At 66.7% G+C, this 56,459-nt stretch carries 52 protein-coding genes and 2 tRNA genes (1 of these 54 running past the window's edge); 36 read left to right on the top strand and 18 right to left on the bottom strand.

Going from position 1 to position 56,459, the window contains the following annotated elements:
* From EJ903_RS20785 to EJ903_RS20775, 3 genes are all read left to right on the top strand, one after another.
* A protein-coding gene (locus tag EJ903_RS20785) for a sugar kinase (RefSeq protein ID WP_126619038.1) crosses the window boundary here: on the top strand, nt 1–186 show its final stretch. Its footprint begins 753 nt before the window's first position; the window shows 186 of its 939 coding nt (coding positions 754–939); its start codon lies off the left edge, out of view; it ends in the stop codon at nt 184–186.
* Nucleotides 183–944, top strand: coding sequence for a GntR family transcriptional regulator (locus EJ903_RS20780; protein WP_126619036.1), 762 nt, complete (start codon nt 183–185; stop codon nt 942–944). The genes EJ903_RS20785 and EJ903_RS20780 overlap by 4 nt, the downstream gene beginning before the upstream one ends.
* Before the next feature lie 183 nt (nt 945–1,127).
* On the top strand, nt 1,128–1,853 hold the full coding sequence (locus EJ903_RS20775) for a FadR/GntR family transcriptional regulator (RefSeq protein ID WP_126619034.1): 726 nt from the start codon (nt 1,128–1,130) through the stop codon (nt 1,851–1,853).
* Between the two features lie 211 nt (nt 1,854–2,064).
* On the opposite strand, the gene EJ903_RS20770 is transcribed toward EJ903_RS20775, so the two are convergent.
* Nucleotides 2,065–4,284, bottom strand: a complete 2,220-nt coding sequence (locus EJ903_RS20770; RefSeq protein WP_246015804.1) for a methyl-accepting chemotaxis protein — start codon at nt 4,282–4,284, stop codon at nt 2,065–2,067.
* Between the two features lie 552 nt (nt 4,285–4,836).
* On the opposite strand from EJ903_RS20770, the gene EJ903_RS20765 reads away from it, so the two are divergent.
* The 6 genes from EJ903_RS20765 (at nt 4,837) to EJ903_RS20740 (ending at nt 12,114) form a co-directional block, all read left to right on the top strand.
* The gene (locus EJ903_RS20765; RefSeq protein WP_126619032.1) at nt 4,837–5,832 is read left to right on the top strand and encodes a TRAP transporter substrate-binding protein; all 996 of its coding nucleotides are present in this window, start codon (nt 4,837–4,839) and stop codon (nt 5,830–5,832) included.
* Nucleotides 5,833–5,894: 62 nt separating this feature from the next.
* On the top strand, nt 5,895–6,434 hold the full coding sequence (locus EJ903_RS20760) for a TRAP transporter small permease (protein ID WP_126619030.1): 540 nt from the start codon (nt 5,895–5,897) through the stop codon (nt 6,432–6,434).
* Nucleotides 6,425–7,708, top strand: a complete 1,284-nt coding sequence (locus EJ903_RS20755; RefSeq protein ID WP_126619028.1) for a TRAP transporter large permease — start codon at nt 6,425–6,427, stop codon at nt 7,706–7,708. Before EJ903_RS20760 ends, EJ903_RS20755 begins: the two co-directional genes overlap by 10 nt.
* 124 nt (nt 7,709–7,832) lie before the next feature.
* On the top strand, nt 7,833–8,162 hold the full coding sequence (locus tag EJ903_RS20750) for a cupin domain-containing protein (RefSeq protein WP_126619026.1): 330 nt from the start codon (nt 7,833–7,835) through the stop codon (nt 8,160–8,162).
* Nucleotides 8,162–9,247, top strand: a complete 1,086-nt coding sequence (locus EJ903_RS20745) for an aldose epimerase family protein (protein ID WP_126619024.1) — start codon at nt 8,162–8,164, stop codon at nt 9,245–9,247. Before EJ903_RS20750 ends, EJ903_RS20745 begins: the two co-directional genes overlap by 1 nt.
* 248 nt (nt 9,248–9,495) lie before the next feature.
* Complete coding sequence (locus tag EJ903_RS20740) at nt 9,496–12,114, top strand: methyl-accepting chemotaxis protein (RefSeq protein WP_126619022.1); 2,619 nt, start codon at nt 9,496–9,498, stop codon at nt 12,112–12,114.
* 67 nt (nt 12,115–12,181) lie between these two features.
* Here the strand turns inward: EJ903_RS20740 and EJ903_RS20735 are convergent, their stop codons facing one another.
* Both EJ903_RS20735 and EJ903_RS20730 read right to left on the bottom strand, forming a co-directional pair.
* Entirely contained in the window at nt 12,182–13,513 is a 1,332-nt protein-coding gene (locus tag EJ903_RS20735) for a DUF3422 family protein (RefSeq protein ID WP_210211497.1), read from the bottom strand.
* Nucleotides 13,510–13,704 (bottom strand): hypothetical protein, encoded by a 195-nt coding sequence (locus EJ903_RS20730; protein ID WP_126619020.1) that lies wholly within the window; start codon nt 13,702–13,704, stop codon nt 13,510–13,512. The genes EJ903_RS20735 and EJ903_RS20730 overlap by 4 nt, the downstream gene beginning before the upstream one ends.
* A 272-nt stretch (nt 13,705–13,976) precedes the next feature.
* On the opposite strand from EJ903_RS20730, the gene EJ903_RS20725 reads away from it, so the two are divergent.
* Nucleotides 13,977–15,239, top strand: coding sequence for an MgtC/SapB family protein (locus EJ903_RS20725; RefSeq protein WP_158627961.1), 1,263 nt, complete (start codon nt 13,977–13,979; stop codon nt 15,237–15,239).
* A gap of 289 nt (nt 15,240–15,528) precedes the next feature.
* On the opposite strand, the gene ppc is transcribed toward EJ903_RS20725, so the two are convergent.
* Complete coding sequence (gene ppc / locus EJ903_RS20720) at nt 15,529–18,297, bottom strand: phosphoenolpyruvate carboxylase (RefSeq protein WP_126619016.1); 2,769 nt, start codon at nt 18,295–18,297, stop codon at nt 15,529–15,531.
* Between the two features lie 378 nt (nt 18,298–18,675).
* Here ppc and EJ903_RS20715 point away from each other — a divergent pair, with 378 nt between their 5' ends.
* Nucleotides 18,676–19,452, top strand: a complete 777-nt coding sequence (locus EJ903_RS20715; protein WP_126619014.1) for a substrate-binding periplasmic protein — start codon at nt 18,676–18,678, stop codon at nt 19,450–19,452.
* A gap of 93 nt (nt 19,453–19,545) precedes the next feature.
* Here EJ903_RS20715 and EJ903_RS20710 read toward each other — a convergent pair whose 3' ends face one another.
* The 3 genes from EJ903_RS20710 to EJ903_RS20700 form a co-directional block, all read right to left on the bottom strand.
* Nucleotides 19,546–20,289 (bottom strand): alpha/beta fold hydrolase, encoded by a 744-nt coding sequence (locus EJ903_RS20710; RefSeq protein ID WP_126619012.1) that lies wholly within the window; start codon nt 20,287–20,289, stop codon nt 19,546–19,548.
* Nucleotides 20,290–20,328: 39 nt separating this feature from the next.
* Nucleotides 20,329–21,162, bottom strand: a complete 834-nt coding sequence (gene cysE, locus EJ903_RS20705; protein WP_126619010.1) for a serine O-acetyltransferase — start codon at nt 21,160–21,162, stop codon at nt 20,329–20,331.
* A 130-nt stretch (nt 21,163–21,292) separates the two neighbouring features.
* Nucleotides 21,293–22,204, bottom strand: a complete 912-nt coding sequence (locus tag EJ903_RS20700) for a helix-turn-helix domain-containing protein (protein ID WP_126619008.1) — start codon at nt 22,202–22,204, stop codon at nt 21,293–21,295.
* 209 nt (nt 22,205–22,413) lie between these two features.
* On the opposite strand from EJ903_RS20700, the gene EJ903_RS20695 reads away from it, so the two are divergent.
* Entirely contained in the window at nt 22,414–23,628 is a 1,215-nt protein-coding gene (locus EJ903_RS20695) for a 4-hydroxybenzoate 3-monooxygenase (protein ID WP_126619006.1), read from the top strand.
* 53 nt (nt 23,629–23,681) lie between these two features.
* On the opposite strand, the gene EJ903_RS20690 is transcribed toward EJ903_RS20695, so the two are convergent.
* Complete coding sequence (locus tag EJ903_RS20690) at nt 23,682–24,137, bottom strand: RrF2 family transcriptional regulator (protein ID WP_126619004.1); 456 nt, start codon at nt 24,135–24,137, stop codon at nt 23,682–23,684.
* Between the two features lie 213 nt (nt 24,138–24,350).
* On the opposite strand from EJ903_RS20690, the gene mog reads away from it, so the two are divergent.
* Nucleotides 24,351–24,932, top strand: a complete 582-nt coding sequence (mog, locus tag EJ903_RS20685; protein WP_126619002.1) for a molybdopterin adenylyltransferase — start codon at nt 24,351–24,353, stop codon at nt 24,930–24,932.
* On the opposite strand, the gene EJ903_RS20680 is transcribed toward mog, so the two are convergent.
* Nucleotides 24,929–26,074, bottom strand: a complete 1,146-nt coding sequence (locus EJ903_RS20680; RefSeq protein WP_246015803.1) for a LysM peptidoglycan-binding domain-containing protein — start codon at nt 26,072–26,074, stop codon at nt 24,929–24,931. The two genes, mog and EJ903_RS20680, sit on opposite strands and share 4 nt — an antisense overlap.
* 327 nt (nt 26,075–26,401) lie before the next feature.
* Between EJ903_RS20680 and EJ903_RS20675 the strand changes: the two genes are divergently transcribed.
* The 3 genes from EJ903_RS20675 to EJ903_RS20665 all read left to right on the top strand — a co-directional run bounded on the left by EJ903_RS20675 (nt 26,402) and on the right by EJ903_RS20665 (nt 28,535).
* Nucleotides 26,402–27,022 (top strand): glutathione S-transferase family protein, encoded by a 621-nt coding sequence (locus tag EJ903_RS20675; protein ID WP_126618998.1) that lies wholly within the window; start codon nt 26,402–26,404, stop codon nt 27,020–27,022.
* 43 nt (nt 27,023–27,065) lie between these two features.
* Nucleotides 27,066–28,061, top strand: a complete 996-nt coding sequence (locus EJ903_RS20670) for a pyridoxamine 5'-phosphate oxidase family protein (protein WP_126618996.1) — start codon at nt 27,066–27,068, stop codon at nt 28,059–28,061.
* A gap of 159 nt (nt 28,062–28,220) precedes the next feature.
* Nucleotides 28,221–28,535: a hypothetical protein gene (locus tag EJ903_RS20665; RefSeq protein ID WP_126618994.1), complete on the top strand. Its 315-nt coding sequence runs from the start codon at nt 28,221–28,223 to the stop codon at nt 28,533–28,535.
* A 96-nt stretch (nt 28,536–28,631) separates the two neighbouring features.
* Here EJ903_RS20665 and EJ903_RS20660 read toward each other — a convergent pair whose 3' ends face one another.
* The 3 genes from EJ903_RS20660 to EJ903_RS20650 all read right to left on the bottom strand — a co-directional run bounded on the left by EJ903_RS20660 (nt 28,632) and on the right by EJ903_RS20650 (nt 30,627).
* Nucleotides 28,632–29,123 (bottom strand): copper chaperone PCu(A)C, encoded by a 492-nt coding sequence (locus tag EJ903_RS20660; protein WP_126618992.1) that lies wholly within the window; start codon nt 29,121–29,123, stop codon nt 28,632–28,634.
* Between the two features lie 136 nt (nt 29,124–29,259).
* Nucleotides 29,260–30,144, bottom strand: coding sequence for a c-type cytochrome (locus tag EJ903_RS20655; RefSeq protein ID WP_126618990.1), 885 nt, complete (start codon nt 30,142–30,144; stop codon nt 29,260–29,262).
* Between the two features lie 6 nt (nt 30,145–30,150).
* Entirely contained in the window at nt 30,151–30,627 is a 477-nt protein-coding gene (locus EJ903_RS20650) for a c-type cytochrome (RefSeq protein ID WP_126618988.1), read from the bottom strand.
* 163 nt (nt 30,628–30,790) lie between these two features.
* Between EJ903_RS20650 and EJ903_RS20645 the strand changes: the two genes are divergently transcribed.
* The 5 genes from EJ903_RS20645 (at nt 30,791) to EJ903_RS20625 (ending at nt 35,755) form a co-directional block, all read left to right on the top strand.
* Nucleotides 30,791–31,375, top strand: a complete 585-nt coding sequence (locus tag EJ903_RS20645; protein ID WP_126618986.1) for an LOG family protein — start codon at nt 30,791–30,793, stop codon at nt 31,373–31,375.
* A 140-nt stretch (nt 31,376–31,515) separates the two neighbouring features.
* Nucleotides 31,516–33,024, top strand: coding sequence for a replicative DNA helicase (locus tag EJ903_RS20640; RefSeq protein ID WP_126618984.1), 1,509 nt, complete (start codon nt 31,516–31,518; stop codon nt 33,022–33,024).
* A complete protein-coding gene (gene alr / locus EJ903_RS20635; RefSeq protein WP_126618982.1) occupies nt 33,017–34,132 on the top strand; it encodes an alanine racemase in 1,116 nt (371 codons plus the stop codon). The genes EJ903_RS20640 and alr overlap by 8 nt, the downstream gene beginning before the upstream one ends.
* A 52-nt stretch (nt 34,133–34,184) precedes the next feature.
* On the top strand, nt 34,185–34,961 hold the full coding sequence (locus EJ903_RS20630) for an MlaE family ABC transporter permease (protein ID WP_126618980.1): 777 nt from the start codon (nt 34,185–34,187) through the stop codon (nt 34,959–34,961).
* Between the two features lie 11 nt (nt 34,962–34,972).
* The gene (locus EJ903_RS20625; protein ID WP_126618978.1) at nt 34,973–35,755 is read left to right on the top strand and encodes an ABC transporter ATP-binding protein; all 783 of its coding nucleotides are present in this window, start codon (nt 34,973–34,975) and stop codon (nt 35,753–35,755) included.
* Between the two features lie 96 nt (nt 35,756–35,851).
* Here the strand turns inward: EJ903_RS20625 and hppD are convergent, their stop codons facing one another.
* Nucleotides 35,852–36,925 (bottom strand): 4-hydroxyphenylpyruvate dioxygenase, encoded by a 1,074-nt coding sequence (hppD, locus tag EJ903_RS20620; RefSeq protein ID WP_126618976.1) that lies wholly within the window; start codon nt 36,923–36,925, stop codon nt 35,852–35,854.
* 162 nt (nt 36,926–37,087) lie between these two features.
* Between hppD and EJ903_RS20615 the strand changes: the two genes are divergently transcribed.
* Both EJ903_RS20615 and EJ903_RS20610 read left to right on the top strand, forming a co-directional pair.
* Entirely contained in the window at nt 37,088–37,567 is a 480-nt protein-coding gene (locus tag EJ903_RS20615; protein WP_126618974.1) for an Lrp/AsnC family transcriptional regulator, read from the top strand.
* Nucleotides 37,568–37,652: 85 nt separating this feature from the next.
* Complete coding sequence (locus EJ903_RS20610; RefSeq protein ID WP_126618972.1) at nt 37,653–41,312, top strand: tetratricopeptide repeat protein; 3,660 nt, start codon at nt 37,653–37,655, stop codon at nt 41,310–41,312.
* Here the strand turns inward: EJ903_RS20610 and EJ903_RS20605 are convergent.
* The 5 genes from EJ903_RS20605 to EJ903_RS20585 form a co-directional block, all read right to left on the bottom strand.
* Entirely contained in the window at nt 41,284–42,087 is an 804-nt protein-coding gene (locus EJ903_RS20605) for a MetQ/NlpA family ABC transporter substrate-binding protein (protein ID WP_126618970.1), read from the bottom strand. The genes EJ903_RS20610 and EJ903_RS20605 overlap by 29 nt on opposite strands.
* Nucleotides 42,088–42,099: 12 nt before the next feature.
* A complete protein-coding gene (locus tag EJ903_RS20600; RefSeq protein WP_210211496.1) occupies nt 42,100–42,768 on the bottom strand; it encodes a methionine ABC transporter permease in 669 nt (222 codons plus the stop codon).
* Nucleotides 42,746–43,798, bottom strand: a complete 1,053-nt coding sequence (locus EJ903_RS20595) for a methionine ABC transporter ATP-binding protein (RefSeq protein ID WP_126619093.1) — start codon at nt 43,796–43,798, stop codon at nt 42,746–42,748. The genes EJ903_RS20600 and EJ903_RS20595 overlap by 23 nt, the downstream gene beginning before the upstream one ends.
* A gap of 43 nt (nt 43,799–43,841) precedes the next feature.
* Nucleotides 43,842–44,627 carry a MetQ/NlpA family ABC transporter substrate-binding protein gene (locus EJ903_RS20590; protein ID WP_126618968.1) on the bottom strand — a complete coding sequence of 262 codons (786 nt, stop codon included), beginning with the start codon at nt 44,625–44,627 and terminating at the stop codon, nt 43,842–43,844.
* Nucleotides 44,628–44,710: 83 nt separating this feature from the next.
* The gene (locus EJ903_RS20585) at nt 44,711–44,911 is read right to left on the bottom strand and encodes a hypothetical protein (protein ID WP_126618967.1); all 201 of its coding nucleotides are present in this window, start codon (nt 44,909–44,911) and stop codon (nt 44,711–44,713) included.
* Nucleotides 44,912–45,418: 507 nt separating this feature from the next.
* On the opposite strand from EJ903_RS20585, the gene hisG reads away from it, so the two are divergent.
* The 13 genes from hisG (at nt 45,419) to EJ903_RS20520 (ending at nt 56,127) form a co-directional block, all read left to right on the top strand.
* Entirely contained in the window at nt 45,419–46,126 is a 708-nt protein-coding gene (gene hisG, locus EJ903_RS20580; RefSeq protein WP_377007781.1) for an ATP phosphoribosyltransferase, read from the top strand.
* Complete coding sequence (gene hisD / locus EJ903_RS20575) at nt 46,110–47,438, top strand: histidinol dehydrogenase (protein ID WP_126618965.1); 1,329 nt, start codon at nt 46,110–46,112, stop codon at nt 47,436–47,438. Before hisG ends, hisD begins: the two co-directional genes overlap by 17 nt.
* Nucleotides 47,435–47,917, top strand: coding sequence for a UPF0262 family protein (locus EJ903_RS20570; protein WP_126618963.1), 483 nt, complete (start codon nt 47,435–47,437; stop codon nt 47,915–47,917). Before hisD ends, EJ903_RS20570 begins: the two co-directional genes overlap by 4 nt.
* 22 nt (nt 47,918–47,939) lie before the next feature.
* Nucleotides 47,940–48,398: an arsenate-mycothiol transferase ArsC gene (locus EJ903_RS20565; protein ID WP_126618962.1), complete on the top strand. Its 459-nt coding sequence runs from the start codon at nt 47,940–47,942 to the stop codon at nt 48,396–48,398.
* Between the two features lie 171 nt (nt 48,399–48,569).
* Nucleotides 48,570–50,891 carry a hybrid sensor histidine kinase/response regulator gene (locus EJ903_RS20560; RefSeq protein ID WP_126618960.1) on the top strand — a complete coding sequence of 774 codons (2,322 nt, stop codon included), beginning with the start codon at nt 48,570–48,572 and terminating at the stop codon, nt 50,889–50,891.
* Between the two features lie 69 nt (nt 50,892–50,960).
* On the top strand, nt 50,961–51,995 hold the full coding sequence (locus EJ903_RS20555) for a lytic transglycosylase domain-containing protein (protein ID WP_126618958.1): 1,035 nt from the start codon (nt 50,961–50,963) through the stop codon (nt 51,993–51,995).
* Nucleotides 51,996–52,107: 112 nt separating this feature from the next.
* Nucleotides 52,108–52,326, top strand: a complete 219-nt coding sequence (infA, locus tag EJ903_RS20550; protein WP_126618956.1) for a translation initiation factor IF-1 — start codon at nt 52,108–52,110, stop codon at nt 52,324–52,326.
* Nucleotides 52,327–52,350: 24 nt separating this feature from the next.
* The gene (locus EJ903_RS20545; RefSeq protein WP_126618954.1) at nt 52,351–52,953 is read left to right on the top strand and encodes a Maf family protein; all 603 of its coding nucleotides are present in this window, start codon (nt 52,351–52,353) and stop codon (nt 52,951–52,953) included.
* Between the two features lie 13 nt (nt 52,954–52,966).
* Nucleotides 52,967–54,229 (top strand): ribonuclease E/G, encoded by a 1,263-nt coding sequence (locus EJ903_RS20540; protein ID WP_126618952.1) that lies wholly within the window; start codon nt 52,967–52,969, stop codon nt 54,227–54,229.
* Nucleotides 54,226–54,441 carry a DNA gyrase inhibitor YacG gene (locus tag EJ903_RS20535; RefSeq protein WP_126618950.1) on the top strand — a complete coding sequence of 72 codons (216 nt, stop codon included), beginning with the start codon at nt 54,226–54,228 and terminating at the stop codon, nt 54,439–54,441. Before EJ903_RS20540 ends, EJ903_RS20535 begins: the two co-directional genes overlap by 4 nt.
* Before the next feature lie 109 nt (nt 54,442–54,550).
* A tRNA-Phe gene (locus tag EJ903_RS20530) sits at nt 54,551–54,626 on the top strand.
* A 105-nt stretch (nt 54,627–54,731) separates the two neighbouring features.
* Nucleotides 54,732–54,807: transfer RNA gene (locus EJ903_RS20525), tRNA-Phe, on the top strand.
* 474 nt (nt 54,808–55,281) lie between these two features.
* Nucleotides 55,282–56,127 (top strand): MurR/RpiR family transcriptional regulator, encoded by an 846-nt coding sequence (locus EJ903_RS20520; protein WP_126618948.1) that lies wholly within the window; start codon nt 55,282–55,284, stop codon nt 56,125–56,127.
* Nucleotides 56,128–56,459 lie beyond the last annotated feature (332 nt).

Below are 56,459 nucleotides of genomic sequence, written 5' to 3'. Positions count from 1 at the left end.
GACACCACGGCGGCGGGCGACAGCTTTTGCGCCGGGTATCTGGCGGCCCGGCAAACCGGGTGGAGCGTGGCGGCGGCGGCCGGGTTGGGCCATCGCTTGGCCGGAATCGTCATCGGCCACCCCGGTGCCATCGTCCCGGCGCAGGCCACGGCGGCGGTTGCGGCGGAATTGCGGGGGGCATCATGACGGCTGAGGCGGGCGAACACGCATCCCCAGCACCGCGCCGCCGCACGCCGAAACCGGCGGCGGTGGTGCGCGAACGCGGCCTGACCGCCGCGCAGCAGGTCTATCAGCAACTGCGCGCCGACATTCTCAGCCTCCAGCGCAAGCCGGGCGAGCCGATCAGCGAAAAGGATCTGGCCCAGGCCCACGGCGTCAGCCGCACCCCGGTGCGCGAAGCGGTGCTGAAGCTCACCTCCGAACGGCTGGTCGAGGTGTTTCCGCAATCGGGGACCTTCGTCGCCCGCATCCCGCTGTCCGACCTGCCGGAAACCATCATCATCCGGTCCGCCTTGGAAGAAGCCTGCGTGCGTCACGCCGCCGAACGCGCCACACCGGAGCAGGTCGCCCGGTTGAGCGCCATCGTTGCGCATCAGCGCGCCATGGCGGAGGCTTGCGACCGCGACGGCTTCCACATGGCCGACGAGGAGTTTCACGCCGCCCTGTCGGACACCGCCGGGTTGCCGGGGGTGTGGGCGCTCATTCAACAGGTCAAAGTGCAGATCGACCGCTACCGCCGCCTGACCCTGCCCGAACCGGGACGGATGGATCGGGTGATTGGCGAACACGCGGCGGTCGTCACCGCCATCGCCGCCCATGACGGCGACGCGGCGGCCCGCGCGATCAAGCATCATCTGGAAAAACTGCGGGAGGGAATCGACGCCTACCGGGTTGAGGAACCGACCTTTTTCATCGACGACCGCGCACCGCGTCCGCCCGGTTGACCGATGCGCTCTTGGGGTGAGGCGGTCGCCACCGCGTCACTCCGCACAATCAACGCCCACCCACCTGACGACCCCGCGTCGCCGGGCCTGTTTTGTTGCGCCAATACCCTTATTTGCGACATTCCTATAGGTCAACTTGTCTGCTAACATGAGCGGTGAATCATGTTGGCGCGGGTGTTGGGAATGGCGAAGTTGGCCGGATTGACGTTGCAGCCCAAGCGCAAGGAACGGCTGGGCGATCAGCTCTATGGGCAAATCCTGGAACAGATCGTGTCCGGGACCCTAAAGGAGGGCGACAAGCTGCCGTCGGAAAAGGAACTCTGCCTGATGTTCGAGGTCTCGCGCCCGGTGGTGCGGGAAGCGATGATGCTGCTGCAGGCCGATGGTTTGGTCGTCGCCCGCCAAGGGTCCGGCACCTATGTGCAACGCCGCCCGCCGCAGGGGCTGATCGCCATCGCCGGGGCATCGGACATTGCCGGGATTCTGCGCTGCTACGAGCTGCGCGTGCCGTTGGAGGGGGAGGCGGCGGCCCTGGCGGCCAAGCGGCGCTCCTCCCAGCAACTCGGCCAGATCAAGGCGGCGCTGGAGGATCTGGGGCGCGCGGTCGAGTCGCGCGGGTCGGCCAGTTCCGCCGATTTCGCCTTTCACCGTGCGGTCGCGGAGGCGAGCTGCAACGAGATGTTCGTGTCGATCCTGGAAACGCTGCACGCCGCCATCGAAAATTCCATGGCCGTGGCCCTGAACATCACCCGCGAAGGGTCCGACCAGCGCATTCAACGCGTTCTGGACGAGCACAGCCGGATTTACGACGCCATCGCCATGGGCGATTCCGAATCCGCCAATCTGGCGATGCGCTATCACATCAACCGCGCCCGCCAACGCATCACCGATCAGCACCAGGACGTCTGACCCAAACCATTCACCACCCACGAAAAGGGGGGCAGGACACAACAACCGTGGGGCGCTGTGCTGCGGCGCGGCGGATCACGGGGGGCAGGAGGATCATTGCCCGTGTTGTGCCTGCGTCGCGCGCCCACCGTTCGCGCAGGAACGTGGTGTCGCGGTCCTGCCCCGGAGTGTTGGTTGAAACCGGGGGGGGGTGAAAGAGAACCGATGACGCTCAGGCCGACCGAACCTGACGCAGGAACGAATCGATCTGTTGCAGCAGCCGGTTGGTTTCGGTGGACACCTGCCCCGCCACCGACAGCACCGCTTGGGCCGATTGGCCGGTTTGCCCGGCGGCGGTGCGCACCAACCCGATGTCTTGCGACGCCCGCGCCGTTCCGCCCGCCGCCTGCTGCACGTTGCGGGCGATTTCAGCCGTCGCCGCCCCTTGTTCTTCGACCGCCGCCGCGATGCCGGTGGCGATGTCGTTCAAGCGGGCGATGGTCGCCCCGATGTTGCGGATGGCGCTGACGGCGTCGGTGGTGGCGGTTTGCATAGCGTTGACCTGCCCGGCGATCTGGTCGGTGGCCTTGGCGGTCTGACTCGCCAGTTGTTTGACCTCCTGCGCCACCACGGCGAATCCCTTGCCCGCCTCTCCGGCACGCGCCGCTTCGATGGTGGCGTTGAGCGCCAGCAGATTGGTCTGTCCAGCGATGTCGGTGATGAGATCCAGGACCGCGCCGATCCGGGCCGCCGCGTCGTTCAGGCTGTGCATCGTTACGTCGGTCCGCTCGGCGTCACGGGCCGCCTGGCCGGTGATGGTCGCCGATTCCGTGACCTGCCGCGAAATCTCGCTGATGGAGGCGGACAGTTGATGCGCGGCAGACGCCGCGCTGTCCACATTGCTGGACGCCTGTTGCGCCGCGTCCGCCGCGCTGCCCGCCTGACGTTCGGTGTCCTGTGCGGTGTCCACCATGGTGGACGCGGTTTCGTGCATCTGGTTGGCGGCGGCGGACACCGTTTCCACCACGATCTTGACCCCGCTTTCGAACTGGTCGGCGATGGTCAGCATCGCCTGACGGCGTTCCCCCGCAGCACGGCTGCGTTCAACCTCCGCCTGGGCGCGGGTCTGCTCCACCTCACGCGCGGTGTCGCGGAACACGCGCAGCGCCGCCCCCATTTCGGCAATCTCGTCGCGCCCGTCCAGCGCGATGTCGGTGTCGAGATCCCCCGCCGCGATCCGCCCCATGCTGGATTTCAGCAGCAGCAGGCGACGGACCAAGCTGCGCCCGACATAAAGCCATACCACCAGGATCGACACGATGACGCTGGCGACGCTGACACCGATCTGGGTCAAACGGCTGTTGTCCAGCATCCGCCCCGTCGCTCCGCTGGCGGCAGCGATGCCATTTTTCTGCTCCGCCACCAGATCGGTGATGCCTGTGGCCAAACGCGCGGTCAGGCTGTGGTTGCTTTCCAGAAGCTTGGCCGCATGGGACTGAATCATCAACTCATGACGCCGCGAATCGATCAGGGCGTTCGGCCCCAGCGCCAGCGCGCGCAACACCTTGTTTTGGGCATCAATGACCGACCCCAGTTTTTCGGGCAACGCCGCAGCCGCGCCCTCGATGGTGGCAAACACCAACCCCAGCCGCGTTTCGATGATGGTCAGCCTCTGGTCATCGCCGCTGCTGGAAGCCTCCAACAGCATGTTGCGGGCGTTGGTTGACTCCTCGATCACCGTCATCAGAGGCTTGGCGCGCTTGGCGACATCGAGCAGCGCGTCAGCGGCGCGATGCAGATCCTCCGGCGAGGAATCGGAGTCGGCCAGGGTTTCGCGCGCCTGCTCCTCCTCGTTGGCCAGAACCGTGCGCCAAGGGGCGGTGAATTTCTGAATCTGCCCATCGGCCTCCAACACCTTGGGCAACAGCGTCCCGCGCTGTCCGGCGTGGCGCACCCGGTCGGCGGCGGCGGCGTCCAGTTGATCGAGATTGACCAGCAACGCCTTGGCCGCCTCCTCAATCGCCACCAGTTGGCCGCCTCCCATGCCATCGGCGCGCAGACGGTCCAAGCGGGCGGCGAACTCCTGCCGGGCCTGCTGGATGCGGCCGGACACCTCCTCCCGAGCCTTCACGTCCGTGGCGGAGGACAGCGCCGGAGCCAGAGCGACCAGTCGTTCGGCCTGCTGGGCCACCGACATGCCTTCGTTCATCGCGGGCACCGCCTGCCCAACGATCACATCGATGGTGGCGCGGACGTTGGCATAGCCCGCCAGCGCCACCGCCGCCGCAACCAGAGTGCCCGACAGGACCACGCCGATCGCCGACATCAATTTGCCACGCAAGCCGCTGTACCAAGGGCCATTGCCCCCGCCGATGGTCATGGAGCCGGGTGTGCCCTGGACTGCCGCCGCCTGCGCCATCATCACCATCCCCTTGTTTGACAGGTCGCTCACATTGCCCATACGACGACGACGCCCGCGCGATGGATGCCCAACAGATTCGCTTGGTCATCGCACAAAGTCATCTTACCACTTGACCACTTATGCGCCGCAAGGCTAGAGTGGTTTTTAGCGGGACAAACCAATGGCGTGCCCAACAAAGTGTTGGCGGTCAAAGCAGCGCGCCGTCGTTCGGACAGCGTGTTCGCCAGACCGATCCATGCAAGTTGGGACTTGCCAAACAGGTGTTTCCCCGTTGGCGATATGAATGCGCAGATCCACGCAAGAAAGAAATAAGGAGAATCCACAAGCGATCCCGGTGCTGGACAGGAATCGAGCGTGGTTGTCTGAATATTTCAAAACAGTTGTCTGACAGAATCCGCATACGCGTCTGAACGGACTACGGGTTTTCCACAGGTTGTTCGTTTTTCCATGATGATCGCAAGCGCTGCGGTGCCCGTGTCGCCGCCGCCACGCCATTTTTTGCCCAAACACCCTTACCCATCAAAACCAAAGAGCCGGATGCGGTCGAGCCGACCGGTTCCAATCACACTGGAGGAGACGTTGATGCCCGGGTTGCTTCGTTCACTGGCCGTCGCTGCGGCGCTCACCTTTGGCGCGACCGTCGCCCTGACCGCCCCCCAAACGGCCCAGGCGCGCGATTTCCGCTCCGCCGACGTCCACCCCGCCGATTACCCGACGGTTGAGGCGGTCAAGCAGATGGGCCGCACGCTGGCCGAAAAGACCAACGGCAAGCTGAACATCCGCGTGTTCCCCTCGGGCGCGCTGGGCACGGAAAAGGACACGATCGAACAGCTCAAGCTGGGCGGTCTGGACATGATGCGGATCAACGCCGGTGCCCTGAACAGCATCGTGCCGGAAACGCTCGTCACCGTGCTGCCCTTCATCTTCCGCGACACCGCGCACATGCGCAGCGTTCTGGACGGCCCGATTGGCGACGACATCCTGAAGGCGATGGAAGCGCAGGGCTTGATTGGCCTGGCCTTCTACGACAGCGGGTCGCGTTCCTTCTACACCGCCAAGAAGCCGATCAAGTCGCTGGAGGATTTCAAGGGCCTGAAGATCCGCGTCCAGCCGTCGGATCTGTTCGTCGGCATGGTCAACGCGCTGGGGGCGAACCCGACGCCGATGCCCTACGGCGAGGTGTTCACAGCGCTGAAGACCGGCATCGTCGATGGAGCGGAAAACAACTGGCCCAGCTATGAATCCTCCCGCCATTTCGAAGCGGCCCGTTACTACAGCCTGACCGAACATTCGCTGGCCCCGGAAGTGTTGGTCTTCTCCAAGGTCATCTGGGACCGGTTGTCGAAGGACGATCAGGCGTTGATCCGTCAGGCGGCCAAGGACTCGGTCCCCTTCATGCGCAAGCTGTGGGACGAACGCGAAGTCAATTCCCGCAAGATGGTGGAAGCGGGCGGTGCCCAGATCATCACCATCGCCAACAAGCAGGAGTTGGTCGATGCCATGAAGCCGGTTTACGAGAAATTCGCCAGCACCCCGGTTTTGAAGAGCCTCGTCACCCGCATCCAACAGAGCAAGTAACGATTTGAGCCGGTCCGGCGAGCGGGTCCGCTCGCTCGCCATCCCGGTCCCTGGGAGCAACCATGATGCAAGACAGCTTGGTGGATGGCGGCGCGCAGGCGCAGCCCCGGCGGCTTCTGACCCTGGTGAACATCGCGTTGGCGCGGCTTGGCACGGTGATCGCCGTCATCGGTCTGATGAGCATCGTCGGAATCGTGTTTTACGAGGTCGTCGGACGGTACGTCTTCAACCAGACACCGACCTGGGCGGAAAGCCTGGCGCTGGTTCTGGTGCTGTATGTGACGATGCTGGGCGCGGCGGTGGCCGTGCGCGACGCCGGACACATCGGCATGGACTCGGTGGTCATCCTGCTGCCGCTGCACGTTCAACGTTGGTTCGAGATCCTCATCCACATCCTGGTGGCCGGTTTCGGCGCATCGATGGCCTACAACGGCTGGGTGCTCGGCATGTCGGTGTCCACTTACGCGATCCCCAATCTGGGCCTGCCGGAAATCGTGCGCTATGTGCCGCTCAGCCTGTCCGGTTGCCTGATCGTCCTGTTTTCGGTCGAGCACACGCTCGCCCTGCTGCGCCATGAAGAGGTCGAGCCGACATGGAACTGATCGTACTCTCCGCGACCTTTTTCGGTCTGCTGATCCTGGGCGTCCCCGTCGCCTTCGCCATCGGCCTCTCGTCGCTCTTCACCATCATGTATGAAGGGCTGCCCCACGCCGTCATCTTTCAACAGATGACCTCGGGCATGAACATCTTCTCCTTCCTCGCCATCCCCTTCTTTGTCTTCTCCGGCGAACTGATGCTGCACGGCGGCATCGCCGACAAGATCGTGACGCTGGCCCGCAACATGGTCGGCCACATCCGGGGCGGTCTGGGCATGGCCAATGTGGTCGCCTGCACGCTGTTCGGCGGCGTGTCCGGCTCCCCGGTGGCCGACGTGTCGGCGATGGGATCGGTGATGATCCCGATGATGAAGCGCGAGGGCTACCACACCGATTACGCGGTGAACGTCACCACCCACGCCTCGCTGGTGGGCGCCCTGATGCCAACCAGCCACAACATGATCCTCTATTCGCTGGCGGCGGGCGGCAAGGTGTCGATCGGCGCGCTCATCGCGGCGGGGTTGATGCCGGTGGTGGTGATGACGGTCTGCATGCTGGCGGCGGCCTATTTCGTCGCGGTCAAGCGCGGCTATCCGGCGGGGACCTTTCCGGGCTGGTCAACGGTCTTCCAATCCTTTGCTCATGCGCTGCCTGGTCTGTTCGTGGTCGTCATCATCCTGGGCGGCATCCTGCTGGGCATCTTCACGGCGACCGAGGGCGCGTCGGTGGCGGTGGTCTACTCCCTGGCCCTGACGATTTTCGCCTACCGGACCTTAAGCTGGGAAAGCTTTGTTAAGGCGACAATGAAGGCGGTGAAGACCACCGGCGTGGTGCTGCTGCTGATCGGCGTGTCCACCATGTTCCAGTATCTGATGGCGCTCTATGAAGTGGCCGAGCTGACCAGCCAGTTCATGTCGGGCATTTCGTCGAACCCGCTGGTGATCTTCCTGCTGATCAACATCATCCTGTTCGTGCTGGGCACCTTCATGGACATGGCCAGCACCATCCTGATCTGCACACCGATCTTTCTGCCCATCGCCCAGCAATACGGCATGGATCCGGTTCAGTTCGGCATGGTGATGCTCATCAACTGCGCGTTGGGCCTGAACACCCCGCCGGTTGGAACCACCCAGTTCGTCGGTTGCGCCATTGGCGGGATATCGGTGGGCGAGGTGATGAAGACCATCCTTCCCTTCTACGCGGCGCTGATCCTGGCGCTGGGGCTTGTCACCTACATGCCGGGCTTCTCGATGTGGCTGCCGAATCTGCTGCTGCACTGACCCATCCCGATCCTTTCTTCCCTGATTTTTTTGATTGCGGTGTGTTCCTTCCCCCCTTGGCCCGGCGCATTTCGGTGCGGCGGGCCTTCTTTTCCATGACATCAGCTTGATGGAGCGTTGAATCATGAAAATTTTGGCCGATGCCGCACAGGAAACGCCGGTCATCACCCCCGAAGGGGCCGAGCGCCGGGTGCTGAGCTATGGCGCCGGGTTGATGCTGGTGGAATTCACCTTCAAGGCCGGGATCGTCGCCCCGATGCACAGCCACCCGCAGGAACAGGTGGGCTATGTGGTCTCGGGCCTTCTGGATCTGACGATGGACGGCCACGGCACCCAGCGCCTGGGACCGGGAGCGAGCTATTACGTGCCGCCCGGCACGATGCACGGGGTGACGATCCTGGAACCGACCGTGCTGGTCGATGCCTTCACCCCAATCCGCGATGATTTCCTGTGATGGGCGACGCCGCACCCTGGGCCGCGCCGCCGGTCACGCTCGACCCCGCCGCCTTTCGCGGCGAGATCGACGGTCAGCCCGTTGGCCTGTGGACGTTGACCGGCGAGGGCGGCGTCACGGTCAGCCTGTGCAATTACGGGGCGCGGATCGTCCAGATTCTCGCCCCCGACCGGTCGGGCCGCCTGGGCGACGTCGTGCTCGGCTACGACAGCCTGGCCGCGATCCAGGGCGGCCAACCGTCGATGGGGGCCTTCATCGGGCGCTTTGCCAACCGCATCGCCAACGGGCGCTTTACCCTGGACGGACGGACGCACACCCTGCCGCAAAACGCCGGGCCGCACCATCTGCATGGAGGGGTGAAGGGCAGCCGGTTCCGCGTGTTCGACACCGAACGCCTGTCCGCCTCCGCCGTCCGCATGCGGCTGACCTACGCCGATGACGAAGAAGGTTATCCGGGAGAGTTGCGCTCCTCGCTGCTGTACCGCCTCGACGGCGACAGCCTGCGGCTGGAGTATGAAGCGACGACCGACCGGCCCACCGTGGCGACCTTCACCGGCCATGCCTTTTTCAATCTGGCGGGCGGTGGGTCCATCCTCGGCCATCGGGTGACGGCCAACGCCCATTTCTTCCTCCCCATCGGTCCCGGCGGCATCCCCACCGGCGAGATCCGATCGGTCGAGGGAACACCCTTCGATTTCACCCACCCGGAAGCGTTCGGAACGCGGATTGACGGGGACAATCACCAGTTGCATCTGGCCGATGGCTATGACCACACGCTGGTCATCGCCAAGGAGGCCAGTGCCTTCGGTTTGGTCGCGCGGGTCGAGGATCCCGGTTCCGGCCGGGTTCTGGAGGTGATGAGCACCGAACCCGCCGCGCAACTCTATTCCGGCAACGCCCTGACCGGGATCACCCCGCGTGATCTGGGCAAGGGCGGCGTGGCGTTCATGCGTCGGGGTGGCTTCTGCATCGAGCCGCAAGGATTTCCGGACGCCCCGAACCAGCCGCATTTTCCATCCACCACGCGCCACCCCGGCGTTCCCTATACGGGTGTCATCGCCTACCGCTTCACCACATCGGCGTGATCGACCAAGGTAAAAGCAGCGTTAAAACGCGGGGTCAATCGGCGGTTTTGCCACCAAAAATAAGGGCATTCCCCTGATGATCCTCTGGTCACACTGGAGTATGGTTGGTAAGACGATCATTATCGAAGAACGGTCAAAGGCGAGGGGACCCGCCCGATGACCGGGCCGGATCGGTGACACGACCACAAGCACGACAACAGGCACAAAGCCTGGGCAAACAAAGCGGCGCCGGGGAGGATTTGCACACGATGACCATCGACACCCACACTGTTTTGTCGCCATCCGGAAGCGGGCAGGGCCGCCGGTTCGGCGTGCGGGCCAAATTGCTGGCGGCGTTCGCCGGAATGGCTGGCATGACCATCGCGGCCAGCCTGGTCGGCTTGACGTCCTTTTCAGCGGTGGAAGGCCCGCTGAACCGGATCGTCTCGACCAGCCTGCCGGAAATGGAACTGGCCAAGCGCCTGTCCGGCGAAAGCAGCGGCATCGCCGCCGCCGCGCCGACCCTGGACTCCGCAGAAAATCAGATCGCGCGCGAAACCCTGTTCAACGAGATCATGGGGCGCGGCAAAACGCTGGTCGGCCTGGTTGATGAGTTGGCCACCCGCCGCCCGAACGACCCACGACTGGCCGAGGTTCGCACCAAGACCAACGCCCTGATCGGCACCCTGGAATCGCAGAACAAGGCGGTCCAGCAGCGTTTGGCCGTGCGCGCCAAGCGCGAGGAAACCGTCGTCGCGCTGTCCACCGCCTATGATGATTTCCTGGTTGCGCTGGCCCCGCTCACCGACCGGGCCGGGGTCCGCCTGCGCACCAAGGGCGAGGAACTCGACGCCAGCACCGAAAAGGACATGGACAGCCTGACCGATGCGGTGCGCACCCTCATCAGCCTGTATGAGCTGCGCGGGGACATCGGTCTGGCGTCCGAATCGATGATCCGCGCCAGCAATTCGACCTCGGCCGGCATCGTCACCACCCATCAGCAAGCCTATCTGGAGGCCGCCGCCCGTGTGGTCAGCGCCACCGCCCAGGTCGGCAGCCGCCTGAACAAGGCGACCTCCGAGTCGCTCGATTCCTTCTTCGCCTTGGGCGATGGGGATGAGGGCATCTTTGACCTGCGCCGCAAGATCCTGGAAACACCGGAGATGATGCGTGCGCCGCTGCACAGCCGTCTTGGCGAACAGTTGGCCGATGCCCAGTTGCAGCAGAACGTCATCGTCGGCCAGCTCGAAGGCCCGCTGATGCGCCTGAAGGCGGAAATCCGGCTGTCCGCCGTCAACGTCCGCTCGCAGACCCGCGATTCCATGCAGGAATTGCTGGGCGATGGGTTGACCCGCTTCCGCACCTATCTGGAGCTGTCCACCCAGGGCAACGCCCTGACCAGCGCGCTCAACGAGGCCGCGCAGGCCCCCAACAGCGCGCGCCTGCGCGTGCTGCTGTCGCGCTACGCCGCCGCCGTCAAGGCGCTGGACGAGCGCGTCAAGCTGTTGAGCGCGGGCGGTGACGATGGTTTGCCCAAGTTGGCGCAGGCGGCGGCGAAGCTCGCTTCCTTCGGCAAGGGCGACGACAGCCTGTTCGAGTTGCGGCGGGCGGAACTGGCCGCGATCAGCGAAAACGAAGGCGTGCTGAACGAAAACCGCCAACTCGCTCAGCAATTCGCCACCACCGTCGATCAACAGATCGCCGCGATGAAGGCCGAAGCCGACCAGGCCACCGCCGACGCGCTCAGCTCCATCGAGGCTGGGCGGATGATTCTGATCGTCTTCGCCGTCGCCAGCCTGATCGTGGCCATCGCGCTCGCCTGGTTCGTGGTGGGCCGCACCATCGTCGCCCGCATCAGCCAATTGTCGGACGCGATGCGGGCCATCGCCGGGGGCAATCTGGACGCCACCATTCCCCGCGCCGGGTCGGACGAGATCGGCGACATGGCCCAGGCGCTGGTCGTCTTCCGCGACACCGCCAACCGCGCCAACCAGGCCGCCGCCCAGGCCGAAGAGGAGCGCACCCGCGCGGCGCAGGAACGCCGCCGCGCCCGCATCGAAATGGCGGAGAATTTCGAAAGCAGCGTGCGCGCCGTTCTGCAACGCGTCTCCACCGCCGCCAGCGAAATGCAGGACATGGCCCAGCGGATGAGCCGCAACGCCGAAACCACCACGGGGGAGGCCGCAACCGCCGCCGCCACCTCGCAACAGGCCGAGGGCAGCGTCAAGGCCGTGGCCGCCGCGACCGAGGAGCTGTCCGCCTCGATCCAGGAAATCGGCAGTCAGGTCAACACCTCCAGCCGCATCGCCCGCAAGGCGGTGGACGACGCCACCCGCACCGACCGCACCGTGGAAGGGCTGTCGCTGACCGCCAACAAGATCGGCGAGGTGGTGCAGCTCATCAACGACATCGCCAGCCAAACCAACCTGCTGGCGCTGAACGCCACCATTGAAGCCGCACGCGCCGGGGAGGCGGGCAAGGGCTTTGCCGTGGTGGCCAGCGAGGTCAAGAGTCTGGCCAACCAGACCGCCAAGGCGACGGAGGAAATCTCCGGTCAGATCACGGCGATGCAGGCGGTGACGCAGGAAACGGTGGACGCCATCCGCGCCATCGCCGCGACCATCCGCGAAATCAACGACATCGCCACCAATGTCGCCGCCGCCGTCGATCAACAGAGCGCTGCCACCCGCGAAATCGCCCGCAACGTGGTGGAGGCCGCCGACGGAACCCAGCATGTCCGCCGCAACATCGATTCCGTGGCGCGCGCCGCCGCCGAGTCGGGTGAATCGGCCCACCGCGTGCTCGCCGCCTCCTCGACGGTGACGGAGGAGGTGCGCTCCCTGGGATCGCAGGTGGACACGTTGGTGAACCGCATGCGCGCGGGCTGATCGCCAGCGCTGGACCCACGGACCAGCAGGGCAGGGGCGGCATCCATCCGGTGCCGCCCCTGTTCGTTCAGGTCCCGGCCTTGTGCAGCAGCTGGCGCATCCGCCGCGCGCCCAACCACACCGTCGCCAGCACCGGCAGCACCAGCGCGCCGGTGACATGGTGCAGGGACAGGCCGAACAGGCTGCCCGCCGCCCATTCCACCAGATGGCCGAGCAGCGAGGACAGGTAATAGGAAATGGCGATGACCGACAGGCCTTCGACCGTTTCCTGAAGCCGCAATTGCATGTGGGTGCGCTGGTCCATCGACCGCAGCAGGTCGCGGTTTTGCCGTTCCAGCGCCACATCCACCCGTGTGCGCAGCAGTTGCGTGGTGCGCATGATCCGTTGCGACAGGTCGGTTTGCTGGCGCGCCATCGCCCGGCAGAACTGCATCGCCGGGGCCAAACGGCGTTCCATGAACTCGCCAAAGGTCGGCGTGCCTTCGATGCGCTCCTCGCGCAGTTCGGCGATGCGGGCCTCGACCAGCGCGTGATAGGCCAGGGTCGCGTTGAAGCGGTAGCTGCTGCCCGCGATCATGCCCTCGACGTTCGCGGCCAGTTCGGTCAGCTCCTCCAGCAGGCCATGCTCGACCTCACCATGCGGGTTGCCCAACAGGCGGTTGGTCAGTTCGGCCGTGCGCGCCTCCGCCGCCGCCACGTCGGCCACCGACCGCCGCGCCATCGGCAGGGCCAGCAGCGCCATCATGCTGTAGGTTTCGATTTCCAGAATGCGTTGAATCAAGCGCCCGGCCTGCTGTTCGCGCAAGGCCGTGTCCCACAGCAGAAAGCGCGAAAACCCATCGGGACCGATGCGGAAATCGCTCCACAACCGGGCACCGCCGCCCAGCGCGCGCGAGCCGGCCACCGGAATGCCGCTGAAAAAACGGGTGTCGGCATCAGACAGGGTGTCAGGACGGTCGCCCTTGCCGATGGCGACCTGCGCGGCGGTCAGAACCCGGCCTTGCAGGGCCTTCCACCAGCTCATCGGCACCGCTTGCAGCAGCGCGTTGTCGAACGGCTGGTCAAAGGGGCCGGGCAGCAGCAGGGTGAAGCTGGAAAATTCGGTGTGCTGTTCCCACTTCAGCCGCAAATCGCCCAGATCGAGCGTGTGGTGGGCCTGATCGACGACCGGCGGAGTCACGCCCAGGCAGCGGCAGAAGGCCGCCAGCAGATCGGCCCCGCTGGGACCGTCCGGGCTGTCGAGCAGCGCGAGGTGCAGGACACGCGCCGGGGCCTCGACCGTCATGAAGGGGCGGGCGTGCAGTTCCGCGTTCAACGACCAGCGCAGAGGGTGGCTTTGCTCCCCCGCCGCGTTGGCCGCGCTGTCGGCGGCTGGACGGCCCGCCTGCAAGGCGATCACCGCGAACCCGTCTGCCGGTCGTTGCGCACCGTCACCGGCTGCCAGATCATCGCCGCGCCCGCCCCGGCACCGCAGGCCCCACCGACGAAGCCATCCATCGCCCCACCTTGAGACGGCGTGCCATGCTGCGCGCCCCCGACCTGCGTCGATTGCGGTTGATTCATGCTTTGCTGTTCTGATTGAGTGGTCATACCAGTTCCTCCGTTGAGGCCGCCCGTCTAACAGATGGTCGGCGTCCGATCAACCAAAATCCGAGCAATCCAGGCCGGAATCATCCAGCCCCAAACAGTTCGGAGGCGTATGCAACCGACGCGCAACACACCAACCGCAACCGAACGGCGGTTAACGCTGCGGTTGACACCACCATAACCAGGGAACCTGTCACCAATCTGTCGGCAATGCGGATTGTTTTGATTTCCGATGAAACGACCGGTCGGGCACAATGGGTGGTGGAGGTGGTCAGATGGAACAGGGCGACGTTCTGATCCGGTTGGCGGTTGCCTTGGGCATCGGCCTGATCGTCGGGCTGGAGCGCGGTTGGCAGCAGCGGGATGCGGCCGAGGGCAGCCGCGAGTTGGGCCTTCGGTCCTTCGCCCTGATCGGTTTGGGGGGCGGGGCGCTGGGGGTGGTGTCCCAACCGTTGGGTGGAGCGGTGTTTGGCTTGGCCCTGCTGGCCTTGGTCGGCCTGTTGGCGGTTGCCCATGGATTGGCCGCCCGCGACGGCGCCGACCGTGGCCTGACCACCGAGATCACGGCCATGACCGTTTTCGGTCTGGGCGGCATGGCAGCGCTCGATTTGACCATCCCGGCGGTGGCCAGCGCCGTCGTCATGACCATCCTGTTGAGCGGAAAGCCGGTTCTGCATCGGTGGCTTCGCAGCATCGCCCCGGGGGAGATGTCCGCCGTGCTGCAAATGGCGCTCATCACCGCTGTGGTGCTGCCGATCCTGCCCAACCAGGGTTACGGCCCCTACGGCGTCCTGAATCCGTACACGATCTGGTGGATGGTGATCCTGGTCGCCGGGTTGTCGCTGGTCGGTCATCTCGCATCCCGCCTGATCGGGGCGCGGCGGGGGGTGTTGCTGACCGCCGCCTTTGGCGGCCTCGCCAGTTCGACGGCAACGGCGCTGTCCTTGTCGCGCATGGCGGTCAACCAGCCGGGGTTGCACCGCACCTTGGCCGCCGGTGTGGTGATGGCCTCGATCATCATGCTGCCCCGGATGACGCTGATGGTGCTGGCGATCGCCCCGGCGCTGATGCCCTTTCTGCTGGTCCCGGTGGCCGCGATGACGCTGTGCGGCGCGCTGGCCTGCGCCCTGCTGGTGTTGACCGGAACCACCGAACAGGGCAGCAGGTCAACCTCTGCCCCCGCCGCCGCCCCGTTCGAATTGGGGATTGCGGTGAAGTTCGGGGCGCTGTTGGCCGTCGTCCAACTGGTGGCGAGCGCGCTGCGGGACTGGGTGGGGGACGCCGGGCTGTACGCCTTGGCCGTGATCGCCGGGTTGGCCGATGTGGACGCCATGATCCTGTCCACCGGCGGCATGGTGGGCGGGAGTTTGCCGTTGCAGACCGCCGCCAACGTCATCCTGCTGACGGCGATGGTCAACACCGTCGCCAAGGCGGTGATCGTCGCGGCCGTCGCCGGGCGACGCATGGCCGTGGCCGTGACCTTGTCCTTGCTGACCAGCGTGCTGTCCGGGGGGATGGCGCTGTGGCTGACCTCGTGAACTGCGGCCGCTGGGGCGGACTTGCTCCCTCACAGTACAAAAAACGTTTAGATTTTCAGTCGGATTGCTTGTGCGTCATCGGTGGTGCGACCCACGCCGATTGAGCATTCCGCGATGAACGGGACCAGCGTCGGAAACGTCTCCCACTGGTCCTGTTGGTCCAATCGACGCCGGACGATGAATCCTGGACCAACCTGCCCGGTGCGCCGGGGGTCAGCATCGGCGAGGTGTTCGCCGAATAACACATCTCAGGGCGGGGGAGGGGATCGTCCCCTCCCCCAAACCCCAATCAGCCGCTGTTGCGCAGACCGGCGGCGATGCCGTTGATGGTCAGGTGGATGCCACGCGCGATCTGTTCGCCGCTGTCGCTGCTGCGGTGCCGCTTCAGCAACTCGACCTGGACGTGGTTGAGCGGGTCCAGATAGGGGAAGCGGTTGCGGATCGACCGGGCCAACAGCGGGTTGTTGTCCAGCAACGCCTTTTGCCCGGTGATGGCCAGCAGCGCGTCGATGCTGTCCTGCCACTCCGCCCGGATGCGCGAGAAGATGCTGTCGCGCAGGGCCGGATCGACCACCAGTTCGGCGTAGCGCGAGGCGATGGCGATGTTGGATTTCGCCAGCACCATGTCCATGTTCGACAGCAGGGTGCGGAAGAAGCCCCAATCGCGGTGCATCGCCTGCAACCGGGCCAGCCCATCCTTGGGGTTGGCGGCCAGCCACGCCTTGACGGCGGAGCCGAAACCGTACCAGCCCGGCAGCATCAGGCGGCATTGCGCCCAGCTGAACACCCAAGGAATCGCGCGCAGATCCTCGATGCTCGTCGATTTCTTGCGCGAGGCCGGGCGGCTGCCGATGTTGAGGTTGGCGATTTCGCCGATCACCGTCGATTGCCAGAAATAGGTCTCGAACCCCTCGGTTTCATAGACCAGCCCGCGATAGGCGGCAAAGGCGTGGCCGGACAGCTCCTCCATCGTCGCCAGGAACTCGGCGGAGCAGGGGGCGGCGGCCTCCGGGTGGAGCAGGGTGGCTTCGAAGGTGGCGGCGGCCAGCGTTTCCAGATTGCGGCGACCGACTTCGGCGTTGGAGTATTTGCCGGCGATCACCTCGCCCTGCTCGGTGATGCGGATCGACCCCTGCACCGCACCGGCGGGCTGGGCCAAAATCGCCTGATAGCTGGGTCCACCGCCGCGACCGACCGAGCCACCGCGACCGTGGAACAGGCGCAGCCGCACCTTGCGCTTGGCGAACACCTCGACCAGCGCAATTTCCGCCTTGTACAGCTCCCAGCCGGAGGTCAGGAAACCACCGTCCTTGTTGCTGTCGGAATAGCCGAGCATCACCTCATGCAGGCCACCCCGGCTTTCCAGGAAACGGCGGTAGACGGGCAGGGACAGCAGCCGGTCCATCGTCGCCGCGCAGTTGCGCAGATCGCCGATGGTTTCGAACAACGGCGAAATGTTCAGGTCAAGCGCGCCGTCCTTGGGCCGCAGCAGCCCCGCTTCCTTCAGCAGAACCGCAACCTCCAGAATGTCCGACACGCCGTCGGTCTTGGAGATGACGCAGTTGACCACCGCATCGGCCCCGAACCGCGCCCGGCTTTCGGCGGCGGTGCGCAGAATCGCCAATTCCGATTTGGTTTCGTCCGAATAGTCGGCGAAGGGGGAGGCCAACGGGCGGTTGGTCTGCAACTCCGTCAACAGCAGCTCGATCCGCTCATCCTCCGACAGCTCGCTGTAGCGGATTTCGGGGTTGGCGAAGGCCAGCAGTTCGGCAACGGTGCGCTCGTGCACGTCGGAATTCTGGCGCAGATCGACGCTGGCCAGGTGGAAGCCAAACAGATCGACCGCCCGGCGCAGATGGCGCAGACGCCCGCGCGCCAGCGCCGCCGACCCGTTGACGGTCAAGGACCGGTCGAGAATGTCCAGATCGGCCCGCAACTCCGCCGCCGTGGCGTAGGGTTTGCCGGTCCCCACGGCGTTGCGGGCGGAATCCTTGCCGTCCAACTCCCGCAGCGTCGCCGCCAACCGGGCGTAGATGCCGGAAATCGCCAGCCGGTAGGGTTCCATCTTGCGGTGCGCGGAGGAGTCCGGCGACTGATCGGCCAACTGGCGCAGCGGCTCCGACACGCTGACGTTGCGGGTGTGCAGCGACAGCTCCGCACCCAGCGTGTGCAGCTCCTCCAGATAGAAATTCAGGGCGCGGGTGCTCTGCATCCGCATCGCCTCCCGCAGGACCGGCGCGGTGACGAAGGGGTTGCCGTCGCGGTCGCCGCCGATCCAACTGCCCATGCGCAGGAAGGACGGCAGTTCGGCGGTCCAGGTCGGATCCTGGGCGCGCAGCTGGTCCTCCAACGCCGCGTAGAAGCGCGGCATCTGGCGCAGGAAGGTGTAATCGTAGAAGGACAGGCCGTTGGCCACCTCGTCGATCACCGCCAGCTTGGAGCCGCGCAGGATCGCGGTCTGCCACAGGGTCAGGACCGCGCGTTGCAGCCCTTCCAGGTTGGCGTGCTCCTCCTCCGCCGTCATCGGGCCGCGTTCGCGTTCCGACAACAGACGGGCCAAATCCATCTGAACGGTCAGGATGCTCTTACGCTGCACCTCGGTCGGGTGGGCGGTCAGCACCGGGCTGACCAGCGCCGTTGCGAAGAACTCCTGCAATTGCTGCGAGGTCACACCGGCCTTGCGCGCCGCGCCCAACGCGTGGGCCATGGTTCCGGGGCGCGGCCCCGATCCGGCCAGCGCGTGGGCACGAGTGCGGCGGATGTGGTGCTGATCTTCGGCGATGTTCGACAGGTGCGAGAAGAAGCTGTAGGCGCGGACCACGCGCGAGGTCTGCTTGGGCGACAGGCTGTTCAGGATGCTTTCCAGCTCACGCCGCGCGCCCTCATCCTCGTCGCGATGGAAGCGGATGGAGGTCTGGCGGATCAGCTCCACAATGTCAAAGACGGCCTCGCCTTCCTGGCTGCGCACGGTGTCGCCCAGGATACGGCCCAACAGGCGGATGTCGTCGCGGAGCGGGCGATCCTTCTCGGGTTCTTCCGGGAGCACGATGTCAGGCATGGGCACAGGATTCCTTGCGTGTCGAAGGGGGATGTCGAACGGGTGAACGTCAGGAAACGGCGGCAGCACCTGTCCAAAAATGCGGCAGATGGGAACCTGCGCACCAATTGGTCAGACCACGGTGAACAGAATGCCGATTCCTGTTCAAGTTTCAACCATCCGTGAGCACCCGCAATATGTTTTCCGAACAATCCCGCACCGTATGGCGATGATTTCGAGACGCCCTTTCTTAAGGCGGAATTCGGATCAACCCCAACTTGCTCCTCCGGCAGGCGGGTCATATTGTTAGCCAATCAAACAAACATTTGATCGGTGCCCAGCGCACCATTCCCAACGGTGCCGTGGTCCGCCGGTGATGGCGTTGCGAAAGGTGGCATCATGACACACTTCATTGGTCTGAAGGCGCTGCGAACGGTTCTTGTCGCCGGTGTGCTGTCTGCGGCTTCCCTCGCCGCAGCGTTGGCGGAAACCGTGGTCGCCCATGGCCGCCCGCGACCACCCGAGTTGATGGTGGAGAATGGCACCGTCTCCGGCCCTCTGCGCGATGTGCTGGATGAAGCCACAGCGAAAATCGGCATGACTCTGACCTGGGAAAACGTACCCTTTCCGCGCAGCTTGCAGGATTTGCAAAACGGGCGTGATGTGATCGTGCCACGTGTGCGCCGAATCTCCGACCGGGAACCCTACACGCTGTTTCTGGGGCCAATCGCGGTGCAAAAGCGTGAGGTCGCCTTTCTGGGGCTGAAGGGCAAGGCGTCCGTCAACAAGTACGAGGACCTTGCGGCTCTGACCATCGGTGTCAAGCGCGGGACCACCTATTTTGAACGGTTCAACACCGACAAGACGTTGAAAAAAGTTGAAACCACCGACGATCAAACCTTGGTCAGCATGCTTCTGGCCGGGCGTTTCGACGTCATCGCCACGGTGGACAAGCCATCGCTCGACAGTGTCCTGAAGGCGGAGAAGGTGACAAATGTCGCCTATGCACCCTATGAGGAAGCGATTGACGGCGAAAATCACTACGCCATTGGTCGCAACAGCGGGCTGGCCAAGCGGGCACCCGAACTCGACGCTGTTCTCAAGGACATGGCGGCGACCGGACGCGTGCGGGCGATCTACGAAAAGTACAAGCTCAATCCCGAACAGATTGAATGAGGCGCGATGCGGCGGCGGAATTGATTTTCCATAAGCTGTATTATGGATTTTTTATGTGCGGGCGGAGGTGGGCTGACTTCGCCCAGCCGGGTGTCACGCCGCCAAACAACCAGCCAGCGCGTCGGTGAAGGCGGTTGGATCCTCGACCATCATCATGTGGCCGGTGTTGGGAAGAACCGTCAGGCTGGCGGCCTTGGCCTTCGCCCAATCCGGCACATTCCACCCGGCCAGGGAGCGCTCGCCCGCCACCAGATGCACCGGGATGCGGTTGAACACCCCCTCCACAGCGGCGAGGTAGGCGGGATGACCGGTGGCTTCGACCACCGCGCGGCCCATGGCGCGCACCGTCGATCCGGGTTGGCGCGACAGCAGATCGGCCGCGCTGGCCAGATGCGCGGGCGTCGGCGCAACGCCGGAGCGGGCCAGCCACCCGGCTGGGTCGGCGCGGAAACCCGCCATCAGCGCCTCGGCCTCCTCCACGGTCATGCGGGCGACGGATCCCGACCAAAAGGCATCGCCCAAGGTGAAATTGCCCTCGACCGAGATCACACACGCCACCTGTTCCGGGAAACGGTCGGCCAGCAGCATGGCAATGGCCCCGCCCACCGAATGGCCGATCACCGACACCGGCTGTTCGCCGAACGCCGCGCGGATCGCCGTGTGGACATGCTGGGCTTGCGCGGCGAGCGTGATCGCCGCCGGATCGCTGCCCCGTTCCACCCCATACCCCAACAAGTCCGGGGCCAGCGTCGGCGTGGGGGCAAAGGGGTGGTGCAAGGCCGGTGTCTGCAAGGTGCCGATCAGGCCATGCACAAACACCATCGGGCGACGGGTCATAGGAACCATCCGTTGTGAATCGGTGACATCAGCGCCGCGTCAGATGCTGTAATCGCCCTGTTGCAGGCTCTGATCCATGCTCAGCGCCGGGGCCAGCTCGTCCCGACACCAGCCGACCACACGGGCGGGAATCCCGGCGACCGTGGCGCAACCCGGCACGTCCTTCAACACCACACTGCCCGCCCCCACCTTGGCGTGCGCGCCGATGGTGATGTTGCCCAGCACCTTGGCCCCCGCCGCCAACAGCACACCGTCGCGCACCTTGGGGTGGCGGTCGCCATGCTCCTTGCCGGTCCCACCCAGGGTGACGTTTTGCAGGATCGACACGTCGTTGCCGATGACCGCCGTTTCACCGATGACCACGCCGGTCCCATGGTCGATGAACACGCCGCGCCCGACCGGAACCGCCGGGTGGATGTCCACCGCGAAGGTTTCCGACACCCGGCTTTGCAGGAAATGGGCGAGGTTGTGGCGGTCCTGCCTCCACAGCCAATGCGCCACCCGGTGCCATTGCAGGGCGTGATAGCCCTTGAAATAGAGAAAGGGCGTCAGGCAACTGTCGGCGGCCGGATCGCGCGCCAGGATGGCGGCCAGATCGGCGGCGGCGGCCTCGACGATCCCGGCTTCGGAGTCAAAGGCGGCCTGGACGGTCACGGCCAGCCGGTCGGGCGGCATCACCCGATCGGCCAGCTTGCGCACCAGCAGCGCGGCCAGCGCCGAGCCGAAACAATCGTGGGACAAAACGGATTCGTTGAGGAACACGCGCAGCGTCTTTTCTTCCGCCGCCACACGGGTGGCGTCGGCGCACAGGGTCCGCCACAGATCCTGTCCAACCGGTGCCGGATCACGCACCGCAAGGCCGAGGGTGTCCATCCGTCCGTCTTTCCCAGCCAATCGTCAATCTCCAACCGCGTCACTTTGGGGAGGGGCCATGCACGGGTCAAGCGCTATGCGGTCCGGGACATCCCCGATGGGCGCATGGCCCCCATCCGTCCGTCCCTCATCACGCCCCACCCGCTCGTCCGTCCTCACGATGGGCACGGCGGAAGGCTTGCGGCGAACGCCCCTCCCGCTGGGTGAAAAAGCGTGAGAAATAGGCGGGATCCTCAAACCCCAGGGCGTAACCGATCTCCGCCATGCCAAGCCCGGTGTAGATCAGGGAGCGCTGGGCCTCCAGCATCAGGCGGGCGTGGATCAGTTGCAGCGTGGATCGCCCGGTGACGCGGCGGCTAACGGCGTTCAAGCGCCCGGCGGTCACGCCCAGCGCTTGCGCGTACCGGTCCACCGGCCAATGCTCGCGAAAACGCGCGTCGATCATCGCGCGCAGCCGGGCCAACAGGCGGATGTCGGGCGATTGCCCCTGCTCCGCCCGCCCCTGCCCGGCCACCAGCCGCGACAGCGCCACCAACGCCAGCATCACCTGCGCGGCGATGGCGGTGGCGCGGCCCAGATGATGGGCGTGGAATTCGGCGGCGATCGCGGTGAAGGCGGCGGTCAGGTCGGCGGTTTCCGGGGCGTCGGCGTCCAGATCGCGGGCAAAGGGCAAGGCCAGCGCCGCGCGCGGCTCCGCATCCGGCAGCGCGGCCAGCACGTTGGCGAGAAACCCCTCCGACATGGTCAGCACCGACCCGTCGGTGCCGGGATCAAAGCGGAACCCATGGACCACCTGGGCCGGAACCGCGATCAGGGCCGGGGCGCGGAACCGCCAGTCCTCCGCGTCCACCGTCAACCGCCCACCGCCACGCGTAACCAGCAACACATGGCTCAGCCCGTCGTGGCGGTGGGGTTGTACCTCCCAATTGTGCAAGCGCATCCGGTCCGGGATGGTTTCGACATGGACAAAACGCAGCTCGGGAACCGCCGGAGGTTCGCCGTAGAGCCAATAGCGCGGAATGGGTTCGCTCAGGCTGGTCATGATGGTTCCGGCGGTCGATGCCGATGAAAAGTACAAGAGTTTCGCCGCTTCGTCTATGTCCGGACCGGGCCGCCTGCGGGTAGCATCACGTCTCAATGATTGGCGCTCATGATTGTCATTCATCATTGCTGTCAATCCAGCGACCAATCGCCCGAATCCCCGGTCGGCCCCACCGAAACCGGCGATCCCAGACAGAAGGTTTGAGAGACATGACCCGCATCACCCGCAAGCCGGTCGGCATCATCGGTGCCGGTCCCGCCGGATTGTTCCTGGCCCATCTGCTGCACCGCCAGGGCATCGACTCCATCATCCTGGAGAGCCGCAGCCGCGCTGACGTGGAGGGAACCATCCGCGCCGGGGTGCTGGAGCAATGGGTCGTCGATCTGATGAACCGGATGGGCCTGGGCGAGCGCATGATGCGGGAGGGCCATTTCCATTCCGGCATCACCCTGCGTTTTCATGGCGAAAGCCATCACATCGACATGGCCGAGTTGACCGACGGCAAGCGCGTCACCGTCTACGCCCAGCATGAGGTCATCCGCGACCTGATCGCCGCCCGGTTGGAGGATGGCGGGGAGATCCTGTTCGGCGTGTCCGACGTCCATCTCCACGGCATCGAGAGCGACACCCCCCGCATCACCTTCCGCCGCAGCGCCGACGCGCCGGTGGAGGAGATCGCCTGTGACTTCATCGCCGGGTGCGACGGCTTCCACGGCCCCAGCCGTCAGGCGATCCCCGCCGCCGTCCGGCAGGAGCATCAGATCGTCTATCCCTTTGGTTGGCTGGGCATTCTCGCCTCCGCCCCGCCGTCGCACCATGAACTGATCTACGCCAGCCACGAGCGCGGCTTTGCCCTGCTCAGCACCCGCTCGCCGGACGTGCAGCGCCTCTACATTCAGGTCGATCCCAAGGACGACATCGCCAACTGGTCCGACGCCCGCATCTGGTCGGAACTGCACAGCCGGTTGGAGGACAAGAGCGGCTGGTCGCTGATCGAGGGGCCGGTGTTCCAAAAGGGCATCATCGCCATGCGCAGCTTCGTGTGCGAAACCATGCGCCATGGCCGCCTGTTCCTGGCGGGCGACGCCGCCCACATCGTGCCGCCGACGGGGGCCAAGGGCCTGAATCTGGCGGTGGCCGACGTGCTGGTGCTGGCCCAGGCCCTGACCGCCTTTCTGCGCCGGGGCGACGAGGACGGGTTGAACGGCTACAGCGCCCGCTGTCTGCGCCGGATTTGGCGGGCGGAGCGCTTCTCCTGGTACATGACGACGATGATGCACCTGAACCCGAACGAAAGCACGTTCGAACAGCGCGTCCACATGGCCGATCTGGATTACGTCGTCCACTCGCGCGCGGCGATGACCGCGCTGGCCGAAAACTACGTCGGCCTGCCGATGGACATTCCGGCCGATCTGGCGCTGTGACCGGCGGCAGCGGGGCGGTTTTCGGGGCCGCCCCGCTGCGCGTTGCCGTCACCTCAAATGTCGAAATTCATCGCCATCGCGCCGGTGGACAGGCGGTGGCGCAGGGCGTCGGCGAGGCTGTGGTTGTCCAGCACCCCGGCGGTGGCGTCGCGCACCTGGGTCATCAGCCAGCGCACCGAACAGGCCTCCGGATCGCCGCAATCCTCGCACGGCTTGAAGGAAAATTTGCTGGCGCAAGGCAACGGGGCCAGATGGCCGTCGATCAGGCGGATGACCTCGCCAAAGGTGATGTCGGCGGGCGGACGGGCCAGACGGTAGCCGCCGCTCTTGCCGCGCTTGGCGTAAAGCAACCCATGCTTGCGCAACTCCACCAGGATGGCTTCCAGGAATTTGCGCGGGATGTTCTCGCGTTCGGCGATGTCGGCGATCAGGATCAGATCGTCGCCGTTGCCCTGTTCGGCCAGCATGATGAGCGCCCGCAGGGCGTATTTGGCTTTTTGCGACAGCATCCCGGAAAGAACCCACCCATGATCGCGGATCGGACCGCGCGGCCACCCGCCGCCGGTCCCAGTGGCCGGGACTTTAGTGCGGATCGCGCAAAAGCGGAACGGATTTGACACAAGGGAACGCGGCAATTCGTCCGCGCTTGATGCCGGTCAAGCCATGCGGACCCGTCCGTGGTTATGGTGCGCCCAACGATGTCGCTCACTCCGGGTGCTCCCATGTCCTCCACAGCCCATCCCGTTCGCCCAATCGGCACAGGCTCCATCGGCACAGACCCCGTCCGCATCGGTGTCGTCACCGTGTCCGACCGCGCCAGCCAAGGCGTGTATGAGGACAAGGGCGGCCCGGCGATCATCGCCACGCTGACCCGCCTCATCGTCTCCCCCTGGGTGGCCGAATCCCGCGTGATCCCGGACGACCGCGACGGCATCGCCGCGACGCTGGCCGGGTTGGCGGACGAGACCGGTTGCGGCCTGATCGTCACCACCGGCGGCACCGGTCCGGCCCCGCGCGATGTGACGCCGGAGGCGACCGAACAGGTCTGTGACAAGATGATGCCCGGCTTTGGCGAGTTGATGCGCAAGGTCAGCCTGCAGGTGGTGCCGACCGCCATCCTGTCGCGGCAGACGGCGGGGATTCGCGGCTCCTGCCTGATCGTCAATCTGCCCGGCAAGCCATCGGCCATCGACGATTGCCTGATGGCGGTCTTCCCGGCCATTCCCTATTGCCTGGATTTGATCGGGGCCGGACGCATCGACACCGATCCGGCGGTGTGCCGCTCCTTCCGCCCCGGTTCCTAGTTGCTGGGCGGTTGGGCGGGTGGAACCGCGAAGATCTGGCCGGGATAAATCAGATCGGGGTTGCGGATCTGGTCACGGTTGGCGGCGTAGATGGTGGTGTAGAGCATCCCGTCGCCCAGCGTGCGCCGGGCCAACCGCCACAGGCTGTTTCCCGGCTGCACCACCACGCTGCGCCCGTCGGTCATGTCGGCGGGCAGGGTGGACACCTGCACCGGCAGTTCCGCCCGCGCCACCACCTTGCCGGTGTCGTTCACCTCGTCGGCGCGCAGGGTGTAGACGCCGGGATCGATCAACTTCTCCGGAGTCAGCCGCCATTGCCCTTGCGGGTCGGTGTGGGCGCGACCAACCAGGATGTTGTCGAGGTAGAGTTGAACGCTGCTGTTGGGCGCGGCCCGCCCGCCCAACGCCACCCGCCCGACCGGGTCGTAATCCATGGTGTCCACCGTCACCCCACCCGGTGGAGACGGGGCGGCGACGGGTTTGCCGGGCGCGGCGGTGGGTTGCGGCGCTTGCAGCACCGCGCTCCCGCCGCCGCCGCTGAGACCGGCGCGCGGCACCGCAACGGCCAACGGTATGCTCGGTGGTTGGGGCAGCGCGGGCGGCGCGACGATGGTGGGCGCAACCGGAGCCGCTCCGGGCGGCGGTGGGGAGGGCGGCGGTGGCGCGGGTGGAGCGGTCTTGCCCGTCGGCGACTCGGGAACCACCACCACCACCACCGTGTCGGACAGCACCGGATCGCTGGCACCGGGGCGCAGTTCGCTCACCCCCAGTTCGCGGGTGCCGGGGGGCAGGGGCTTGGGCGGCAGCATCACCCATTCACCCCGTTTGTCCGCCGCGACCGATCCGACCGCCGCATCGCCGTCGCGCACCACCACGGTCGATCCGGGGGCCGCGCGACCCGCCAGCACCGCGTCGCCGTCGGGCGACACGCGCACCACGTCGAAACGGGGCGTCGGCAACGGCTCAGGCGATTGTGGCGAGGGGGTGGGCAAGGGTGTTGCTTGCTTCAGCGGCGGGGGTGGGGTCGGATCACGCCCTGGTTGGGACGACGCGGCGAGCCACAGGCCATACAACCCGACGCCGGCCAGCAAAATCACCGACAGCTTGCGGAACAACCCGCCACCGCCCCGAGACCGCCGCACCGCAGCGGGCTTTGCGCGCGCCTGCCCGGTTGGCTCTGGCGTGTTCCGTTTCGCCTCGACTCCCATCCGTTCCTGTCCCCTTCCCCGTCGGCCCACTCGCAAACCGCTGCTCTGATGACGTTGTGACCTACCACGATCCAGTCAATTCCGACAAACGGCGCAACGATCATCCGCCGCCCTTGTCACTCGCCATTTTTCCGATTTTCGGAAGAGTGCCTTTTCATGTTCGGTTATTCTTCCGGGACATAAACCGGCGTAACTCCTGGGGAACGGGATGCGGTACCGACCGGGGCCGCGTCCCACCCGCTCCCATCGAAGGATCACGCCATGACCATCCGCCTGCACCATCATCCGCTCTCCGGCCACGCCCATCGCGTGCGGTTGTTCCTGTCCCTGCTGGGGCTGCCGCACGAGTTGGTGGAGGTCGATCTCGCCGCGCGCGCCCACAAGGCACCGGAGTTTCTGGCCCTCAGCCCCTTCGGGCAAATCCCGGTGCTGGAGGATGGGCCGCTCGCCCTGTTCGACAGCAACGCCATCCTTGTCTATCTGGCGCGGACCTACGACCCGGCCAACCGCTGGCTGCCGCAGGACGCGGTGGGGCAAGCTCGGGTTCAGCAATGGCTGTCGGTGGCCGCCGGTCAGGTCGCCAACGGTCCGGCGGCGGCGCGGCTGGTCAACGTCTTCCGCGCGCCCCTGGACCACGAGCGCGCCAAATCCATCGCCGACGGGCTGTTCACCGTTCTGGACCGCCATCTGACCGGCCGGGATTTCGTCGCCGCCGACGGGCCGACCATCGCCGACGTCGCGCTCTACTCCTACATCGCCCACGCCGAAGAGGGCGACGTGCCGCTGGCCCCCCGCCCGGCCATCACCGCCTGGCTGCGCCGGGTGGAGGCGCTGGACGGCTTCGTGCCGATGACCGTCACCAAGGTCGGCTTGGCCGCCTGATCCCGTCCGCCTCCCAACCGGGCATCCCACCGGAGCACCGATCATGACCAACCCCGATGCCGTTCCATCCCCCGTTGCCCCGACCTTTCACGCCGGAGAAATCCAGCTTCACGAGCGCGTCGGCGTGCGCGAGGCGATGGAGCGCATCGGGCCGAAGGTGATCCGCGACCACATGCCCGACCAGCACCGCGGCTTTTTCGCCAAACTGCCGCTGATGCTGGTCGGCAGCGTGGACGCGGCGGGGCGGCCCTGGGCCTCCCCGCTCTGCGGGCCGCCGGGCTTTCTGCACTCCCCCGACCCGCGCCGCTTGACGGTGAACGCGTCCCCCCTGCCCGGCACCCCGCTCGCCGCCCATCTGCGCCCCGGTGTGCCGCTGGGTCTGCTGGGGATCGAGCTGGAAACCCGCCGCCGCAACCGGTTGAACGCGACGGTGACGGCGGTGGAGCCGGGGGCGGGGTTCGCCCTGTCGGTGGATGAGAGCTTTGGCAACTGTCCGAAATACATCCAAATCCGCCAGCACCGCGCCGTGCCGCCGCCCGCCACGCCAGCGGAGCCGGTGGCCTTCGGCCCGCGCCTGCCCGACCACGCCGCCGCGCTGGTCCGCGCCACCGACACCGCCTTTCTCGCCACCGCCGCGCCGAACGCCGTCGGCCATGATCCACGCCGTGGAGTGGACGTGTCGCACCGGGGCGGGCGGCCCGGCTTCATCCGGGTGACGGAGGAGGATGGGACCACCGTGCTGACCCTGCCCGACTTCGCCGGGAACCTGCATTTCCGCAGCTTCGGCAATCTGGCCCTGCACCCCTGGGCCGGGCTGTTGGTGATCGATGTTGCCACCGGCGATTTGCTGTCGCTGACCGGTTCAGCCGAAGTGCTGTGGGACGGGACGGACCTTGCTGCTTTCGCCGGGGCCGAACGGCTGTTGCGCCTGCGCCTGTCCGAAGGGCTGTGGCTGCCCGGCCTGCTGCCCCTGCGCTGGGAGGCTGGAGTGGTTCCGTCCCCCGCACTGGACCACACCGGGCAATGGCCAACCCTCTGACGGCCATTCTGAACATCACGGGTCTGCACACAGCAGCGTGACCTTTGCGCCGCAGGTCCCGCGCGAAATCTGTTGCGTCGCATCAAAGGCATGGCGTGGATGCGGCGGGTTGGACTATGTCCTTCGGCCCGACCCCAGCCACCACAACCGCCGCCCGTCATGCCCGATCCCGATCACCGCGACCCCATGACGGCCAGCCCGAATGACCCGATGGGGCCGGGGTCGCGCCCGCCGCCCGGCTGGGCCTTGTTCTGCCGCCTACTGCCCGGTTTGGCGGTGGGTGGCTTCGTTGGCGGTTTGGCGGTGGCCCTGCTGCTGGCCCTGGACGTCGGCGGTCTGCGCAGCCTGCTGCACAGCCCGGACCAGCGCCCGCATTGGGCCTTGTTCCTGGCGGTTCCGGCCTTGACCGCGCTGGTCGGCGCGATCCTCGCCCCCCGCTTCAGCGCGCCGCAGCGGCGCGGCGTGGATCGCTGACTCTCCGCCTCAACGCCAAAAGCCCCAAAGCAAAAACGCCGCGCGGAGACAGGACGTCCCCGGCGCGGCGCTTGGTTGGTTCAGCCCCCTTGCGGGTTACTGCTTGTGGTGCTGGTGGCCCGAACCGCCGTGGCTGGGCGCGGTTTCGCCAGCGCCCTGGACATCGACCTGGACCACGACCGACCCAGCCTTTTCAAACACCAAGGTCAGGGGGAAGCTCTTGCCCTTGGCCAAGGGCTGCTTCAACCCCAACAGCATGACGTGCAGGCCGCCGGGGGCCAGCGCGGTCGGCGAACCGGGCGTCACCTCGATGGCGTTGACCGGGCGCATCTTCATGACGCCGTTGTCCATCAGATGGGTGTGCAGTTCGGCCTTTTCCGCGACCGGGGTGGAGGCCGACAGCAGGCGGTCATCCTCCTTACCGACGTTGTTCAGCACGAAATAGGCCGCCCCGTTGGCCGCCGACGGAGCGGTCGCGCGCGACCACGGATGGTCGATCTCCACCGTGCCAACCTTGAACCCATGCGCCGAGGCCACGCCCGCACCCATCATCAGCAGGGCCGCCGCCACCGAGACCAAACGCACCATCGCACTCTCTCCCAATCGATTCGGGGCAGCGCCGACCCCGTTGCGGACCCGGCGCTGCGATCCGCGAAACATAACCCGCCGCCCACACGCCGCACGAGTGGCATTTTTGCGCAGGGCTAAAAGCTGAACCGCCCCGCTACTCCTTCGGCGGCACCCCGCGCAGATAGGTGACGATGGCCGCCCGGTCCTCCGCCGTCAGTTTGGAGGTCGTGTTGCGCACCACCTCGCCCATGCCGCCGCCCGCCACGTCGCCGTCCGGCTTCAGCCCCAGTTCCAGCAGCATGGCCAGATCGCTGTCGGACCATTTGCCCAGCCCCTTGGCCGGGTGGGGGGTGATGTTCGGCACCTTGTCGCCGTCCGGCCCGTCGGGGGTTCCGGCCAGATAGCGGCTCTGGTCCAACCCGCCGAGCAGAGAGCGCGGGGTGTGGCATTCGCCGCAATGGCCCAGCGCGTCCACCAGATAACGGCCCCGATTCCACGCCGCCGGTTTGGACGGATCGTCGGCGACCGGCCCGGCGGTCATGTACAGAAGTTGCCAACCCGGAACCAGAAAGCGCCAGGAAAAGGGCGGCGACAGGTCGTGCGGGCGGTTGGCGACCGGCTGCGGTTTCTGCGCGAAGAGATAGGCCTTCAGGTCCAGCAGATCGCGGTCGGTCATCCGCGTGTAGCTGGCGTAGGGAAAGGCCGGGAACAGCGCCGCGCCGTCGGGCCGCACCCCCTCGCGAAACGCGCGGAGGAAATCGGCGTCGCTCCAGCGACCGATCCCATGGACCGGGTCGGGGGTGATGTTGGGGGTGAAAAAGGTGCCGAACGGCGTCGCCAGCGCCCGACCGCCGGTCAGCGGCGCGCCGCCCGCCTTTTCATTGGTGTGGCAGCCCAGGCAGCCCGCCGCCTGGAAGATGTAACCGCCACGGGCGACCGCGTCGGCGTCGGCCGCGCGCGCCCCGCCGCCCGTCACCAGGACGAACGGCAGGGCCAGCGGCAACACCAGCGCCGTCAGGGGCAAGGCCCGACGCCGCATGACCGGTTACTGCTTCTTGACGCGGAAATCTTCGTGGCAGCCGCCGCAAGTCTTGGAGGTCGCCCCCAAGGCCTGCCCGATCTGCGCGCGGTCGCCGCCCTTGATCGCTTCGGCCAGCTTCATCGCCGCCGGTTGCATCGCCTTCCACTTCTCTTCCGCAGCGGACCAGTTCTGCCACAGCTCCGGCTTGGCCGCGCTGTCGCCAACGCCCACAGCGGTGCCGGTGGGGAACACCGCCTTCGCGTCCATCTTGGCAACGGCCAGCACCGCCTCGGCCCCTTTGGCCGCGTCCTCCTGCGTGCCGCCCTCGTTCTTCACGAACTTGGCCACGGCCCCCATGCCGCCGCCGAGCTTCTTCATGGTCTGCTGGCGTTCCTTCACCATATCGGCCGGATCGGCGGCCCCGGCCATGCCGCCGAAACCGGCGACGAGCAGAGCGGAGAGCGAAGCGGCAGCAAGGGCGTTGACGACGCGGTTGTTCATGTGGTCCCTCCCGGTGATACCATGGCCCGATTGGGGCCGGTCCCAGGTGATGACGCCCGGGGGCGGTCCAATATTCCGTCAGGCCAACAAAGAAAATGAACGGCCCCGTTTTGCGGTCACGCGCAGGCTGCGGAACGGTCCGTGTTGCGAAAGGTGTGTTGCGATGACCTCCCTGTCCTCCGTCTGCGTTTACTGCGGGGCCTCCGCCCAGGTTGCCGATGTCCACAAGGACGCCGCCCACGCGTTGGGCGAGGGGTTGGCGCAGCGCGGCATCCGCCTGATTTACGGCGGCGGGCGCGTCGGCCTGATGGGCATCGTCGCCGACGCCGCGCTGGCGGCGGGGGGCGAGGTCGTCGGCATCATCCCCGACCACATCCAGTCGATGGAGGTGGAGCACACCGGGCTGACCGAACTGCACGTCGTGGACAGCATGCACACGCGCAAGCGGATGATGGTGGAGCGCGCCGACGCCTTCGTCATCCTGCCCGGCGGATTGGGCACGCTGGACGAGGCGTTCGAGGTGCTGACCTGGAAGCAATTGCGCCTGCACGACAAGCCCATCATCGTCGCCGACGTCGATGGCTATTGGCGGCCGCTGCTGGGGCTGATCGACCACATGGTCGCCCAGGGCTTCGCGCGGGTGGACCGCAGCCGCCTCTACCGGGTGGCCGACCAGATCGACGCTGTGTTCACCGCGCTGGAGGATGCCCCCGCCCCCAGCCATCCCGCGCACAGCCGCCACCTGTGAGCGGCCCCGGACGCGTCGGGCGGTCGGATCGGTTATCCCCAATCTTCACAGGCTGTGGATGATATTTATCCACAGGTTTTTCCCAGGCCCGCCACGCCCTGCCCGCGCGTTCCCGTTCCGTTGACTGCTACACTGATGCGATGACCAGCCAGACCTCTTCCCTGTTCGACCCCCGCCCGTCCGTCGGCCCGGCCAAGACCGCGCCCGACTACCGCACCCCTCCCAACAACGAGGAGGCGGAACAGGCGCTGTTGGGCGCGATCCTGGTCAACAACAAGGCCTATGAAAAGGTTGGCGAGTTCCTGCGCGCCGAGCATTTCTACGACCCGGTGCACCAGCGCATCTTCGCCGCGATCACCAAGATGATCGACCGGGGCCAGATCGCCAACCCGGTGACGCTGAAGGCCCTGTTCGACAACGACGCCGATCTGGCGGTGGAAGGCGGCAGCGCCTATTTGGCCGAATTGGCGGCCAACGTCGTCACCGTGGTCAACGCCGGGGATTACGGCAAGACCATCCACGACCTGTTCATCCGCCGCCAGTTGATCGAGGTCGGCACCGACATGGTGAACGAGGCGTACCGCCACGACCTCGACGTCACCGCGCTCGACCAGATTGGCGAGGCGGAAAAGCAACTGTTCGATCTGGCCTCCACCGGCGACGTGCAGGGCGGCTTCGTCGCCTTCGGCGAGTCGGTCAAGCACGCCATCGCCACGGCGGAGGTGGCCTTCCGCCGCTCCAGCCACGTCACCGGCGTCACCACCGGCCTGATCGACATCGACCGCAAGCTGGGCGGCCTGCACCCGTCCGATCTGGTGATTCTGGCCGGTCGCCCGTCGATGGGCAAGACCGCGCTGGCCACCAACATCGCCTTCAACGCCGCCCGCGCGCACATGCGGTCGGGCGGGCAGGAGGGCGGGGTCGTCGGTTTCTTCTCGCTGGAAATGTCCGCCGAACAGCTCGCCACCCGTATCCTGGCCGAGGTGGTGGAGGTTCCCGGCGACAAGATCCGGCGCGGCGAAATCCGCGACAGCGATTTTCCAAAATTCGTCCAGGCCAGCCAGGATTTGGCCCGCTGCCCCTTCTATGTGGACGACACGCCCGCCCTGTCGGTGTCGGCCGTGCGCACCCGCTGCCGCCGGTTGAAACGGACCTCCGGCCTGAACATGGTGGTGGTCGATTACCTTCAGCTTCTGCGGGGATCCTCTTCGCGCGGCAGCGAGAACCGCGTGCAGGAGATTTCCGAAATCACGCGCGGGCTGAAGGCCATCGCCAAGGAGCTGGACGTTCCCGTCATCGCCCTGTCGCAGTTGAGCCGCGCGGTGGAGCTGCGCGAGGACAAGCGCCCCCAACTGGCCGACCTGCGCGAATCCGGCTCCATCGAGCAGGACGCCGACGTTGTGATGTTCGTTTTCCGCGAACAGTATTATCTTGAGCGCGCCGAACCCTCCCGGCGGCCCGACGAGAGCGACGACAAGTTCAACGACCGGTATCAGCGCTGGCAGCAACGGCTTGGCGAGGTGCACAACACCGCCGAGGTCATCATCGCCAAACAGCGCCATGGCCCGATCGGAACCGTCCGTCTCTACTTCGACGGCCAGTTCACCAAGTTCGGCGACCTCGACCAACGCAATCAGGACGATGACTGATCTCCTCCGGCGCGCTGCCGCCATCCTCACCGTGGACCTTGGCGCGCTGGTCGCCAACTGGACCCAGCTTCGCGACCGTGTGGCCCCGGCGGAATGCTCCGCCGTGGTCAAGGCCGACGCCTATGGCCTGGGGGTGGCCCACGCCGTCCCCGCCCTGCGCGCCGCCGGCTGCCGGACCTTCTTCGTCGCCCAGTTCGAGGAGGCGTTGGCCGTCCGCGCCGCCGCTCCCGACGTGCGCGTGCTGTCGCTGGGCGGTCTGCCGCAGGGCAGCGAGTCGGCCTTTCTGGACAGCGGCGTGTGGCCGGTGCTGAACCATCTGGGCGAGATCGCCGCCTGGCGGGCCTTCGCCAAGGCGCAGGGCCGGGCGCTGCCCGCCGCCATCCATCTCGACACCGGCATGAACCGGCTGGGCCTTGGCCCGGACGAGTTGGACGCGCTGGCCGATCACCCGGAATGGCTGGACGGCATCGATTTGAAATACTGGATGACGCATCTGGCCTGCGCCGACGATGTCGAGTCGCCGATGTCGGCCCAGCAGTTGGGCCGGTTCCGCACCGCGCTGGCCCGCCTGCCCGCCGCACCGGCCAGCTTTGCCAACTCGTCGGGCATCTTTCACGGGCCGTCCTTCCATTTCGACCTCGCCCGCCCCGGCTGCGCGCTCTACGGCGTCAACCCGACGCCGCACACCGCCAACCCGATGCAGGGGGTCATCCGGCTGGACGCCCGGATTCTCCAGGTCCGCCGCATCGACGCGCCGATGACCGTCGGCTACTCCGCCGCCCACCGGGTGAACGGGCCGACGACCATCGCCACCATAGGTGTGGGCTACGCCGATGGCTATCTGCGCTCGCTGAGCGGGCGCGGCCATGTCTACGCCGACGGCATCGCCGCCCCCATCGTTGGCAGGGTGTCGATGGATCTCATCACGGTGGACGTCACCGGCCTACCCGACCACGCCGTTCACCCCGGCGCGCTGCTGGAGCTGATCGGCCCCAACCGCCCGGTGGACACCGTGGCGGCAGAGGCCGGGACCATCGGCTATGAGGTGCTGACCTCGCTCGGCCCGCGTTACCACCGGGTGTACCGCAACGCCGGGTCGGCTCCGTGACCCGCATCGCCACCGCCTCCCTGATCCCCACCACTATGACACGGGCCGACTGATGGGTTTCCTCGCCGCGACCGGCCGGGCGTTCCTGGTCTTTCTTGAAGCGACCGGGCGTTTGGCCTTGTTCACGGGTTCGGCCGTGTCGCACTGCGTGCGTCCGCCGTTCTACCCGCGCCAGATCCTGCGCCAGATGATCGACATCGGCTATTACTCGCTGCCGGTGGTGGGGTTGACGGCGCTGTTCACCGGCATGGTGCTGGCGCTGCAAAGCTACAGCGGCTTCTCCCGCTTCCAGGCGGAGGGGGCGATCGCCACCGTGGTGGTGCTGTCGATCACGCGCGAGCTGGGGCCGGTGCTGGCCGGTCTGATGGTGGCCGGGCGCATCGGCGCGGCGATGGCGGCGGAAATCGGGACCATGCGCGTCACCGAACAGATCGACGCGCTGTCCACCCTGTCCACCAACCCGATGAAGTATCTGGTTGCCCCGCGCCTGCTGGCCGGTTTGACCATGCTGCCGCTGCTGGTGGTGGTGGCCGACATCATCGGCGTGTTCGGCGGCTTCCTGGTCGGCGTCTATCGGCTGGACTTCAACGCCAGCAGCTACATCAGCCGCACCTGGGAATTCCTGCAACCGCTGGACGTGATCTCCGGTCTGGTCAAGGCGGCGGTCTTCGGCTTCCTGATCGCCTTGATGGGCTGTTACCACGGCTACCACTCCAAGGGCGGTGCCCAGGGCGTGGGGGCGGCGACCACCAACGCGGTGGTGTCGGCCTCCATCATGATCCTGGTGTGGAACTACCTCATCACCGGCATGTTCTTCTCGACGAAGTGAGCGCACCGACCATGCTGTCCCCCGCCACCCCGAAAATCGCCCTGTCCGGCGTCACCAAGCGTTTCGGCCCGAAAAAGGTGCTGAACGGCATCGACCTTCAGGTCGGCAAGGGCGAATCGCTGGTCGTCATCGGCGGGTCGGGCACCGGCAAATCGGTGATGCTGAAATGCATCCTCGGCCTGTTGCAGCCCGATTCCGGCTCCATCCGCGTCGATGGGCAGGAAACCACGGCCCTGCGCCCGCGCGAGCGGGAAAAGATGCTGCACAAATTCGGCATGCTGTTCCAGGGGGCCGCCCTGTTCGACAGCCTGACCGTGTGGGAAAACGTCGCCTTCGGTCTGATGCAGGGGGAACACATGCCCCGCGCCCAGGCCAAGGAAATCGCGATTGCCAAGCTGGGGGCCGTCGGCCTGACCCCGGATGTGGGAGAGCTGTCGCCGTCGGAGCTGTCGGGCGGCATGCAGAAGCGCGTCGGTCTGGCCCGCGCCATCGCCGACGAGCCGGAGATCATCTTTTTTGACGAGCCGACCACCGGGTTGGACCCGATCATGGCCGACGTCATCAACGAGCTGATCGTGCAGTGCGTGAAGGATCTGGGGGCGACCGCCGTCACCATCACCCACGACATGGCGTCCGCCCGCAAGATCGCCGACCGCATCGCCATGATCTATCAGGGCCAGATCATCTGGACCGGCCACGCCAGCGACATCGACCAGTCCGGCAACCCCTATGTCGATCAATTCGTGCATGGCCGGGCCGAAGGGCCGATCAAGATGCAGATCCGCGCGCTCTGATCGCAAAAATCCGGGCACCAATCCGTTGCGCAAAAAAAGACCGGGGCGTTGCCGCCCCGGCCTGGGAAGTGACGACCATGCGCAGTCGTGTTCGTGTCAGGCCGCGTCCGCCTTCAGCACGCCCCGGCGGATTTGGTCGAGTTCAATGGATTCGAACAGGGCCTTGAAATTGCCCTCGCCAAAGCCCTCATTGCCCTTGCGCTGAATGAATTCGAAGAAGATCGGGCCGATGACGGTCTGGGTGAAGATCTGCAACAGCAGCCCTTGGCCCTGCGTCGGCGCGCCATCGACAAGAATGCGGTTTTTGCGCAGGCGGTCCAGATCCTGGCCATGGCCGGGGACCCGCGCGTCAACCTGATCGTAATAGGTGTCCAACGTGTCCTGGAACGGCGTGCCGAAGCCGCGCAGGAACTCCACCGTGTGGATGATGTCGTCGGTGCCAAGGGCGACGTGCTGGATGCCCTCGCCCTTGTAATCGCGCAGATATTCGACGATCTGCGACTTGTCGTCGGAGGATTCGTTGATCGGAATGCGGATCTTGCCGCAGGGGCTGGTCATCGCCTTGGACCGCAGGCCGGTCAGCTTGCCTTCGATGTCGAAGTAACGAACCTCGCGGAAGCCGAACAGGCGGGTGTAGAAATCGGCCCACTCCTCCATCCGCCCGGTGTGGACGTTGTGGGTGAGATGGTCGATGTAGGTCAGACCGGCCCCGGCCGGGTGCTGGTCAACGCCGGGCAGCGGCACGAAATCAATGTCATAGATGTTGCCGCGCGCGCCGTAGCGGTCCACCAGATAAATCAGCGAATCGCCGATGCCCTTGATCGCCGGGATGTTCAGTTCCATCGCCCCGGCGCGGGTTTCCACGCCCCACGCGCCCAGATCCAGCGCCCGGCGGTAGGCCGCCGCCGCGTCGCCCACGCGGAACGCGATGGCGCAGATGCTGGGGCCGTGCAGCGCGGCGAAGTTGCGCGGGAAACCCGACTGTTCGGCGTTGATGATGAAATTGACGTCGCCCTGGCGGTACAGCGTGACGTTCTTCGACCGATGGCGGGCGATGGCGGTGAAGCCCATCTGTTCGAACAGACGGCCCAGAGCTTCGGTGTCCGGGGCGGTGAATTCAATGAATTCGAACCCGTCGGTCTGCATCGGGTTGTCCCACAAATCGGCCATGGTCGCGTCTCCGAATGGTGTGAGGGGGCCGCGCGGGTGGCGGCGCGTCATGTCCTCAGCATGCCGGATTGTTGGTGAAAAGAGCTGTCAATCCTCTCGCCCGAATCCGGCATTTTTGGTATGATTTTCCGACTGATTGGCGAATGACGGAAAATTTACCCGATGGCCTCCTCCCTTTCGGAGATCGACGTCAAAATCCTCAACGCCCTGCAGGAGGATTCCCGCCTGACGGTGCAGGAGCTGGCCGACCGGGTGGCGCTCTCCGCCTCCTCCTGCTGGCGGCGGCTGCGCTCGCTGGAGGAAACCGGCGTCATCCGCCGTTACACCGCGCTGGTCGATCCCAAGGCGGCGGCGGTGGGCGAATGCGTGTTCGCCCATGTCACCCTGGAACGCCACTCCGCCGAAACCGCCGCCATCTTCATCGAGGCGGTGCGCAAGCGGGCGGAAGTGCTGGAATGCTACGCCGTGTCGGGCGACGCCGATTATCTGCTGCGCGTGGCGGTGGGCGAGATCGCCGATTACAACCGTTTCCTTGAGGAGTTCGTGTTCCACCTGCCCTTCCAGGTGCGCATCCGCTCCAACTTCGCGCTGAAGGAAATCAAATACGAAACCGCCCTCCCGCTCCGCGCAACCACGCGCTGACGGGGCCACGCGCTGACGGGCCGCGCGCTGTGGGGCGAAAGCGTGCTATGCCGATGCGCCGATCCCACCGGAGCCTCACCACGCCATGACCGCCCCCGCCCCTTCCGCCGCCCCGCTGGCCGACGCGCTCGCCCGTCATCGGGCGGGTGATCTGGCGGGCGCGGAACAGGGCTATCGCGCGGTGCTGGCGACCGACCCGGACCAACCCGACGCCCTGCATCTGCTGGGGGTGCTGGCCCACCAATGCGGCCATCATGGCGAGGCCGCGCGCCTGATCGGGCTGGCGGTGGAACGGCGCGACGGCGTGGCCGAGTATCACGCCAACCATGGCCTTGCCCTGCACGCGCTGGGGCAACTGGACGCGGCGGAGGCCGCCTACCGCCGCGCGCTGGCCCGGCGCGAGGCGTACCCGGAGGCGCACAACAGCCTGGGCAGCGCCCTGCAGGAGCGCGGATTCCTCGACGACGCCATCGCCCATTACCGCCGCGCCCTGGATCTGCGCGGCGATTACGCGGAGGCGTGGCTCAATCTCGGCACCGCCCGGCACGCCGCCGACGATCTGGCCGGGGCGGAGGACGCCTTGCGCCACGCCCTGCGGCTCGACCCCGGCAACCCGCTGGCCCACACCAGCCTCGGCGTCGTGCTGAAGGAAGCCGGGCGGCTGGGCGAGGCCGAGGACGCCCAGACGGAAGCCCGGCGGCTCGCGCCCGACGATTCCGAAACCCTGGTCAACACCGCCCTGCTGCGCGAGGCGCAAGGCCGGGCGGACGAGGCCGAGGCGCTCTACCGCGCCGCCCTGCGCGCCGATCCAACCTCCCCGCTCGCCCGCTGGAATCTGGCGCTGCGGCGGCTGTCGCTCGGCGATCTGGCGGAGGGGCAGGCGCTGTACGAGGCCCGCTTTGCCTCCCGCCGGGTGCAGGGGGGCCGCGCCTTTGCCGTGCCGGAATGGCGGGGCGAGGACCCGGCCGGGCTGCGCCTGCTGGTCTGGCGCGAGCAGGGCTTGGGCGACGAGCTGATGTTCGGCGGGCTGCTGCCCGAATTGGCGGCACTCGGCGGGGATTGGACCGTTGAATGCGACCCGCGTCTGGTCCCGCTGTTCACCCGTTCCCTGCCCGGCCTGCGGGTGCGCGCGCCCACCGCCGACCCGACCGATCTGGATCGTCACATCGCCATGGGATCCCTGCCCGGTCGCTTGCGCCGGTCGCTGGCCGATTTTCCCCCGCGCGCCGGGTGGCTGCGCCCCGACCCGGCGCGGGTGGCCCTGTGGGCCGACCGGCTGGCGGCGCTGGGGCCGGGGCTGCGCGTCGGCATCGCCTGGACCAGCCAGAAGGTGACGGGGGAGCGCAAGCGCGCCTACACCACGCTCGCCGACTGGCCGCCGCTGTTCGCCATGCCCGGCCTGACCCTGGTGTCCCTGCAATATGACGGGCGGGAGGAGGAGATCGCGCGGGCCGAGGCCGCCCACGGCGTGCGCCTGCACCGCTGGCCCGACGCCGACCTGAAACAGGATCTGGAGACAGCGGCGGCGCTGACCGCCAATCTGGATTTGGTCATCACCGTCGCCAGCTCGGTCGGCGAGATGGCCGGGGCGTTGGGGATCCCGAGCTGGCGCTTTGGCACGGCGGGCGACTGGACCGCGCTCGGCACCCGCGTCCGCCCCTGGTTTCCCAGCCAACGGCTGTGGACTCCGCAACCGGGCGAGGGGCTGCCGGACCTGCTGGCGCGGATGGCCGCCGAGCTGCGCCGCCTGTCCGGCCCGCTGGTCATTCCCCTGCCCGCCCTGACGGCGGCTCTGGCCGAAGCCCGCCGCCACCACGAGGGCGGGGCGTGGCCGGAGGCCGAAAAGGCCTATCAACGCGCGCTGGAGCTGGATGCGGAAAACGCCGAGGCGCTGGAGGGCTATGGCTGGTTGGGTCGGCAGGCCGGACGGCCCGACATCGCCGACACGCTGTTGACCCGCGCCATCGCCGCCGCGCCGACCGCCCAGCGCCACAAGCGCCGTGCCCTCGCGCGCCAGGAGTTGGGCCAATGGGCGGAGGCCGCCGCCGACTGGCAGGCCGCCGCCGCCCTCGACCCGACGGATTCGGAGGCGCTGGGCAGCCTGGGAGCCTTGCGGCTGGCGCTGGGCGACCCGGCGGGGGCGGCGGACGCCTCCCGCGACGCCCTGCGCCACGCCCCCGGCCACGCCGGGCTGTGGACCAATCTGGGGTTGGCCCGCCGCGCGGCGGGGCAGGAGGACGACCGCGCCCTGCGCACCGCGCTGGCGCTCGACCCGGCGATCCCGGAGGCTTGGAACGGGCTGGCGACGGGGGTGTTGCCCGCCGACGCCGCCCGCGCCGCCCGCCGCGCGCTGTCCCTGCGCTCCGGCTACCCGGAAGCGCTCTCCAACCTCGGCGTCGCCCTGCTGGCGCTGGACCGGGCGGGGGAGGCGGCGGACGCCCTGCGCGCCGCCCTGCGCCCACGGCCCGAGGATGGGCGGACGCTGGCCAATCTGGCCTTGGCGTTGGAGCAGGCGGGCGACACCGACCGCGCCGGGCTGATCTGGTGGCGGGCGCTGCTGCTTGATCCCGGATCGCCCACCGGCTGGGCCGGGCTGGCCGACCTGCGCCAACGCCAACGCCGTTTGGATGGCGCGTTGAAGGGCTGGGCACGGGCGCTGGCCCTGTCGCCGCAGCGGGCCGACTGGCGTTACAATCTTGGCAACGCCCTGCACGCCGCCGGGCGCGCGGTGGAGGCCGACGCCGCCTTTCGCCACGCGCTGGCGACCGATCCATCGCTGACGCTCGCCGCCTTCAACCGGGGGTATGCCGCCTTGGCGCGCGGGGATCTGGCGACCGGCTGGGCCGGGTTGGAGGCGCGCTTTGCCTCCGGTCAGGCCCTGCCCGACCGCCGTTTCCGCATCCCGGCCTGGGACGGCGGCGATCCGGCGGGCAAAACCCTGCTGGTCTGGCGTGAGCAGGGGGTGGGTGACGAGCTGATGCACAGCGCCTGTTTCCCCGACCTGATCGCGCGGACCGGGCGGGTGGTGATCGAGGCCGACGCCCGGCTCCTTCCCCTGTTCGCCCGCTCTTTCCCCACCGCCCTGGTGCGCGCGGCGACCGAGGATCCGCAGGACGCCGACGCCCACATCGCGGCAGGCTCACTGCCGCGCCACCTGCGCCCGCGCTTGAGCGATTTTCCCGCGCGCGCGGGCTGGCTGCGCGCCGATCCGGCGGCGGTGGAGCGCTGGCGCGCGCGCTTCCCAGCCGACGCGTTGACCGTCGGCTTGTGCTGGCGCAGCCGTTTCATGAACGCGGAGCGGGCGGCGAACTACACCACGCTCGACCGCTGGGGGCCGATTCTGACCCTGCCCGGCCTGCGTCTGGTCAATCTGCAATATGATGAGTGCGAGGCCGAATTGGCCGAGGCCGAAGCCCGTTTCGGCGTGCGCATCCTGCGCCCGGACCTGGATTTGCTGACCGATCTGGACGGGGCGGCGGCGCTGACCAGCGCCCTGGATCTGGTGATCTCCGCCGGAACATCGGTGGCGGAAATGGCCGGGGCGCTGGGCGTGCCGGTGTGGCGCGTCGGCCCCGGTGGCGAATGGACAGCGCTGGGAACCGGCGTGCGCCCCTGGTACCCGACGATGCGGCTGTTCACCCCACCGCCAAACGGCACGCTCGACGACGCGCTGGTCGCCGCCGGGCGTGCCCTGACTCAGGCGATGAGCACCGATTTTACCAAGCGGGAACGACCGCGTTCTTGAACTTGGTGAGGATGAACTCCTTCACCTCGGGGGTCTGGTAGGCCTTGACCAGCTTGGCCACCCACGGCTTGTCCTTGTCGGCCTTGCGGACGGCGATGATGTTGGCGTAGGGGCTTTCCGCCGCTTCGCGCGCGATGGCGTCCTTGACCGGATCCATGCCCGCTTCGATGGCGTAGTTGGTGTTGATCGCCGCCGCCGTCACGTCGTCCAGCGAACGCGGCAGTTGCGCCGCGTCCAACTCGACGATTTGCAGCTTCTTCGGATTCTCGACGATGTCGATGGGCGAGGCCTTCAGCGTGCCGCCGTCCTTCAGCTTGATCAGCCCCTTGGCCTGCAACAGCAGCAGCACGCGGCCGCCGTTGGTCGGATCGTTGGGGATGGCGACCTTGGCCCCGGTGGTCAGCTCGTCCAGGCTCTTGACCCTCTTGGAATAGATGCCGATCGGGAACACCACCGTCTTGGCGACGCTGACGATCTCGTACCCGCGATCCTTGGACTGGTTGTCCAGATAGGGTTGATGCTGGAAGGAGTTGACGTCCAGATCGCCCTGGGACAGCGCCTGATTGGGGATCACATAGTCGGAGAATTCCAGGACCTGGAGATCCAGCCCGTCCTTGGCGGCGATGGGCTTCACCACCTCCAGGATCTGGGCGTGCGGACCGGGGGTGACGCCGACCTTCAGGCTTTCCGCCGAGGCACCCATCGGGGCGACAACGGCCACGGCAACGGCGGCCACACCGGCCAGCAGGGCCGACAGCGAACGGATACGCAGCATCACGAACTCTCCTCAGACTTTCAAATGACGTTTGTTGACGCGGCGGGCGATCCAGTCGCCCGACGATTGCACGATCTGCACCAGCACGATCAGCACCAAAACCACGGCCAGCATCACTTCCGGCAGGAAGCGCTGATAGCCATAACGGATGCCCAGATCGCCCAGCCCACCGCCGCCGACCGCCCCGACCATGGCCGAATAGCCGATCAGGCTGACCGCCGACAGGGTCAGACCCATGACGATGGCGGGCAGCGCCTCGGGCAGCAGCACCTTGGTGACGATTTGCAGCGGCGTTGCCCCCATGGCCTGGGCCGCTTCGATCAGGCCGCGATCCACCTCGCGGATGGCGTTTTCGACGATGCGGGCGATGAAGGGCGCGGCGGCCACCGTCAGCGGCACGATGGCGGCACCGGTGCCGATGGAGGTCCCGGCGATCAGGCGGGTGAACGGGATGATCGCCACCACCAGAATGATGAAGGGGGTGGAGCGGGTCATGTTGACCACCGCGCCGACGATCCGGTTGAACAGCAGATTTTGCAGCAGCTCGCCCCGCCCGGTGACGGCCAGCGCCACCCCGATGGGCAGGCCGATCAGCGTGCCGATGGCCCCCGACACCGCCACCATGTGCAGCGTGTCGATCAGCGCCTTGATCAGCAGATCAATGATTTGCGGGGACAGCATGGCCCAGAACCTCGACACCCAGATGATTGACGTGCAACAGGCTGATGGCGGCCTCTACGGCGGTGGCGTCGCCCAGCGCCTCCACCACCAGCGTGCCGAAGGGCGCGCCCTGGATCTCGTCGATCTGGCCGTGCCAGATGTTCAGATCGAGATTGAGCTTGCGGCTGATGGCGCTGATGACCGGGCTGGTCGCCTTTTCCCCGGTGAAGGTGATGCGCAGCACCGGGTTGCTGCCCGGCTGCGGCGTGGGCGACAGCCGCGCGCGCAGGCCGTCGGGAATGCCCCGGTTGATGACCGGATCGATGAAGCTGCGCGTCGTCGGGTGGCTGGGGTGGGCGAAGATGTCGAACACCGGCCCCTGTTCGATGATCCGCCCGGCCTCCATCACCGCGACCTTGTGGCAAATCTCCTTGATGACGCCGATCTCGTGGGTGATGAGGACAATGGTCAGGCCCAAGCGCCGGTTGATGTCGGCCAGCAGATGCAGGATCTGCGTGGTGGTTTCGGGGTCGAGCGCGGAGGTCGCCTCGTCCGACAACAGAACCTTGGGCTTGCTGGCCAGCGCGCGGGCGATGCCGACGCGCTGCTTCTGCCCGCCCGACAGCTCCGCCGGGTAGCGGTCGCGCTTGTCGGCCAGACCGACGAGGTCGAGCAGCGGTTCCACCGTCTGCCGGATCGTCGCCTTGTCCACCCCGGCCAGTTCCAGAGGCAGCGCGACGTTGTCGAACACGGTGCGCGAGGACAACAGGTTGAAATGCTGGAAGATCATGCCGATGGAATGGCGGGTGTCCCGCAATTCCCGCGCCGACAGCGCGGTGATCTCCACCCCATCCACCTGGACGCTGCCCGAGGTCGGGCTTTCCAGCAGGTTGATGGTGCGCAGCAGCGTGGATTTTCCGGCCCCGGACCGCCCGATGATGCCAAAAATCTCGCCCCGCGCCACGGTCAGGTCAATGTCGGACAGCGCCTGGACCGGCGCGCCCGCCCCACGGGACGGGTAGGTCTTCTGCAAATTGGTCAGCGTAATCATCATCACATCGGCAAAGGGGAGGTCACGCCTCCCCCAGCCCCTTTCACCACGTCGGAATGATGGTGCCGTTGAAGCGCGTGCTGATAAACTGCCGCACTTCGGGCGAACGATACAGCGCAATGAAGCGCTTGATCGTCGGGTCTTCTATGCGATCCTTGCGCACCGCCCACACCAGATTCCAGCGGGATTGATCGTCTTCCAGCACCAGCGCCGCCTTGGGATCCAGCTTGGCCAGCACGGCGTAGTTGAGGGTGATGACCGACGCATCGACATCGTCGAGCGAGCGCGGCAACTGCGCGGCGTCCAACTCCACGAACTTGATGTTTTTCGGGTTGTGGGTGACGTCGGCGATGGTGGTGTTCAGCCCGGCTCCATCCTTCAGCCCGATCAACCCGGCCTTGGCCAGCAGGAACAGGGCGCGCGCGCCGTTGGTCGGGTCGTTGGGCAGCGACACCGTCGCCCCGGCGGGCAGATCGGTCAGCGCCTTGGCCTTTTTCGCGTAGACACCCATCGGCACGACGATGCTCTTGGCAACCGGCACGATGTCGTAGCCGCGCTGCTTGATCTGGTTGTCCAGAAAGGGTTGGTGCTGAAAGTTGTTGGCGTCGATGTCACCCGCCTGAAGGGCGGCGTTGGGCATGTTCCAGTCGGTGAACTCGATCACCTTGGCCTCGATGCCCTCCTTGGCCGCCAGCGTGGCGGTGAATTCCAGGATTTCGCCATAGGGACCGGCGGACACCCCAAGCTTGAGCGGCGCGGCAAAGGCGGCGGAGGACAGGGCGGACAGCAGGCCGACGGCCACAGCCGCCGTCAACAGAATGCGTTTCACGACAGGATTCCTCTGGATGTCTTGGAAGGCGGCCTGGGATCGGCGTCCGCCGATCCGCGCGACATGGGATCGGCGTCCGCCGATCAGCGGCGGCGGTTCTGGGCCAGACGGCTGAAATGCTGTTGGGCGGCGCGTTCGGCCTGCCCGACGTTGCGGAAGACGCGGCGGTCGAGATCGCGGAAGGCCCAATCCGACACGAAGAAGGTGTAGCCGCCACGGTCGGCGACGACGATCCCGGCGGAATGGCCCTGGACTTCGATGGCAAAGGCGTTGGTGTTGCTCATGACGATGGCTCCTCTGCCCACGGCGACCGGCGCGTTCGGGTCTGCGGCGTGGGCGGCAATGACGGTGTGCGGAACGAAGGAATGGGGGTTGCGATCAGCAACAACACATTCGGGCGTCGCAACCGGTCGGCGGGGTGGGAAGCGGGTGGATCGTCGTCGTCAGGGTCATCATATCCGGTCTCTCCAGAGCAAGAGGACCACGACCGGCATCGTGGCGCTTTAGCGTTTGGTGACGCGGCGCAAGCTGCTGTCTTCAAATTGCCGCGCGGGTCGCCCGGTGGAGCGGCCCGATGGCTTTTATCTACCTAATTACTCGGCATTCTGTCAACGATCTTTTTTCACACAAAATGTAGAAACATTGTTTGAACATGAAATTAAAGTGAAATTGTATGACGCGCCGCACCGACACCAGGAGGTGACGCGCGCGCGGAATGTGCTATCTATCGCCTCTGCGGTTCACCCGGTGCGCTCGCCCGCGCGCCGGCGGTTCATCCGAGGGAGAGAGTTTTGTCCGCCGATACCAGCGCCCTGAGGACTCCGGCCCACGACGTGCCCGTCGCCGACCGTCTGGTCCTGGCCTTGCCCAAGGGGCGAATCCTGAAGGAGCTGCGCCCGCTGCTTACGCTGGCCGGCATCGTCCCCGAACCCGCCTTTGACGACGACAAAAGCCGCCTTCTCCATTTCGCGACGAACATCCCGAATCTCAGCATCATCCGCGTGCGCTCGTTCGACGTGGCGACCTTCGTCGCCTTTGGGGCCGCCCATCTGGGGGTGGCGGGCAACGACGTGCTGATGGAATTCGATTACCCGGAGATCTATTCGCCGCTCGATCTCGGCATCGGCAAATGCCATCTGGCGGTCGCCGAACCGGCGGAGATGATCGCCAGCGACGACCCCAGCCGGTGGAGCCATGTGCGCGTCGCCACCAAATACCCGGAGGTGACGAAGCGCCATTTCGCCGCACGCGGCGTCCAGGCCGAATGCGTCAAACTGAACGGCGCGATGGAGCTGGCCCCCACGCTGGGCCTGTGCCGCCTGATCGTCGATCTGGTTTCCACCGGATCGACGCTGAAGGCCAACGGGCTGGAGCAGGTGGAGCACATCGCCAACGTTTCGTCCCGTCTCATCGTCAACCGCGCCGCCTTCAAGACGCGGCCGGAAATCGCGCAGTGGATCGACACCTTCCGGGAGGCCGTCAATGCCCATCAGGCTTGATATCCGCAACGCCGACTTCGCCGCCGGATTCGACGGGCTGCTGCACGCCAAGCGCGAGGTGAGCGAGGATGTGCAGACCCTGGTCGCCGGGGTGATCGACGCCGTGCGCACGCGCGGCGACGACGCGCTGATCGAATTCACCGCCCGGTGGGACCGCCAGACGCTGACGCGCGACACCCTGCGGATCGCCCAGGCGGAAATCGACGCGGCGACCGCCCAATGCGACCCGGCCACGCTCGACGCGCTGGATCTGGCCGCCGCGCGGATCGAGGATTTCCACCGGCGGCAGGTGCCGGAGGTGGTGGATTACCGCGACGCCCAGGGCGTGCGGTTGGGCGCGCGCTGGACGCCGGTCGGGGCCGTCGGCCTCTATGTGCCGGGGGGAACCGCCTCCTACCCCTCCTCGGTGCTGATGAACGCCCTGCCCGCCAAGGTGGCCGGGGTGGAGCGCGTCGTCATGGTGGTCCCGACGCCCGATGGGATCATCAACCCGCTGGTGCTGGCCGCCGCCAAGCGCTGCGGCATCACCGAGCTGTACCGCGTCGGCGGGGCGCAGGCGGTGGCCGCCCTGGCCCACGGCACGGCGACCATCCGCCCGGTGGACAAGATCGTCGGCCCCGGCAACGCCTTCGTCGCCGCCGCCAAGCGGCAGGTGTACGGGCTGGTCGGCATCGACAGCATCGCCGGGCCGTCGGAAATCCTGGTGGTGGCCGACCGCGATAACGATCCGGCCTGGATCGCCATGGATCTGCTGTCGCAGGCCGAACACGACACCTCGGCGCAATCCATCCTCATCACCGACGACGCGGCCTTTGCCGACGCGGTGGCCGCCGCCGTGGACCGCCATCTGGAAACCCTGCCGCGCACCGCCATCGCCGGGGAAAGCTGGCGGGAGCATGGGGCGATCATCCTGGTCGGCGACCTGCTGGCCGACGCGCCCGCCCTGGTGGACCGGCTGGCCCCGGAGCATCTGGAATTGGCGGTCGCCGATCCCGACGCGCTGGCCGCCCGCGTGCGCAACGCCGGGGCGATCTTCCTGGGCCGTTACACCCCGGAGGCCATCGGCGATTACGTCGCCGGGCCGAACCACGTCCTGCCGACCGCGCGCAGCGCCCGTTTCTCCTCCGGCCTGAACGTGCTGGATTTCATGAAGCGGACGACCTTCGTCGGCTGCGACGCCGACAGCCTGCGCGCCATCGGCCCCGCCGCCGTCACGCTGGCGCGGGCGGAGGGGCTGGACGCCCACGCCCTGTCGGTCGCGCTGCGGCTGCCGACCGGGAGCGACGCCTTAACCAAGGGAGGGACCGCGTGAGCGCACGGAGCAACCGCCGCATTTCCCATGTGACGCTGGATGAAAAGACCGTCGTCCGCCGCAAGCCGGAGGTGGAGCACGAACGCGCCGTCGCCATCTTCGACCTGCTGGAGGAGAACGAGTTCTACCCCTGCGACCACGCCGATTCCGGTCCCTATCACCTGCATCTGTCGATCGAAGACAACCGTCTGATCTTCGACATCCGGCGGGAGGACAACAGCGACATCGACAAGCTGACCCTGCCCGTCACCGGCTTCCGCTCCATCGTGAAGGATTACTTCCTGATCTGCGAAAGCTATTACGCGGCGATCAAACGCTCCACCCCCTCGCAGATCGAGGCCATCGACATGGGCCGGCGCGGCCTGCACAACGAGGGATCGGAGATGCTGCGCGACCGCCTGTCCGGCAAGGTGGAGATGGACCTTCAAACGGCGCGGCGGCTCTTCACGCTGATCTGCGTTCTTCACATACGCGGCTGACGGGGACGGGCGGCGCATGGTCATGGCAGGAATCCCGAGCCTTCCGGTCACGAGCGTATTGTTTGCCTGCACCTACAACATGATCCGTTCGCCGATGGCGGCGGCGTTGATGCGCCATTTCCACGGGACCCGCGTGTTCATCGATTCCGTCGGCGTCCGCCAGGGCGAGGAGGTCGATCCCTTCGCCGTCGCGGTGATGGAGGAGATGGGCATCGACCTGTCCAAGCACCGCTGCCGCACCTTCGAGGATCTGGAGGACACCAGCTTCGACCTGATCGTTTCGCTGTCGCCGGAGGCGCAGCACCGCGCCATCGAAATGACCCGGACGATGGCCTGCGACGTGGAGTTCTGGAACACCTTCGACCCGACCCTGGTCGATGGCTCGCGCGACGCCATGCTCGACGCCTACCGGCAGGTCCGCGATGGGCTGCTGACCAAGGTCAAACAGCGCTTCCCCTTGTCGCGCGGCCCAAGCGTCTGATTGTCTGTGTTTTCAGCCCTTCCCCGTCCGGTTCTGCCGGACATTTTTTTGCGTGCATCGTTTCCAAATCATGCGTTGTAATGGTATTGAGCTGTGTCATGGCGCGGTGGCGGGCGTTCGTCCAGCCTTGCGCGATCACCGCCCAATCGCCCCGACGGAGTGCCACCGACCATGCCCGCCGGTCTGTTGTCCCGCCTGCTTCACGCCCTTGGCCCGCGCAGCCTGCGCGCCCGTCTGATGGGGGTTGTGCTGGCTTCGCTGGCGCTGCCGATCCTCGGGGCCTTGTATGTTTTCGACCAACAGCTTGAAGACCGGATGGACGCCGCCGCCGAACTGGCACAGCACCTGACCGACGACGGGGTGGAACGTCAGCGCGACCTGATCGGCGAAGCGCGGAACCTGCTGGGCGTGCTGTCGATGGTTCCGGCGATCCGCAACGCCACCTTTGACTCCATTGACGCCTGCGTTGATGTGCTCGCCCCGATGCCGCGCCAGCACCGCTGGACAACGGGCGTCTGGTTGGCCGACGCGGATGGTGCCCTGATCTGCGACACGTCCGGCCCCGGTGCCGGCATGACGCTGCGCGACCGGGCGTATTTTCAGCGGGTGCTCGACACCAAGGATGTGGTGGTGAGCGATTTCATCATCGGCAAGCGCTCGCTGAAGCCGCTGATCATCGTCGCCCGCCCGATTCTGGAAAATGGCGTGATCGTCCGGGTGATCGGGATCGGCGTCGATCTCACCTGGCTCACCGATCTGGTCAAGGTCATCAAGCAACCCGACGCGCGGGTGATGGCGCTGGACCTCAAGGGCGTGATCGTCGCCCGCCAGCCGGATCCCGAAGGGTGGTTGGGCCGCGACATCAGCAACCTGCCGCACATCCAGCGCATTCTGAACGAGAAAAACGGTTCCTTCGAAGCGCCCAGCGCCGACGGGCGGGGCCGATTGTGGGGGTTTCGCCACTCACCGGAAACCAACACGATCTTCGCCGTCGGCATCCCAACCGAACCGATTCTCGCCGAAACAAAGCGCGATCTGATTCAGGGGCTGATTTTGCTGGCTTTGGCCGCTCTGGTCAGCGTCGCCGCGCTGTGGGCGCTGTTGCGCGCGTCGGTGCTGCGCTGGATCCTGGAATTGGGTCACACCGCCACGCGCATCGGCACCGGCGGCGGCGGCGCACAGATCGAGGCCGCCAACGCGCCCGAAGAATTCCGTGTGGTCGCGCTTGCCTTCAACGACATGTCGCGGCGCCTGAAGCAACGCGAACAGGAGTTGCGCGCCGCAATGGAGGAGGCCCGCGCGGCCAGTTGCGCCAAGGAAGAGTTCCTGGCGACGATGAGTCACGAGATCCGCACACCGATGAACGGGGTGATTGGCTTCGCCGACATGCTGCTCGACACCCCCTTGACCGCCGAACAGCGCCGCTACGCCTCCCAGGTGCGCGACGCCGGGCGGTCGCTGCTGACCGTCATCAACGACGTGCTGGACCTGTCAAAGCTGGAGGCCGGGCGGCTGGAGCTGGTCCGCGTGCCGTTTCGGGTGGACGATCTGGCTGACCGCTGTGTGGCCATCGTGCGCCTGACCGCCGAACAGAAGGGGTTGGCTCTGCACACCAGCATCGCGTCCACCGCGCGCGGCTATGCCATGGGCGATCCCGACCGGGTGCGGCAAATCCTGCTCAATCTGTTGGGCAACGCCGTGAAATTCACCGATCGTGGATCGGTGCGGTTGACCGTGAAAATGATCGACGACGACCGGGGGGAACGGCGCTGCACCTTCACCGTGACCGACACCGGCATCGGCGTGCCCGAAGAGCGTCAACGCGACCTGTTCCAGCGCTTCAACCAGGTGGAGCGGGGACGTGGCGGCACCGGGCTGGGGCTGGCGATCTCCCGCCGACTGGTGGAGTTGATGGGCGGCGACATCGGCATGGACAGCAGGCCCGGGGAGGGAAGCCGATTCTGGTTCACCCTGCTGCTGCCCCCGGCGGGCCACGCAGCGGTCCAGGCGGAGGGGACACCGCAACAGGCGGGGACCGCTCCGCACCCCAGCCGCCGCATCCTGCTCGCGGAGGATTTGGAGATGAACCGCGACCTGGCCATCGCCATCCTGAGTCGGGCCGGGCACCGGGTCGATGCGGTCAACGATGGGGCCGCAGCGGTTGCGGCGGTGCAGGAGCACCCCTATGACATCGTGCTGATGGATGTCCAGATGCCGGTGATGGACGGGCTGGAGGCGGCGCGGCGCATCCGCGCCCTGCCCAGCCCGGTCGCCCGCATCCCGATTCTGGCGCTGACCGCCGGTGTGCTGGCGGTGGAGGTGGAGCGCTGCGCCGACGCCGGGATGAATGGCCATCTCGCCAAACCCCTGGAAAAGACCGCGCTGCTGGACGCCATCGCCCATTGGACCACCAGCGACGCCCCGGAAGGACCAACAGCTCGCCACAACGGTCCCACCCATCCGCCGGAATCGCAGTTGATGGCGCAGAGCTGACAACACGGTTATAGTGGGGGTTCAAGGCTCGCCAGCCGGTGGGCGCGCGTCGTTGGTGTTGGTGACTTCATGAAGGTTTCTCAGCCCTCTCTCGTTCCCGTGCCGGAGCGGAAACCCGATCCCCCGCCCCCGTCGGCCAACGGCGATTCCCCGTCCTTCCTGGACGTGATGGAGCAGTCACAGCCCGTTCCGCGCGGTCGCCTGTCCAACGGGCAAAAGCCGCCGCCGATGCCGTCCAGCAAGCCCGAAGCCCCGATGGAGTTGGCGGACGGCACGCTGGTCCCTCTGCCCACGCGCAAGCCCAACGCACCGCCCCTGTCCAAAAGCAGCAACGCCGCCACCGCGCTCGCCACCTCCGGCACGCCCGCCGCCAACCGGGTCCTGCTGGCTTCCCAACAGGTGGCCGGGCTGTCGGGCCACAGCTTCACCGCCATCCTGGCCCAGGCCACGCAGGAAAGCGGCCTGAACAGCGCGGCCAAGAACAGCAGCAGCAGCGCCGCCGGTCCCTTCCAGTTCCTGGAACGCACGTGGCTTGATCTGTTCCGCCGCCACGGGGCTGCCTATGGCCAGGGCGAGTTGGCCAGCCAGATTCAGGTGCGCAACGGGGTGGCCACGGTCGCCGACCCGGAAACCCGCCAAAAGATTCTGGACCTGCGCCACGACGTCGATCTGTCCGCCGGGATGGCCGCCCGCTATCTGTCGGAAGGGCGGGCGCAACTGGAAAAGAAGCTGGGCCGCCCGGTCAGCGAAAGCGAGAGCCGAATCGCCTATGTGATGGGCGTGGGCGGGGCCGCGAAGCTCATCAAGAACGCCGAATCGAACCCGACCACGGTGGCCGCCGAGCTGCTGCCCGCCGCCGCCCAGGCCAATTACAACCTGTTTCACGACCGCAGCAGCGGGCGGGCGTTGAGCGCCTCGGAAACCGTCGCCCGCCTGACCCGGCGCATGGAAATCGACCAGCGGGAGATGTTCGCCGCCATCTCCAAGGCGGCGGAACCCGCGCAAAAGCTGGACGGCAGCAACCAATCGCCCTTCAGCCCGTTCCAGAGTGTGGAGCGCCCCGACGGCGCCAACGGGAGCGGCGCAACCGTCGCGCAGGGCTGACCCGCGAGTCATGTGACAACAGAACGCGTCGGTTTTGGGAATACCCCTTGACCCGGCGGCGTGGGGGCGGCAGTTATGGGCCGCAAAACTTTTCGTACGGACAAAAGGTCATATGGCTAAGGAAGATCTGATCGAGTTTTCCGGGACCGTCGTCGAATTGCTTCCGAACGCGATGTTCCGGGTGAAGCTCGACAACGATCATGAGGTTCTGGCGCACACGTCTGGGAAGATGCGCAAGAACCGGATTCGTGTTCTGGCGGGCGACCGCGTCAATGTGGAAATGACGCCGTACGACCTGTCCAAGGGCCGCATCACCTTCCGGTTCAAGTAATCGCGCTCCCGCCTGCCTCCGCTGATGAGCACCCCCACGGAGCACCGACTCGTCCTGGCGTCCGCCTCGCCGCGTCGGCTCGATCTGTTGCGCCAGATTGGCTTGACACCGTTCGCGGTGGATCCGGCTGATCTGGACGAAACACCCCTGCCGCAGGAACTGCCACCCCAGCACGCCGTTCGGTTGGCCAGGGAAAAGGCGGTCTGTGTCGCCGCGCGGCATCCCGGATCGTGGATTCTCGCCGCTGACACGGTGGTCGCCTGCGGTCGCCGCATCCTGCCCAAGGCCGACAGCGAAACCCAGGCTCGCCAATGCCTGGATTTGCTGTCTGGGCGTCGGCACCGTGTTTATGGCGGCGTTGTTCTGCTGGTGCCCACCGCCGATGGCGGGCACAAGCGTTCCGAACGGCTGGTGCGCACCGATGTCACCTTCAAACGCCTGTCGAAGGCGGAAACCGAATCCTACATCGCGTCAGGCGAATGGCAGGGCAAGGCGGGCGGTTACGCCATCCAGGGCCGCGCCGCCGCCCTGATCCGCTGGATCGGCGGCTCCTACAGCAACGTCGTCGGCCTGCCGTTGCACGAGGTGGCGGGGCTGTTGTCCGGCCACGGCTTCCCCCTGCCCTGATCAGCAGGACAACATGAGCCGAATCGCTCTGCTGATCGACCAGGACGGTCCGTTCACACGGGCGGCGGTTCTGGTTGACGACCGTTTGACCGATCTCCACATCGACCGCAGCGACCGCCCGTCGCTGCTTGGTCATGTCTTTCTCGGCCGGGTCGAGCGGATCGCCAACAGCCTGGAGGGGGCGTTCGTCGATCTCGGCGGCGTCACCGGGCTGCTGGTCGCCGGAGACGCCCGCAAGCCCGACGGTTCCCGCCCGGCCAAGCGACCCAACCGCATCGGCGGGCTGCTGCGCACCGGCCAATCCATCCTGGTCCAGGTCAAGGCCGACGCCATCGGCGACAAGGGGCCGTCCCTGACGATGGACGTCGCCCTGCCCGGTCGCTTTCTGGTTCACACCCCCTTTTCTCCTGATGTGGCCGTGTCCAAACGGTTGGGGACCGGACCGGAACGCGCCGCGCTGGCCGACCGGGCGCGGGCGCTGCTGTCCGCCGCTGGTTTGCCCGCCAACGATTCGCCCGCCAATGGTTCGCTCCAGGGTGGCTGGATTCTGCGCGCCGGTGCCGCCGGGGCCAGCGACGGGGGCCTGTCACGCGACGCCATGGCGCTGCACGCGCTGTGGAGCGCGGTGGCGCAGGCCGTCAGCTCCGGCCCGCCCCGCCTGCTCTGCCCCGGCCCGGACGCCTTCGCCCGCGCGGTGATCGAACTGGGGGCCACCCCGCCCGACGCCGTGATCGTGGATGGCGGCCCGTTGGACGGCGGGGCCTTGCACCGCCGCGTCGCCGCCTGGTTTCAGGAACGCGCGCCGGAGCTGTCGCCCCGCCTCACCCGGCACACACCGCCCGGTCGCCTGTTCGATCAGCGCGACCTCGACACCGCCATCGCCGATCTGCTCGACCGCCGCGTCGCCCTGCCGCGCGGCGGATCGCTGGTCATCGAACCAACAGAAGCGCTGACGGTGATCGACGTGAACGCCGGGGACCGCGCCAACCCGCTGGACGTCAATCTGGACGCCGCCGCCGAAATCGCCCGGCAACTGCGCCTGCGCAACATCGGCGGCATCATCGTCGTCGATTTCGTCAACCTGCGCGCCCGCAGCGACGCCGACCGCGTGCTGGCCGCGCTGACCCGCGCGGTGGACAGCGACCCGCTGCAAACCCAGGTCTATGGCATGTCCAAACTGGGGTTGGTCGAACTGACTCGCGCCCGCCGGGGCAGCGCCCTGTCGGCGTTGCTGTCATCCCCCATCACCGGCGTTCCCATCACAGGTGTTGCATGAGCGCTTCCGCCAAACCGCCCGCCGCGACGTCGCCCGCCACCGGATCGTCCTGCCCGATCTGTGGCCGCCCCACCGACCCGGCCTTGCGCCCCTTCTGTTCCCACCGCTGCGCCGACGTCGATCTGGGCCGCTGGCTGGGCGGGGTCTATCGTGTGGAAAGCGCGGAAACGCTTGACGAATCCGACGACGGCGAGTCGCGGGAGAGTGTCTAAAAAAAGCAAAGGACCGGACGTTTTTCCTCTGGACAGCCCCCGCGAATTTTCCTACAAAGCGGCCCTCGACGCGCGGCAACGGCCTCAACGCCTGACCCAAGCGGCGGATGCCCAGGTAGCTCAGTTGGTAGAGCAGGGGACTGAAAATCCCCGTGTCGGCGGTTCAATTCCGTCCCTGGGCACCATTCCTCTCGTTGCCGAGAGCTGGCGCTGTTCACCACAGCGCGTTTGCCAACGCTGCTCACCATCGCAACGTTGTTGAGCGATCAGACAAGGCGCTGGTCGTCGATGCCCAGGTAGCTCAGTTGGTAGAGCAGGGGACTGAAAATCCCCGTGTCGGCGGTTCAATTCCGTCCCTGGGCACCATCTTCTCTTTTCAGTTCTAAAAATTTGGGGGATCTTGGGCACGTCATGCTTGTCCATTGCAGGCTTGCCCCAGTCACGGCAGACAGTCGCCCCCGTTAAGGCATTGATTGCCCTCAGACCGCCTTTATCTTCCCACGCTGTGCAAGAGAAGGACGCCTGTAGGAAGAGGCGCTGTTGAGCTTTGCACTTCTGACGTCATTCTCCACATTTCCAATGTGGATCATGGGCCAAAGGTGTTCTCCGACTTTCGCGTTCGGTCTTCTGGAGAGATCAAGCAAGGCACGCGCGTCGAGCGATGGCGCGACGCCTTGGTGTGGCACAACAGCTTTGCGGCCCCCGAGAATCATCAAGGGGGCGAAGACTCCTGCATCCGGTGGGAGACAACCAACGTGAAGCTTGGTTCCAGTGGTGGGAACATTTATTCTAAGTTCCTCTGCGCCGCCGTGCGCCCCATCGACAGGCCGGTCCCGCCCCATGGAGCCAGACACCGACGCGCCGACGAGCTTCACCGCTCTTCAAGCCGCCATCGCCCAACGGCAGAACAGCCTCAGCCCGCGTTTGCGCCAGATCGCTGAATACGCGCTCTCCAACCCGAACGATATGGCGTTGGAAACCGTCGCGCAGATCGCCGAACGGGCCGGGGTGCAGCCCTCCGCCCTGATCCGTTTTTCAAAGACGCTGGGGTTTGACGGGTTCACGGAGATGCAACGCGTCTTCCGCACCCGTCTGACCGACAACATGCCCAATTACAAGGAGCGGATCCGCGCCCTGACCGACGGCGGCCCCGCTCTGTCCGACGCCTCGCGCGTGCTTGAGCATTTCATCGATGCGGGCATCAACGCGCTGGAGCATCTGCGCCAGGAATTGACCGCCACCGATCTGGACCGCGCGCTGGACCTGCTGGAGGGGGCTGAACACATCTATGTGATGGGCCAGCGCCGCTCCTTTCCGGTCGCGGCCTATCTCGGCTACGCCTTGGGCCGATTGGGGCGGCGGACCGTGCTGCTCGACGGGTTGGGCGGCATGCTGCGCCAACAGGTGCAGGCCATCACCGACCGCGACCTGCTGGTCGCCATCAGCTTCAAACCCTATTCGGAAGACACGGTGGAGATCTGCCGCATGGCGGCCGACAACGGCGTGCCCGTGCTGGGCATCACCGACGGGACCCTCAGCCCGATCATGCCGTTGGCCGGGGTGACGCTTGCGGTCGAGGATGCGCAGGTCAAGGGCTTCCGCTCCTTGACCGCGACCATGTGCATGGCCGTCAGCCTGATCGTCGGTTTGGGGCAACGTCTGGACAAGGACAAGGCGGGCCGTTAGAGCCGATTGCAAAACGAAAAATACCGGGCGGTGACGAATCACCGCCCGGTGCATAGGAACCTCTGTCGCCAGGAGAGCGCCAGAGGGGACGCACCCGAGGGACGAGCGCATATGGACGCTCCGGCGCGACGGGATGGAGAAACGTCGAACCGGAGCGAAGCTCCTGAAAACCGCAAGCTCAGGGTTCCTGGTGTTGGGTCACAACCCCATGGAACCCCAAGCCATCACGTCACCGCGTTCTGAATTAGAAAGCGAGGTCGGTGCGGGCGAGGAAGACGTTGCCCTTGTCGTTGCTGCCAGCGACGTCGGAGCGGATCTTGAAGTGGTCGAAT

Source organism: Azospirillum griseum, assembly GCF_003966125.1.
Classification (GTDB): Bacteria; Pseudomonadota; Alphaproteobacteria; order Azospirillales; family Azospirillaceae; genus Azospirillum; species Azospirillum griseum.
The sequence above is the reverse complement of the archived record's forward strand: the minus strand, read 5'-3'. Positions and strand labels throughout refer to the sequence as shown.

Excerpts from the sequence above, each read along its gene's own strand:
- EJ903_RS20715 (WP_126619014.1), top strand. The coding sequence starts at position 18,676 with ATGACACACTTCATTGGTCTGAAGGCGCTGCGAACGGTTCTTGTCGCC.
- EJ903_RS20755 (WP_126619028.1), top strand. The coding sequence starts at position 6,425 with ATGGAACTGATCGTACTCTCCGCGACCTTTTTCGGTCTGCTGATCCTG.
- EJ903_RS20670 (WP_126618996.1), top strand. The coding sequence starts at position 27,066 with ATGACCAACCCCGATGCCGTTCCATCCCCCGTTGCCCCGACCTTTCAC.
- EJ903_RS20740 (WP_126619022.1), top strand. The coding sequence starts at position 9,496 with ATGACCATCGACACCCACACTGTTTTGTCGCCATCCGGAAGCGGGCAG.
- EJ903_RS20660 (WP_126618992.1), bottom strand. The coding sequence starts at position 29,123 with ATGGTGCGTTTGGTCTCGGTGGCGGCGGCCCTGCTGATGATGGGTGCG.
- EJ903_RS20625 (WP_126618978.1), top strand. The coding sequence starts at position 34,973 with ATGCTGTCCCCCGCCACCCCGAAAATCGCCCTGTCCGGCGTCACCAAG.
- alr (WP_126618982.1), top strand. The coding sequence starts at position 33,017 with ATGACTGATCTCCTCCGGCGCGCTGCCGCCATCCTCACCGTGGACCTT.
- ppc (WP_126619016.1), bottom strand. The coding sequence starts at position 18,297 with ATGCCTGACATCGTGCTCCCGGAAGAACCCGAGAAGGATCGCCCGCTC.
- EJ903_RS20630 (WP_126618980.1), top strand. The coding sequence starts at position 34,185 with ATGGGTTTCCTCGCCGCGACCGGCCGGGCGTTCCTGGTCTTTCTTGAA.
- EJ903_RS20690 (WP_126619004.1), bottom strand. The coding sequence starts at position 24,137 with ATGCTGTCGCAAAAAGCCAAATACGCCCTGCGGGCGCTCATCATGCTG.
- EJ903_RS20650 (WP_126618988.1), bottom strand. The coding sequence starts at position 30,627 with ATGAACAACCGCGTCGTCAACGCCCTTGCTGCCGCTTCGCTCTCCGCT.
- EJ903_RS20780 (WP_126619036.1), top strand. The coding sequence starts at position 183 with ATGACGGCTGAGGCGGGCGAACACGCATCCCCAGCACCGCGCCGCCGC.
- cysE (WP_126619010.1), bottom strand. The coding sequence starts at position 21,162 with ATGGACACCCTCGGCCTTGCGGTGCGTGATCCGGCACCGGTTGGACAG.
- EJ903_RS20675 (WP_126618998.1), top strand. The coding sequence starts at position 26,402 with ATGACCATCCGCCTGCACCATCATCCGCTCTCCGGCCACGCCCATCGC.
- EJ903_RS20535 (WP_126618950.1), top strand. The coding sequence starts at position 54,226 with ATGAGCGCTTCCGCCAAACCGCCCGCCGCGACGTCGCCCGCCACCGGA.
- EJ903_RS20725 (WP_158627961.1), top strand. The coding sequence starts at position 13,977 with ATGGAACAGGGCGACGTTCTGATCCGGTTGGCGGTTGCCTTGGGCATC.
- EJ903_RS20645 (WP_126618986.1), top strand. The coding sequence starts at position 30,791 with ATGACCTCCCTGTCCTCCGTCTGCGTTTACTGCGGGGCCTCCGCCCAG.
- EJ903_RS20695 (WP_126619006.1), top strand. The coding sequence starts at position 22,414 with ATGACCCGCATCACCCGCAAGCCGGTCGGCATCATCGGTGCCGGTCCC.
- EJ903_RS20765 (WP_126619032.1), top strand. The coding sequence starts at position 4,837 with ATGCCCGGGTTGCTTCGTTCACTGGCCGTCGCTGCGGCGCTCACCTTT.
- EJ903_RS20605 (WP_126618970.1), bottom strand. The coding sequence starts at position 42,087 with ATGCTGCGTATCCGTTCGCTGTCGGCCCTGCTGGCCGGTGTGGCCGCC.
- mog (WP_126619002.1), top strand. The coding sequence starts at position 24,351 with ATGTCCTCCACAGCCCATCCCGTTCGCCCAATCGGCACAGGCTCCATC.
- EJ903_RS20615 (WP_126618974.1), top strand. The coding sequence starts at position 37,088 with ATGGCCTCCTCCCTTTCGGAGATCGACGTCAAAATCCTCAACGCCCTG.
- EJ903_RS20775 (WP_126619034.1), top strand. The coding sequence starts at position 1,128 with ATGGCGAAGTTGGCCGGATTGACGTTGCAGCCCAAGCGCAAGGAACGG.
- EJ903_RS20710 (WP_126619012.1), bottom strand. The coding sequence starts at position 20,289 with ATGACCCGTCGCCCGATGGTGTTTGTGCATGGCCTGATCGGCACCTTG.
- hisD (WP_126618965.1), top strand. The coding sequence starts at position 46,110 with ATGCCCATCAGGCTTGATATCCGCAACGCCGACTTCGCCGCCGGATTC.
- EJ903_RS20655 (WP_126618990.1), bottom strand. The coding sequence starts at position 30,144 with ATGCGGCGTCGGGCCTTGCCCCTGACGGCGCTGGTGTTGCCGCTGGCC.
- EJ903_RS20750 (WP_126619026.1), top strand. The coding sequence starts at position 7,833 with ATGAAAATTTTGGCCGATGCCGCACAGGAAACGCCGGTCATCACCCCC.
- EJ903_RS20555 (WP_126618958.1), top strand. The coding sequence starts at position 50,961 with ATGAAGGTTTCTCAGCCCTCTCTCGTTCCCGTGCCGGAGCGGAAACCC.
- EJ903_RS20665 (WP_126618994.1), top strand. The coding sequence starts at position 28,221 with ATGCCCGATCCCGATCACCGCGACCCCATGACGGCCAGCCCGAATGAC.
- EJ903_RS20540 (WP_126618952.1), top strand. The coding sequence starts at position 52,967 with ATGAGCCGAATCGCTCTGCTGATCGACCAGGACGGTCCGTTCACACGG.
- EJ903_RS20600 (WP_210211496.1), bottom strand. The coding sequence starts at position 42,768 with ATGCTGTCCCCGCAAATCATTGATCTGCTGATCAAGGCGCTGATCGAC.
- EJ903_RS20585 (WP_126618967.1), bottom strand. The coding sequence starts at position 44,911 with ATGAGCAACACCAACGCCTTTGCCATCGAAGTCCAGGGCCATTCCGCC.
- EJ903_RS20700 (WP_126619008.1), bottom strand. The coding sequence starts at position 22,204 with ATGACCAGCCTGAGCGAACCCATTCCGCGCTATTGGCTCTACGGCGAA.
- EJ903_RS20520 (WP_126618948.1), top strand. The coding sequence starts at position 55,282 with ATGGAGCCAGACACCGACGCGCCGACGAGCTTCACCGCTCTTCAAGCC.
- hppD (WP_126618976.1), bottom strand. The coding sequence starts at position 36,925 with ATGGCCGATTTGTGGGACAACCCGATGCAGACCGACGGGTTCGAATTC.
- EJ903_RS20565 (WP_126618962.1), top strand. The coding sequence starts at position 47,940 with ATGGCAGGAATCCCGAGCCTTCCGGTCACGAGCGTATTGTTTGCCTGC.
- EJ903_RS20640 (WP_126618984.1), top strand. The coding sequence starts at position 31,516 with ATGACCAGCCAGACCTCTTCCCTGTTCGACCCCCGCCCGTCCGTCGGC.
- EJ903_RS20560 (WP_126618960.1), top strand. The coding sequence starts at position 48,570 with ATGCCCGCCGGTCTGTTGTCCCGCCTGCTTCACGCCCTTGGCCCGCGC.
- EJ903_RS20730 (WP_126619020.1), bottom strand. The coding sequence starts at position 13,704 with ATGACCACTCAATCAGAACAGCAAAGCATGAATCAACCGCAATCGACG.
- EJ903_RS20545 (WP_126618954.1), top strand. The coding sequence starts at position 52,351 with ATGAGCACCCCCACGGAGCACCGACTCGTCCTGGCGTCCGCCTCGCCG.
- EJ903_RS20745 (WP_126619024.1), top strand. The coding sequence starts at position 8,162 with ATGGGCGACGCCGCACCCTGGGCCGCGCCGCCGGTCACGCTCGACCCC.
- EJ903_RS20595 (WP_126619093.1), bottom strand. The coding sequence starts at position 43,798 with ATGATTACGCTGACCAATTTGCAGAAGACCTACCCGTCCCGTGGGGCG.
- infA (WP_126618956.1), top strand. The coding sequence starts at position 52,108 with ATGGCTAAGGAAGATCTGATCGAGTTTTCCGGGACCGTCGTCGAATTG.
- EJ903_RS20760 (WP_126619030.1), top strand. The coding sequence starts at position 5,895 with ATGATGCAAGACAGCTTGGTGGATGGCGGCGCGCAGGCGCAGCCCCGG.
- EJ903_RS20610 (WP_126618972.1), top strand. The coding sequence starts at position 37,653 with ATGACCGCCCCCGCCCCTTCCGCCGCCCCGCTGGCCGACGCGCTCGCC.